The 57364-nt window shown below is 46.2% G+C and carries 57 protein-coding genes, 2 pseudogenes and 2 riboswitches; of the genes and pseudogenes, 22 read left to right on the forward strand and 37 right to left on the reverse strand.

The window, feature by feature from the left end:
- Positions 1–46 precede the first annotated feature (46 nt).
- The 4 genes from B3F51_RS00855 to B3F51_RS00870 all read right to left on the reverse strand — a co-directional run bounded on the left by B3F51_RS00855 (position 47) and on the right by B3F51_RS00870 (position 1765).
- Positions 47–274, reverse strand: coding sequence for a DUF1659 domain-containing protein (locus B3F51_RS00855; RefSeq protein ID WP_286944937.1), 228 nt, complete (start codon positions 272–274; stop codon positions 47–49).
- 182 nt (positions 275–456) lie between these two features.
- On the reverse strand, positions 457–771 hold the full coding sequence (locus B3F51_RS00860; RefSeq protein WP_228880659.1) for a hypothetical protein: 315 nt from the start codon (positions 769–771) through the stop codon (positions 457–459).
- Between the two features lie 24 nt (positions 772–795).
- Positions 796–1488 carry a hypothetical protein gene (locus tag B3F51_RS00865; protein ID WP_286944938.1) on the reverse strand — a complete coding sequence of 231 codons (693 nt, stop codon included), beginning with the start codon at positions 1486–1488 and terminating at the stop codon, positions 796–798.
- A gap of 22 nt (positions 1489–1510) precedes the next feature.
- A complete protein-coding gene (locus B3F51_RS00870; RefSeq protein WP_286808693.1) occupies positions 1511–1765 on the reverse strand; it encodes a helix-turn-helix domain-containing protein in 255 nt (84 codons plus the stop codon).
- A 364-nt stretch (positions 1766–2129) separates the two neighbouring features.
- Here B3F51_RS00870 and B3F51_RS00875 point away from each other — a divergent pair, with 364 nt between their 5' ends.
- Positions 2130–2480 (forward strand): hypothetical protein, encoded by a 351-nt coding sequence (locus B3F51_RS00875; RefSeq protein ID WP_286944941.1) that lies wholly within the window; start codon positions 2130–2132, stop codon positions 2478–2480.
- Positions 2481–2814: 334 nt separating this feature from the next.
- Here the strand turns inward: B3F51_RS00875 and B3F51_RS00880 are convergent, their stop codons facing one another.
- The 5 genes from B3F51_RS00880 to B3F51_RS00900 form a co-directional block, all read right to left on the reverse strand.
- Positions 2815–5847, reverse strand: a complete 3033-nt coding sequence (locus B3F51_RS00880; RefSeq protein WP_286944943.1) for a type I restriction endonuclease subunit R — start codon at positions 5845–5847, stop codon at positions 2815–2817.
- Positions 5844–6977 (reverse strand): restriction endonuclease subunit S, encoded by a 1134-nt coding sequence (locus B3F51_RS00885; protein WP_286944945.1) that lies wholly within the window; start codon positions 6975–6977, stop codon positions 5844–5846. Before B3F51_RS00885 ends, B3F51_RS00880 begins: the two co-directional genes overlap by 4 nt.
- Complete coding sequence (locus B3F51_RS00890; RefSeq protein ID WP_286944947.1) at positions 6974–7762, reverse strand: hypothetical protein; 789 nt, start codon at positions 7760–7762, stop codon at positions 6974–6976. The genes B3F51_RS00885 and B3F51_RS00890 overlap by 4 nt, the downstream gene beginning before the upstream one ends.
- Before the next feature lie 2 nt (positions 7763–7764).
- Complete coding sequence (locus B3F51_RS00895; protein WP_286944949.1) at positions 7765–9330, reverse strand: type I restriction-modification system subunit M; 1566 nt, start codon at positions 9328–9330, stop codon at positions 7765–7767.
- A 418-nt stretch (positions 9331–9748) separates the two neighbouring features.
- Positions 9749–10405: a Crp/Fnr family transcriptional regulator gene (locus B3F51_RS00900; protein ID WP_228880648.1), complete on the reverse strand. Its 657-nt coding sequence runs from the start codon at positions 10403–10405 to the stop codon at positions 9749–9751.
- Positions 10406–10494: 89 nt separating this feature from the next.
- Between B3F51_RS00900 and B3F51_RS00905 the strand changes: the two genes are divergently transcribed.
- Entirely contained in the window at positions 10495–10827 is a 333-nt protein-coding gene (locus B3F51_RS00905; protein ID WP_286944950.1) for a cupin domain-containing protein, read from the forward strand.
- Positions 10824–11435 (forward strand): 4Fe-4S binding protein, encoded by a 612-nt coding sequence (locus B3F51_RS00910; RefSeq protein WP_286944951.1) that lies wholly within the window; start codon positions 10824–10826, stop codon positions 11433–11435. The genes B3F51_RS00905 and B3F51_RS00910 overlap by 4 nt, the downstream gene beginning before the upstream one ends.
- An 83-nt stretch (positions 11436–11518) precedes the next feature.
- Here B3F51_RS00910 and B3F51_RS00915 read toward each other — a convergent pair whose 3' ends face one another.
- From B3F51_RS00915 to B3F51_RS00940, 6 genes are all read right to left on the reverse strand, one after another.
- On the reverse strand, positions 11519–12412 hold the full coding sequence (locus B3F51_RS00915) for a DMT family transporter (RefSeq protein ID WP_286944953.1): 894 nt from the start codon (positions 12410–12412) through the stop codon (positions 11519–11521).
- Positions 12413–12754: 342 nt separating this feature from the next.
- Positions 12755–13069, reverse strand: coding sequence for a type II toxin-antitoxin system RelE/ParE family toxin (locus B3F51_RS00920; protein ID WP_286944955.1), 315 nt, complete (start codon positions 13067–13069; stop codon positions 12755–12757).
- Positions 13056–13328, reverse strand: a complete 273-nt coding sequence (locus tag B3F51_RS00925) for a type II toxin-antitoxin system prevent-host-death family antitoxin (protein WP_286944957.1) — start codon at positions 13326–13328, stop codon at positions 13056–13058. The genes B3F51_RS00920 and B3F51_RS00925 overlap by 14 nt, the downstream gene beginning before the upstream one ends.
- Positions 13329–13650: 322 nt before the next feature.
- Positions 13651–15003 carry an MFS transporter gene (locus B3F51_RS00930; RefSeq protein ID WP_286944959.1) on the reverse strand — a complete coding sequence of 451 codons (1353 nt, stop codon included), beginning with the start codon at positions 15001–15003 and terminating at the stop codon, positions 13651–13653.
- Positions 15004–15235: 232 nt separating this feature from the next.
- Positions 15236–15865, reverse strand: a complete 630-nt coding sequence (locus B3F51_RS00935) for a corrinoid protein (RefSeq protein ID WP_286944961.1) — start codon at positions 15863–15865, stop codon at positions 15236–15238.
- 105 nt (positions 15866–15970) lie between these two features.
- Entirely contained in the window at positions 15971–16768 is a 798-nt protein-coding gene (locus B3F51_RS00940) for a methyltetrahydrofolate cobalamin methyltransferase (RefSeq protein WP_286944963.1), read from the reverse strand.
- Positions 16769–17099: 331 nt separating this feature from the next.
- Here B3F51_RS00940 and B3F51_RS00945 point away from each other — a divergent pair, with 331 nt between their 5' ends.
- The 3 genes from B3F51_RS00945 (at position 17100) to B3F51_RS00955 (ending at position 20207) form a co-directional block, all read left to right on the forward strand.
- A complete protein-coding gene (locus B3F51_RS00945) occupies positions 17100–18299 on the forward strand; it encodes an MFS transporter (RefSeq protein ID WP_349680176.1) in 1200 nt (399 codons plus the stop codon).
- Positions 18300–18345: 46 nt separating this feature from the next.
- Positions 18346–19308: a uroporphyrinogen decarboxylase family protein gene (locus B3F51_RS00950; RefSeq protein WP_286944966.1), complete on the forward strand. Its 963-nt coding sequence runs from the start codon at positions 18346–18348 to the stop codon at positions 19306–19308.
- Positions 19309–19565: 257 nt separating this feature from the next.
- Entirely contained in the window at positions 19566–20207 is a 642-nt protein-coding gene (locus tag B3F51_RS00955; protein ID WP_286944967.1) for a TetR/AcrR family transcriptional regulator, read from the forward strand.
- A gap of 162 nt (positions 20208–20369) precedes the next feature.
- Here B3F51_RS00955 and B3F51_RS00960 read toward each other — a convergent pair.
- Positions 20370–20510 (reverse strand): annotated as a pseudogene (locus B3F51_RS00960) (FMN-binding protein); the annotation flags it as partial.
- A 35-nt stretch (positions 20511–20545) separates the two neighbouring features.
- Here B3F51_RS00960 and B3F51_RS00965 point away from each other — a divergent pair.
- Complete coding sequence (locus tag B3F51_RS00965; protein ID WP_286944969.1) at positions 20546–20692, forward strand: hypothetical protein; 147 nt, start codon at positions 20546–20548, stop codon at positions 20690–20692.
- Here B3F51_RS00965 and B3F51_RS00970 read toward each other — a convergent pair.
- The 3 genes from B3F51_RS00970 to B3F51_RS00980 form a co-directional block, all read right to left on the reverse strand.
- Entirely contained in the window at positions 20689–20952 is a 264-nt protein-coding gene (locus tag B3F51_RS00970) for a Txe/YoeB family addiction module toxin (RefSeq protein WP_286808709.1), read from the reverse strand. The genes B3F51_RS00965 and B3F51_RS00970 overlap by 4 nt on opposite strands.
- A complete protein-coding gene (locus B3F51_RS00975; RefSeq protein ID WP_286808711.1) occupies positions 20945–21208 on the reverse strand; it encodes a type II toxin-antitoxin system Phd/YefM family antitoxin in 264 nt (87 codons plus the stop codon). The genes B3F51_RS00970 and B3F51_RS00975 overlap by 8 nt, the downstream gene beginning before the upstream one ends.
- Positions 21209–21359: 151 nt before the next feature.
- Positions 21360–22655 (reverse strand): RNA-binding domain-containing protein, encoded by a 1296-nt coding sequence (locus tag B3F51_RS00980; RefSeq protein ID WP_286944970.1) that lies wholly within the window; start codon positions 22653–22655, stop codon positions 21360–21362.
- A 268-nt stretch (positions 22656–22923) separates the two neighbouring features.
- Here B3F51_RS00980 and B3F51_RS00985 point away from each other — a divergent pair, with 268 nt between their 5' ends.
- The gene (locus tag B3F51_RS00985) at positions 22924–23979 is read left to right on the forward strand and encodes a Fic family protein (RefSeq protein WP_286944972.1); all 1056 of its coding nucleotides are present in this window, start codon (positions 22924–22926) and stop codon (positions 23977–23979) included.
- Between the two features lie 61 nt (positions 23980–24040).
- On the opposite strand, the gene B3F51_RS00990 is transcribed toward B3F51_RS00985, so the two are convergent.
- Both B3F51_RS00990 and B3F51_RS00995 read right to left on the reverse strand, forming a co-directional pair.
- Positions 24041–24490: an Hsp20/alpha crystallin family protein gene (locus tag B3F51_RS00990; RefSeq protein ID WP_243134796.1), complete on the reverse strand. Its 450-nt coding sequence runs from the start codon at positions 24488–24490 to the stop codon at positions 24041–24043.
- A 151-nt stretch (positions 24491–24641) separates the two neighbouring features.
- Complete coding sequence (locus tag B3F51_RS00995; protein ID WP_286944974.1) at positions 24642–25199, reverse strand: DJ-1 family glyoxalase III; 558 nt, start codon at positions 25197–25199, stop codon at positions 24642–24644.
- Positions 25200–25631: 432 nt separating this feature from the next.
- On the opposite strand from B3F51_RS00995, the gene B3F51_RS01000 reads away from it, so the two are divergent.
- Positions 25632–26726 carry a sensor domain-containing diguanylate cyclase gene (locus tag B3F51_RS01000; protein ID WP_286944975.1) on the forward strand — a complete coding sequence of 365 codons (1095 nt, stop codon included), beginning with the start codon at positions 25632–25634 and terminating at the stop codon, positions 26724–26726.
- Positions 26727–26772: 46 nt separating this feature from the next.
- Here the strand turns inward: B3F51_RS01000 and B3F51_RS01005 are convergent, their stop codons facing one another.
- The 5 genes from B3F51_RS01005 to B3F51_RS01025 all read right to left on the reverse strand — a co-directional run bounded on the left by B3F51_RS01005 (position 26773) and on the right by B3F51_RS01025 (position 32695).
- Positions 26773–28239 carry a S41 family peptidase gene (locus B3F51_RS01005; RefSeq protein ID WP_286944976.1) on the reverse strand — a complete coding sequence of 489 codons (1467 nt, stop codon included), beginning with the start codon at positions 28237–28239 and terminating at the stop codon, positions 26773–26775.
- Between the two features lie 278 nt (positions 28240–28517).
- Positions 28518–29324 carry a methyltetrahydrofolate cobalamin methyltransferase gene (locus B3F51_RS01010; RefSeq protein ID WP_286944978.1) on the reverse strand — a complete coding sequence of 269 codons (807 nt, stop codon included), beginning with the start codon at positions 29322–29324 and terminating at the stop codon, positions 28518–28520.
- A 30-nt stretch (positions 29325–29354) separates the two neighbouring features.
- The gene (locus B3F51_RS01015; RefSeq protein ID WP_286944979.1) at positions 29355–30740 is read right to left on the reverse strand and encodes a hypothetical protein; all 1386 of its coding nucleotides are present in this window, start codon (positions 30738–30740) and stop codon (positions 29355–29357) included.
- Between the two features lie 232 nt (positions 30741–30972).
- Complete coding sequence (locus B3F51_RS01020; protein ID WP_286944980.1) at positions 30973–31635, reverse strand: Crp/Fnr family transcriptional regulator; 663 nt, start codon at positions 31633–31635, stop codon at positions 30973–30975.
- A 16-nt stretch (positions 31636–31651) separates the two neighbouring features.
- Entirely contained in the window at positions 31652–32695 is a 1044-nt protein-coding gene (locus B3F51_RS01025) for a GGDEF domain-containing protein (RefSeq protein ID WP_070371333.1), read from the reverse strand.
- 424 nt (positions 32696–33119) lie between these two features.
- On the opposite strand from B3F51_RS01025, the gene B3F51_RS01030 reads away from it, so the two are divergent.
- On the forward strand, positions 33120–33314 hold the full coding sequence (locus B3F51_RS01030; protein ID WP_250935412.1) for a hypothetical protein: 195 nt from the start codon (positions 33120–33122) through the stop codon (positions 33312–33314).
- 55 nt (positions 33315–33369) lie between these two features.
- Here the strand turns inward: B3F51_RS01030 and gshAB are convergent, their stop codons facing one another.
- Positions 33370–34359, reverse strand: a complete 990-nt coding sequence (gshAB, locus tag B3F51_RS01035) for a bifunctional glutamate--cysteine ligase GshA/glutathione synthetase GshB (RefSeq protein WP_286944983.1) — start codon at positions 34357–34359, stop codon at positions 33370–33372.
- A 489-nt stretch (positions 34360–34848) separates the two neighbouring features.
- On the opposite strand from gshAB, the gene B3F51_RS01040 reads away from it, so the two are divergent.
- Complete coding sequence (locus tag B3F51_RS01040) at positions 34849–35130, forward strand: hypothetical protein (RefSeq protein ID WP_250935409.1); 282 nt, start codon at positions 34849–34851, stop codon at positions 35128–35130.
- 107 nt (positions 35131–35237) lie between these two features.
- Here B3F51_RS01040 and B3F51_RS01045 read toward each other — a convergent pair whose 3' ends face one another.
- The gene (locus B3F51_RS01045) at positions 35238–36917 is read right to left on the reverse strand and encodes a dynamin family protein (RefSeq protein ID WP_286945007.1); all 1680 of its coding nucleotides are present in this window, start codon (positions 36915–36917) and stop codon (positions 35238–35240) included.
- A gap of 88 nt (positions 36918–37005) precedes the next feature.
- Positions 37006–37075, reverse strand: a riboswitch (Fluoride riboswitch).
- A gap of 141 nt (positions 37076–37216) precedes the next feature.
- Positions 37217–37276, forward strand: a riboswitch (Fluoride riboswitch).
- A 100-nt stretch (positions 37277–37376) separates the two neighbouring features.
- Here B3F51_RS01045 and B3F51_RS01050 point away from each other — a divergent pair.
- Positions 37377–37814, forward strand: a complete 438-nt coding sequence (locus B3F51_RS01050; protein ID WP_286944985.1) for a fluoride efflux transporter FluC — start codon at positions 37377–37379, stop codon at positions 37812–37814.
- Positions 37815–37826: 12 nt separating this feature from the next.
- The gene (crcB, locus tag B3F51_RS01055; protein ID WP_286944987.1) at positions 37827–38186 is read left to right on the forward strand and encodes a fluoride efflux transporter CrcB; all 360 of its coding nucleotides are present in this window, start codon (positions 37827–37829) and stop codon (positions 38184–38186) included.
- A gap of 88 nt (positions 38187–38274) precedes the next feature.
- Here crcB and B3F51_RS01060 read toward each other — a convergent pair whose 3' ends face one another.
- Together B3F51_RS01060 and B3F51_RS01065 are read right to left on the reverse strand one after the other, a co-directional pair.
- On the reverse strand, positions 38275–39234 hold the full coding sequence (locus tag B3F51_RS01060) for a D-2-hydroxyacid dehydrogenase (RefSeq protein WP_286944989.1): 960 nt from the start codon (positions 39232–39234) through the stop codon (positions 38275–38277).
- Between the two features lie 61 nt (positions 39235–39295).
- Positions 39296–39619, reverse strand: a complete 324-nt coding sequence (locus B3F51_RS01065; protein WP_228880596.1) for a cupin domain-containing protein — start codon at positions 39617–39619, stop codon at positions 39296–39298.
- Between the two features lie 221 nt (positions 39620–39840).
- Here B3F51_RS01065 and B3F51_RS01070 point away from each other — a divergent pair, with 221 nt between their 5' ends.
- From B3F51_RS01070 to B3F51_RS01100, 7 genes are all read left to right on the forward strand, one after another.
- Positions 39841–40968: a helix-turn-helix domain-containing protein gene (locus B3F51_RS01070; protein WP_228880593.1), complete on the forward strand. Its 1128-nt coding sequence runs from the start codon at positions 39841–39843 to the stop codon at positions 40966–40968.
- Positions 40965–41834, forward strand: a complete 870-nt coding sequence (locus B3F51_RS01075) for a CPBP family intramembrane glutamic endopeptidase (RefSeq protein WP_286944993.1) — start codon at positions 40965–40967, stop codon at positions 41832–41834. Before B3F51_RS01070 ends, B3F51_RS01075 begins: the two co-directional genes overlap by 4 nt.
- A 500-nt stretch (positions 41835–42334) precedes the next feature.
- Positions 42335–43120: an ABC transporter substrate-binding protein gene (locus B3F51_RS01080; RefSeq protein WP_070371317.1), complete on the forward strand. Its 786-nt coding sequence runs from the start codon at positions 42335–42337 to the stop codon at positions 43118–43120.
- A gap of 184 nt (positions 43121–43304) precedes the next feature.
- Entirely contained in the window at positions 43305–43985 is a 681-nt protein-coding gene (locus B3F51_RS01085; protein ID WP_070371316.1) for an amino acid ABC transporter permease, read from the forward strand.
- Between the two features lie 9 nt (positions 43986–43994).
- On the forward strand, positions 43995–44714 hold the full coding sequence (locus tag B3F51_RS01090; RefSeq protein WP_070371362.1) for an amino acid ABC transporter ATP-binding protein: 720 nt from the start codon (positions 43995–43997) through the stop codon (positions 44712–44714).
- Positions 44715–44837: 123 nt separating this feature from the next.
- Entirely contained in the window at positions 44838–45191 is a 354-nt protein-coding gene (locus B3F51_RS01095) for a P-II family nitrogen regulator (protein WP_286944994.1), read from the forward strand.
- Positions 45181–46395, forward strand: a complete 1215-nt coding sequence (locus B3F51_RS01100; protein ID WP_286944996.1) for a cation:proton antiporter — start codon at positions 45181–45183, stop codon at positions 46393–46395. The genes B3F51_RS01095 and B3F51_RS01100 overlap by 11 nt, the downstream gene beginning before the upstream one ends.
- 95 nt (positions 46396–46490) lie before the next feature.
- On the opposite strand, the gene B3F51_RS01105 is transcribed toward B3F51_RS01100, so the two are convergent.
- From B3F51_RS01105 to B3F51_RS01115, 3 genes are read right to left on the reverse strand one after another with little or no spacing between them, the layout of a single operon-like run.
- Positions 46491–47435, reverse strand: coding sequence for an ABC transporter ATP-binding protein (locus B3F51_RS01105; protein WP_286944997.1), 945 nt, complete (start codon positions 47433–47435; stop codon positions 46491–46493).
- 4 nt (positions 47436–47439) lie between these two features.
- Positions 47440–48324 (reverse strand): glycine betaine ABC transporter substrate-binding protein, encoded by an 885-nt coding sequence (locus B3F51_RS01110; RefSeq protein WP_286944999.1) that lies wholly within the window; start codon positions 48322–48324, stop codon positions 47440–47442.
- Positions 48321–48962 (reverse strand): ABC transporter permease, encoded by a 642-nt coding sequence (locus B3F51_RS01115; RefSeq protein WP_148637861.1) that lies wholly within the window; start codon positions 48960–48962, stop codon positions 48321–48323. The genes B3F51_RS01110 and B3F51_RS01115 overlap by 4 nt, the downstream gene beginning before the upstream one ends.
- Before the next feature lie 373 nt (positions 48963–49335).
- Between B3F51_RS01115 and B3F51_RS01120 the strand changes: the two genes are divergently transcribed.
- Positions 49336–49839, forward strand: coding sequence for a flavodoxin family protein (locus tag B3F51_RS01120; RefSeq protein WP_148637732.1), 504 nt, complete (start codon positions 49336–49338; stop codon positions 49837–49839).
- Complete coding sequence (locus B3F51_RS01125; RefSeq protein ID WP_148637731.1) at positions 49836–50468, forward strand: NAD(P)H-dependent oxidoreductase; 633 nt, start codon at positions 49836–49838, stop codon at positions 50466–50468. The genes B3F51_RS01120 and B3F51_RS01125 overlap by 4 nt, the downstream gene beginning before the upstream one ends.
- A gap of 41 nt (positions 50469–50509) precedes the next feature.
- Here B3F51_RS01125 and B3F51_RS01130 read toward each other — a convergent pair whose 3' ends face one another.
- The 4 genes and pseudogenes from B3F51_RS01130 to B3F51_RS01145 form a co-directional block, all read right to left on the reverse strand.
- Positions 50510–53581, reverse strand: coding sequence for an EAL domain-containing protein (locus B3F51_RS01130; RefSeq protein ID WP_286945001.1), 3072 nt, complete (start codon positions 53579–53581; stop codon positions 50510–50512).
- Between the two features lie 120 nt (positions 53582–53701).
- Positions 53702–55843, reverse strand: a complete 2142-nt coding sequence (locus B3F51_RS01135) for a putative bifunctional diguanylate cyclase/phosphodiesterase (protein ID WP_286945003.1) — start codon at positions 55841–55843, stop codon at positions 53702–53704.
- 191 nt (positions 55844–56034) lie between these two features.
- Positions 56035–56835: an ExeA family protein gene (locus B3F51_RS01140; RefSeq protein ID WP_070370488.1), complete on the reverse strand. Its 801-nt coding sequence runs from the start codon at positions 56833–56835 to the stop codon at positions 56035–56037.
- Positions 56828–57322: pseudogene (locus B3F51_RS01145) on the reverse strand (Mu transposase C-terminal domain-containing protein); the annotation flags it as partial. The pseudogene B3F51_RS01145 and the gene B3F51_RS01140, both read right to left, overlap by 8 nt.
- Positions 57323–57364 lie beyond the last annotated feature (42 nt).

The following is a 57364-nucleotide window of genomic DNA, read 5'->3' on the forward strand; positions in this document are numbered from 1 at the left end:
TTAAATTATACAGGAAGCTTTCGGTTTTATTTTGAAATTACTGAGCTTACAGGCCGTCGTCGAAAATCGCATCCTGCTGAATCCGAAACATTTCCTCCATTGCGGGCGCCTGCAATCCGGTGATTGCCGTAGCCACGGTGTGCATTGCGGCGATGGTGGCATCCGGACTGATGTCGTTGTAGGTTTTATTTTTTATGACTTCCTTGCCGTTTACCAGGCCGTAATTCAGACGGGTCACCATTTTGACTGAATAGGTTTCACTGACTGTTGCCATGGTTTACCTCCTTTTTCTTATTTCAGCGGCAACAACGACGCACGTGGGCTAAAACCATCATCGCTCTTCTGTTGTTGATCTGATAGAACTATTATAACATAAATATTTGCTTATTGTGTATTTATTTACATTAAATTTAATATTCAGTAACTTTTGTACGGTTCGCCCCGCCCTTTTAACCATCAGGACAGATATTCCACTTTGAGATAGCTCTTGCGACTGCTGACCTTGAGGTAGTCGTTTAGCAGCCGCACATAGAGCTCCGGTTCGGCCTTTTCCATCGCCCGGATATTAATGCCAGTGTTTCTGGTTTCGCCGACGATCACAATTTTAAAACCATTGGTTACGATCCGGTCGAGGCCAGCCTTTTCCATATTGGTCCTTAGCTGTTCCTTGAGCCCTTTTAGCATCTGCTCCTCGGCTTTAACCAGGTCCCCTTTCACCAGCGTATTCTGAATCAGCTCACCGTTGTTTTCAATAAATAGTTCTTGGGTCATCTTTTCCTCCATCGCATTCATTAATCAGCCCAACAACAGCTGGGTCTCTTTCATCAGCTCGGCAAAGGCCTTATCCCGGGCATCGTTCTCGTCCTTTTCAAACCAGTTTAAAATAGCGGCATAGTCGCTTACGTATTGGTAGCCCTTTGCTTCCTTACCGGTATCCAACCGTCTGATCCACTCCTCCCAGGTCTCGGGGAATTGCTCTTGCAGTTTATCAAGTTCTGCCCCGGTCAATAAGACATTGCCATACTGGCCAAAGGCGCTTTTCTCTTTTTGAACCGTTGGTTTGGTCTGGTCTGGTTTAAATAAGTGTCCCGTTTCAAGTGTCGTTTCATGTGTCGTTTGCGGTACCACCGGCGGTACCGTCTGCGCCCCACACGAGGCCTCAAAACCATTGTTTTTGGGCATCCCACAGCCGGATTGCCGTGGCACCGGTTGCAGCTGGTAGAGATTGGGTTGGCGGTTCACACCCCGCCGGCTCAACAGCAGACCCGCTTCAAGAAGCTCCGCCCGGGCCCGAATCAGGGTATTTTTGTTATTGACCTGAATCATACTCATCATCCGCAGCATATCCACCTGCAGCCAGTCGGGAAAACCGGCCTCGTTCCAGAGACAAAACAGATGAAACCAGAGCAGCTGGGCATTGGTCCCCAGATGCTGATGCTTAACCAGCCGGTAAAAACTGGTCACTTCCACAATAAAATTTACCTGCATGTTACACCTGTCAACTTTACGTTCATCGTGACCCGACCGATTCTTCCGGTAGCTCAAAGGGCTGGTCAAAGATAAAAAACAAGGCGCTGATCTCCACGTTGAAGTAGTCCGCAATGGGTTTTTTTAGCGTATCCTTGGGACCGCAGCGACCCGATTCATAATGTCGAAAACAACACTCACTGATCCCCAGGGCCTCAGCCACCTCTTTCTGGGTGCGCTCCCCCCGCAGCATCATTAACCGCTGACCGATAATTTTTTGTCTTTCTTTCCGCATCATAACAAGTTTCCTCCTCAAATTTTTTAAAATTCTTTTGGTCTGTTCTTATTACTGTCATCGACTCAGTAAATCAAACCCGACATGGCAGACAAGGGTCAAAATAGTCAGCGCTCCTTTCGCTGTCCATTTTAGAATAATTATAGCCGATCTATTGCCAATTGCAAGCGTTTCCAATGTACTTATTCTATTTCAGTACAATTTGTACGGTTGATGAGCAACGTTCGATCAAATCCAGCGGCTGACCGTCGACTTTCTACTGAAATGGATTTTTTCGGCCAAACCCGTTTACCTGGTCCGGCGACGGTGTTATAATCAGGAAAAGTTGAGCCGCTAGCAAATTTTAAAACGAAGGGAAAAAATAACGATGAATCATCATAATCCGGTAATGAGTAACCACCTGAAACCCCATGGCAAGGGCCATCCGGCGCTTCCGGAACCCGTCAGCGCTTATCTTTGCCGTCTGGTCGCCGCTAAAAAGGAATTGACGGCGCTAAGCCACTACCCGCAAATTGTGCTCTGTGGCAATGACTGCGGTGTCCATGTTCATGAGGGGATCGGCGTTTTGGCTGCGGCCGCCGGTCAAACCCTGATGCTTAAACAGCGCAACTGCCCAGATTATCCACTGGAACTGTCTTTTACCCACCAGGGAATCACCTTCTACCAACTCAAATCAGCGGCGGCATTGGCGGCGGTGGGCTGGGGGGCGGATGCTTGATAGACGGATTTAATGCTTGGTGGTGGCGTGGGTGGCAGCGCAAAAAAAGAAACGCCCGTGGGAGGGGCGTTTCTGGTGCTGAAAGCTATTTTTATGATAGTGGGGGCATTTTTTCCGGTCTTCTTACACTTTTTGCATTCCCCTACTGAGGTTTACGGGACGCGGATGACGCAGATCCTCTTTGATATGAGGGAATATAAAATTTACCTGCAACGGTTCCAACTAGCTTTGTATCGAGCTTTATATCGGCTTTGGCTAAATCCATCTTCTTAATTCTCCTTGTTCGCTATTTCGTAGCGCTACCTCCTAAAATGTTTAGCAGCGGCGCTTTTGACTATTCTTCCGACACCAGCCCGAAATACTTTTCAAAGAATTTCATCAGCTTGTCGCCGACACTTTGCTTTTTGGCGGCCCGGTTGCCACCTCCAAAGCGTGATACTGGCGGCATGATTTTATCGATGTCGGTGCCGCTAGTTTTCAGCGCCCCATCACGGAAGGCGTTATCGATAAATTTTCTGGTTTCCTCCGGTTTGAGTTTTTCGGCACTGATCAGTTCCTCCAGGTCGCTCTCTTTCTGCTCATCGACAAAGCGGCGCCACGCCTCGTCCACCTTGGTTGACGCATTGACTGTCTCAATAAAGTGTTCAATCAGGACCTTCTTGCTGCGCAGCTCAATACTGGCGCCGATGGCCTTATCAATCGCCACCAGGATACTCTTGTCCTCACAGTTGGAGGCATGGTATTGGGCCACCAGCATCAGGATATAATCGATGTTGATTTCGACCTGGCGGATCAGTTCAATTTCAAAGACGAGGTCGTCGTTGATCCGTTCCTTGTCAGCCTTGTGATCATCAACAAAGTCGTGATAGAGATCCAGATAAAGACTCTGGTAGTCCTGAAAATCCCGGTTGGTCAGAATTTCCTGGCCGGAAAAGTTGTCAAAGGCAGTCAGGATATTCTTAAGCCGCAGGATTGCCCCAAACAGCCGGATAAAGTCCTTCTGGTTCTGTTCGCCGATGATCGCCAGCCCCAGCGGAAATTTTTGACTAAGCTGGGCAATCAATTCGGTGTAGCCGGGGTGATGCTGGCCATCTTCGTCAAAGCCATAATAATAGCTGTCAAAGTTTTTCAGCAGCACGATGCTGCCGGCATCCTTATCGCCAAACAGGGCGATGGCGGCATCGGTTTGCTCCTGTAAATCCCGGAAACAGACGATGTTGCCATAAGTTTTAACGGCATTAAGGATCCGGTTGGTCCGCGAGAAGGCCTGAATCAGGCCGTGCTGCTTGAGGTTTTTATCGACCCACAGGGTGTTGAGGGTGGTGGCATCAAAGCCGGTTAAAAACATATTCACAACAATCAGCAGATCGACCTCCCGGTTTTTCATCCGCAGCGACAGGTCTTTATAATAGTTTTGAAACTTGTCGGCCGAGGTATCATAGTTAGTATTAAAGTCGCGGTTATAATCGGCAATGGCCGCTTCCAGAAAATCCCGGGAGGATTGATCGAGGCTTTCGGTATCAAAATCCTCGTCGGGAAAAACATCCTCGGGATCGGCTTCGTTGGCGGAAAAGCTGAAAATGGTGGCCACATTAAGGGCCCGGCCCTGCTCGGTTAGCTGTTTTTTCAGTTCGAGATAATATTTTTTGGCCACCGGGATCGAGCTGACTGCCAAAATCGAGTTAAAGCCGGCGACCCGCTGTCCCTTAAGCGAATAGAAATGGTTGCGCTTGGTCTTCTGGTCAAAATGCTCCAGCAGATAAGTGACAACCGCCCGGATCCGGGCCGGGTCGGCCAGGGCTGCTTCGGTATCAATGGCGGCCACCGCTTTATCCGCCAGCCCATCTTTCATCTTGACGGTGTTGATATAGTCAATCCGAAAGGGTAGCACGTTGCCGTCATTGATGGCATTGACAATCGTATAGGTATGCAGCTTGTCGCCAAAGGCCTGGGGGGTGGTGCGCATGGCCGGGTTGCCGCCACTGCTGGCATTGGTGGCAAAAATCGGCGTTCCGGTAAAACCAAAAATGTGATAGTGCTTAAAGGCGGTGACGATTTTTTTATGCATATCACCAAACTGCGACCGGTGGCATTCGTCAAAGATGATCACAACATGTTTTTTAAAGGCCCCATGGCCCTTGTTCTGGGAGACAAAGACATCAAGCTTCTGAATCGTCGTGATGATAATCTTAGAACTGCTGTCGGCCAGCTGCTGCTTAAGAATTCTGGTGGAGCTATTGCTGTCGGCGGCGCCCTTCTGGAAACGGTCGTATTCCTTGATGGTCTGGTAGTCCAGGTCTTTCCGGTCGACCACAAACAGCACCTTGTCGATATAGGGCAGGGCCGTGGCCAGCTGGGCGGTTTTAAAGGAGGTCAGGGTTTTGCCGCTGCCAGTGGTATGCCAGATATAGCCGCCGGCAGCCAGCGTCCCGGTTTGCTTGTAGTTATGAGAAATTTCGATCCGCGAGAGGATCCGCTCGGTGGCGGCAATCTGATAGGGCCGCATCACCAATAGTAGCGCTTCGGTGGTAAAGACACAGTATTTGGTCAGGACGTTTAAGAGCGAGTGTTTAGCCAGAAAAGTCCGGGTGAAGTCGACCAGGTCGGCAATGGCGGTGTTGCTTAAGTCGGCCCAGTAGGAGGTGAATTCAAAACTGTTGCTGGTCTTCTTACTCTTTTTGCGTTCCCCGGCAGCGCTTTCCCTGACGTGGCTGGCCCGGGTGGTATTGGAATAATACTTGGTGTGGGTACCATTGGAAATGATAAAAATCTGGATATACTCAAACAGCCCGCTGGCGGCCCAGAAGCTGTCCCGCTGATAGCGTTTAATCTGATTAAAGGCTTCCCGGATGGCGACGCCCCGGCGCTTCAGTTCGATATGAACCAGCGGCAGGCCATTGACCAGAATGGTGACGTCATAACGGGTGTCATAGCTGCCGCCTACTTCCTGATACTGGTTGATCACCTGCAGGCGGTTGTTGTGAATATTTTTTTTATCGATCAGACTGATATTTTTGGTGGTGCCGTCGTCACGCTTTAGGTTCTGGATGTGGTCGGTCTGGATTCGACGGGTTTTCTCTAAAATCCCGTCATTGGCACCAACCACGCATTTTTTAAAAAACCAGTCCCATTCCGAATCCGAAAAGCTATAGTCATTGAGGGCTTCCAGCTGGCGGCGCAGATTGGCCACCAGGGCGGCTTCATCGTGAATGCACAAATACTCGTAGCCCTGGGCCGAAAGCAGGCGGAGCAGTTCCCGCTCCAGCTCGGCCTCGCTCTGGTAGGCATCCGAGCGGCTGTAATCGGCCCGGTATTCGGCCACGACGGTGCTTTCGTTGGAAGCCACAACAACGTTGTAAAGGCTCATGCACTCACCTCCGTTTCGCTGTTGACCCGGGCCGGAAAGCTTAACAGCTGGTCGCGGTAATATTCGTATTGCTGACGCCGGGCCTCAATTTCAGCGGGCAGGCCGCTGGTCAGGTCGTTGCAGAGGGTGTCGAAGCGGTCGAGGATGGCAACGATCCGGGCTTGGACTTCGAGGGGTGGGACAGGAACCATAATTTTTTCTAATTTTGCAACCGAGAGGCCTGGCTGTGCACCAGCAGTTTTATACTGATTCAAATCCATAGCAATCAACAAATGATATAAAAAACGTGCATTATAATTAATACCATGTGCAACTACCACGGCATGTTCCGTTGCATAATATTCACCTGTGGCAAAACAAACGTTTCCACACAAAGCCCCTTGTCTTCCGATTAGCGGTGCTTCACCTACTTGATTAAATGTCTTAACATAGCCACGTAGACCATTGCCTCCATAACAGGGATACGGTGAATCAACACTTTTTATTTCCGAAATATTAGTAGCTGCTATTGTCTTTCCTGCTTTCATTACACATACGCTACCCAATGTTTTCCATTCCACTTCATCACCAAAAGTCAGCAGTTTATTCCGATAATACTCATATTGCTTTTTCCGTGCTGACAGCTCCGCTGTAAGCTCCGCTGTAAGCTCCGTGAAATTGTCCAGAATCCGGACAATTTCACCCTGCACCGGCAGCGGCGGGAGGGGGATTTTGATTACTGAATATTTACTTATCCAAAGCCTTTTGTGTTCATTTGACGAGTAACCAATATTTCCCATAATATGATATATATAACGCAATACGGTTTCGTCACCATTTTCAGTCAGCATTTTCATTGCAGATGATTTCACTTTAAACGGAAAGTCAACCCACTTGAATGCTCCTGTAAAATCATCAAAAATGATAACTGGATTTTCTTTTGAAGCATCATATAAATTATCAATTTCGTTAGTATAACCAAGAATGAATGATTGTCCGGCAGTTAGAACAGGAGTTGAAAAATCATCGTTATAATCGGTGCTATTCACTATATATTTTGATGGCTGAACATAATTTACAACACTGCCTATACTTTTATACTCCACACCATCCAGGCAATACTCTTCTATTAATTGCTCTAATTTATTCATAACTGTTCACCTCCATCATTCCATCCCAGTGAACCAATTGCAGACATCAGCTCATTATTAATTTTAACGTTATCAAGAATTCCAATAATAAGCCTGTGTAACGATTCAAACTTTACCAAAGCCAATTCTTCATTATATCCACCATGTACGATGTCGCTAAGTTCACGAAATAATCTGTACCCATTTTCTGAAAACTCTCTTGGAATAATTGAACACTGTTTATCGACTTCTTTCAACAAATTTGAGAAGTTCTTTGGATTACCACCTTCATACTTTTTATAAACAATCCCAGTAGCATCTGCAGTTTGTACTGTGATCTTCTCGAAAATTTTTCTTAAGTACACTATAGCACCAGCGCCGAGTCTTTCGCGATGAGCGTTTTGTGCTTTTTCCAACAATTCAGAAAATTCACCATATTGAGCTTTATCTAATAGTACATCTGTTGACAATTTTTCACTGCGTTTCAAGATGCGTATTTCAGGTGCACGCCCATTAATATCGCTATCGCAATCCACCAAAAACCATACTTGAACTAATGCACCGCAATGGCAACTAAGAACACAATCTAAGCTGACAAGATGCTCGTTTACGCCGATACAATAAATTTCATCTCCCGAGCAAAAAGTACGTACATCCTCGCAATTCTTGCAATAATAATTTAACGCAATTTTTCCAACTTTTATTTTTTGCTGCTTTCCTGCTGCAAGAGTTTTCGCACCGAGAAACCCCTCAACTTGTTTAAAATCGAGTGTTGGCGACTTGGATAATACATCAGATAAACGCATTATTATACCTCTTCGATTTCTGCGATAATCGCATCAATTTCCCGTCGAAGCACGTCCTCCCGAGCAACTATTTCCTTAATTTCAGCATTAAGCACGGTGATATCAATCACTTCCCGCAGATCCGGCGGCTCGACGTAGCTGGTTACCGACAGGTTATAATCCTGGGCGGCAATCTCGGCATTGGGCACCAGCCGGGCAAAATGCTCACGGTCGGCGCGGTTTTTATAGGCGGTGATAATCGCCTCGATATTGGCCGGAGTCAGTTTGTTGTTATTGGTAACCTTGACGCATTCTTTGGCGGCATCAATAAACAGGGTGCTGTTTTCGCTTTTGGACTTTTTTAACACCATGATGCAGGTGGCAATGCTGGTGCCAAAGAAAAGATTCCCCGGTAGTTGAATGACGCAGTCAATGTAGTTGTTATCAATCAGGTATTTGCGGATCTTCTGCTCGGCGCCGCCCCGATACATCACCCCCGGAAAACAGACAATTGCGGCCGTCCCGGAGGTTGCCAGCCAGGCCAGAGAATGCAAAATAAAAGCCAGGTCGGCCTTGGACTTGGGTGCCAGCACCCCGGCCGGGGAAAAACGGGGATCATTGATCAGCAGCGGATTGGCATCGCCATCCCAGCGGATGGAGTAAGGCGGATTGGAGACAATCGCTTCAAAGGGTTCGTCATCCCAGTGCATCGGGTCGGTCAGGGTGTCGCCATGGCCGATATCAAACTTGTCGTAGTCAATATCATGGAGAAACATATTGATGCGGCAGAGATTATAGGTGGTGATGTTGATTTCCTGACCATAGAAGCCCTGGCGGACGTTTTCTTTGCCGAGAATCTTGGCAAAATTTAACAGCAGCGAGCCGGAGCCGCAGGCCGGGTCATAGACCTTATTGACCTCCGTTTTACCGACCAGGGTGATCCGGGTCAACAGTTCGCTGACTTCCTGGGGGGTGTAGTATTCGCCGCCGCTTTTGCCAGCATTGGAGGCGTACATCCCCATCAGGTATTCGTAGGCGTCACCAAAGGCATCAATGGTATTGTCCTGATAGCCGCCGAGATTCATGTCGCCGATGCCGTCCAAGAGCTTGACGAGCATTTCGTTGCGCTTGGCAACGGTGCCGCCGAGCTTGTTGCTATTGACGTCAATATCATCAAACAGGCCTTTAAAATCATCTTCGCTGATGCTGCCCTGGGCCGAGCTTTCAATATTGCAAAAGGCCTGCTCCAGCGTTTCATTGAGGTTCTCGTCCGCGGCGGCGCGGCTCCTAACGTTCTCAAACAGCTCACTGGGCAAAATAAAGAAACCCCGGGTCAAAACCAGATCAGCCCGGGCTTCTTCGGCTTCGGCGTCCGATAGTTGGGCATACGAAAAACCGCTGTTACCAGCTTCATGCTCGCCGCGGTTAATGTAGTCGGTCAGATTCTCTGAGATATAGCGGTAAAAGAGCATCCCCAGCACATACTGCTTAAAATCCCAGCCATCGACACTGCCACGCAGGTCATTGGCAATATTCCAGATGGTCCGGTGCAGTTCCGCCCGTTGTTGTTCTTTTTTATTATCAGCCATGTGTTCTTCTCCATCTCTGCTTTTTTTGTCGCTTCGCATTTTGTCCGATCAGTGCCAGGCGCTGACGGTCATACGGTATCATTTTAACTCAGCCATCAGAAAATCGCAACTGCTCTTTATAAAAGTGAATGAAAGGCCAGCATGACCAGCGACACGGCAGTAAAAATAAACCCCTCATAAAAATAGCCAATCCCGGCACTCCCGCTGGGATTGGTTGATCGTTTATTTCGTTTTTATTACTCCTGTTCTTCCCACAAATCAAAATCATCATCATCAATTGACTGTGCTTCCTGATACATGATTTTCTGGTATTCGATGGTTCCGACTTTTCTCTTTCATACAAAATAATTTCATCCTCCATGACATTTTTTTTGATGTTTTCATCAAACCTGCCATATCGGCCGGGTGATAGACACGCCTAAGCTTTAATCGTAATCGTTTTGGCATCAAAATCCAGCAAACCGGCTTTTTTCATTTTGGCCAGTTCCCGGCTCAGGGAAGTCCGCTGCACACCCAGCCGCTCCGCCAATTCTTTCTTGGAGCAGTCCAAGGTGATCACCGGGCTTTGCTGAAGCTGGTATTGATGACTGAGGTAATCGTTAATCCGCTGGCGCACGGTTTTTAAGGAAATTACCGTCAGCTTATCGGTCAGAATCATCGTCTTTTCCGAAATCGACTGCAGCAAGCCTTTAAGAAAGTCGGCATTTTTCTGGCAGAGGGACAGAACCAGTTCCCGTTCTAGATGCAGCATCATGACTTGGGTGGCCGCCATCACCGTCATTGGATAACCGTTTCTGACGGCAAAGAGCAGATTTTCCCCAATACTTTCCCCGACGCCAAAGACGTTGACAATCAGCATGTTGCCATTTTCATCCAGATTCAAAACCGCCACCCGGCCCGACAGAATCACATCCATCCGCTGACAGGGTTCATCTTTTAAATGAATGACCTGATCCTTAAGATATTCTCCGATCTTCGTTTTTGGAGAATGGATTATTTCTGCCAGCTCCGCTTCACAAAAGCCACTAAAATAATTGGCGCTGGTCAATAAGCGCAAGATCTCATTATTTTTCATTTTTATCCCCTTGTGTTACCATAGTAACACCTTTTCTTTTATTTTTCGATTATACTCGATTATATCTTGAAGTAAAAGGAGATATTATCATGTTAGAAAAAATTTATGCATTTACCCGTGGCAGCGAAAAACGGATCGAAAAAATTATCGATGACCAGCCGGTGATGATCAATCACATGATTTTCCCGGAAGGCGAAGGTTTAAAAGAACACTTTTCCAATTCCAACGTCTATATGATTGTCATTAAAGGGACACTTACTCTACAACTGGCTGACCAGGAAGCGCACCGCTATGAAGCCGGAGCGATCATCAATATTCCCTACCACATCAAAATGAATGTTAATAACCGAGATCCCGAAATTCTGGAAATTTTTGTGATCAAAGCCCCCAGCCCGGCCTTTTATCAGCTGGACCAGCAATGACAACCGTCTGGCGTCGGGTCATCCAACTGGCTTTTCTGGGCCTGTTCGTGGCCCTGTTTATGACCGGTAAAATTCAGCTGTGGATGGGCGTTTTTGGGCTGGGGCTGCTGGTTTCGCTGTTGTGGAGCCGCCTTTACTGTGGCTTTATCTGTCCGATCAACACGGTGATTGAAGGGATCACCTTTGTGAAACAGAAAGCCCATATCAAGAGCTTTAAAATTCCCCGCTGGCTGTCAAAACCCTGGCTGCCCCTGGTGATCCTGTTGCTATTTTTGCTGGTCTTTATCTTTGTGATCGTGACTGGCCAAAAACTGCCGATTCTGCCGCTGCTCTTTGCCGGCGGCGCCATCCTCACTCTTTTCTTTCCGGCGGAGCTGTGGCATCGTTTTTTATGTCCCTATGGGACGATCTTAAGTCTCAGCGGGATGAAAGCCCGCCACGCGATGGTCATCGACCCGGAACAATGCAACAACTGTGGAGCCTGTCAAAAAGCCTGTCCCGCAGGAGCGATAAAAAAGCAATCTAAACATCAGATTGTCAAGCACCACTGCCTGGTTTGCCTGAAGTGTCAGCAAAGCTGCCACCAGAAAGCCATCCGCTATCAGTAAGGTTTTAGCAAAACCACCCCTCCCCATAAAAAAACGCCATTCACTAAACTGAATGACGTTTCTGGTAAAAGATTAATTGTTAACTACATCTGCTCGTCGCCGACTAGTTCCGGCGGCTTGGCGGTTTTATGTTCGCCCAGGAAGGTGGCCCCCAGTAGCAGCGCGGCTCCCAGCATCTGGACCCCATTCATGGCTTCGCCAAAAACCAAAAATGACGCCAGTAGCGCGGTGATCGGGTCGATATAACTGAGGGTGGCGATGCTCTGACCATTAAGCCCTTTCATGCCGGTAAAGAAGAGAAAAAAGCCCAGCCCGGTATGCACCAGGCCCAACGCCAGCACGGCGGTCACCGACACCGCGGTGAGGCCGGAAAAAGCGATGCCGCCGTTTAGACTCACATAGCAAAATAACACCACCGTGGCGATGCTAAGCTGCAGCAAGGTGGTGGCCATGCCGTTCATCTTTTTAATAAACTTATTGGTCAGCATCAGGCTGGCATAACAGCCCGCCGCGGCAATCCCCCAGGCAATGCCCAGCAGATCATTTCCCACGGTGCCGCTCTGGCTGCTGCCTTTTAAGATCAGCAACATCCCGACTAGGGCCGCCCCCAGACAAATAACCTTGCGGGGGATGATCTTTTCCTGCAGCACCAATGGTGACAGACCGATGACAAAGACGGGTGCCATATAATAACTCAGGGTGGCATTGGCAATGGTAGTATGCTTGATCGCTTCAAACAAAAAGATCCAATTGCCAGCCAGGACAGCGCCTGAAAACACCAAGGGCAAGAGGTTTTCACGGACGCTGGAAAGCGCCATTTTTTCACGCCGGATAAGGCTGATCAGCAACAGAAAAAGACTGCCAATCAGTCCTCTGAGCATGGCGATTTCACTGGATTCCAGATTGATAAACCGCACAAAAATGCCGATGGTTCCGAAGATCACCATCGCCAGAATAAACATTAATTTTGATTTCACGACTGTTCTCGCTTTCTATAAATACTTATGCAAAGATGTATGATGCTAACACCAATAATTATAGCAATCGCAGAATCAGCCATTGGAGAACATGGTCTTTTGATCGTCTCAACGCTACTTCTGCGATGAGACAGTTGGTGGTGATAGTGGTTTACCTGAGATTCTTCCCATGTCAAGCCTCCTTGTTTTCTTAGTTACTGATTATTTAACCCCATCTGGACAAGTCTGTCAAGAAAAACTGTTTAGCTAAGGTGGCTCCGGCTCATTTAAGCGTCGACGCGCGGTTGGAGATGCCTGCGTGCCTAGATGCCTGCGTGCCTGACACCTTCATAAACTTAAAGACTACAAGATACGTAACCAATCCCGCCGGGCATAGAGGATTCGTTCAATATTGACGACTTTAGAATGTTCAACGATCGTAAAAAAAGCGACATTGTTTTTGATCAACAGTTTACGGTATCCCATCGCAGCCAGTCGATCATCACGAACAGCCGGACATTTCTGCGGCAGATCCGCTAAACCGAGCAGCCCTTCTTCGATTATATCCATCATATTAGTTGTCGTCATTAGTGATGACAATTGTGAAGATATGTAGTGGATCATATCACGAAGGTCATTTTCGGCTGGCTCTGAGATTTCAATGTTATAAGTTGCCATCGCTTATCTCTTGGCGTAAGTCCTGCATGACATCCCTAAGCGGTCGTTTTTTTTCCGCTTTGATGGCGGCGCTGCCTTCATCAAGGGCGCGATAAAGTTCAAGCTTGCCGCTTAACATTTCATAGGCTTCGATGCTCATGACCGCCAAGTCCCCCTGACCATTTTTAGTGATGAAGACGGGTTCTCCGTGTTTGTGACAGAACTTAGAGATTTCGTTGTAATTATTTCTTAGATCGGTACTGGATTTGATATTAGGCATTTGATTGTCCCCCTTCGTTAATCTAAAGATATTATACTAGAATATCTTTAGATTAACAATAAGACATTTATGGTGCCTGACACTAATTTATATGCCATGGTTTTTGATTTGGCGCAAAATAAAGAAACGCCTAATTAGTTATAAGGCATTTCTGAGTTAATCACGCTATTTTGTTATTGCTGATCAATGATCAACCTCTTTACTTTCGAGTACCATCTGAACAGTAGCCGACATCATCTCGGATACCTCGTTGACGGAATATCCGGGTTTCCACTGTATCCGACATTTCAGTAGCAGACACTTTAACTCCTCACCCCGATAATTATTCTGATTTCATCTCAGCAAGTTCATCCAGTGATTTTCCTTTTGTTTCCTGCTGGATTAAAAACATTGCTGCTAAAAGACCGATTACCGGCAGAACCACATAAAACAAAAACGAAATGGTATAGCCTTGACCCATCCCGATAATCATACCGGTGATGATCGGAGCGCTTGCCGCACCAATTCGTCCAAATGCATGGCAACTCGCCACCCCAGTGTTTCTAAACTCTGTTGGATAAGCCTCTGCCAATAGCGGTTGAACAGCTGTAATGGAATAGTTTATTGCAAACCCCAGGAAAATACAAGCGGCTAGAATCACTCCAACACCGCCGTTTATGGTTGCCATGATTATAATTGAAACTGCCTCTACCCCAAAGGAAATAATCAGATTCCGTTTTCGACCAACGATTTCGGCAACAAAACCTGTAGAGCAACTCGCAACAATCGCTGCCACATTTTGAGCGATTGCCAAACCATAAGCGGTCGTCAAGCTCAAACCCTTTTCCAGCATTAACGAGGGTAGCCAGGCATTAATTCCATAAACAACAAAACACCCACAAAAATACATAATCCAGATACCGGTTGTCACGTGGATGTATTTTTTTGAAAAAAGTGCTTTAACACCCACCTGCTTCGGTTTTTTTGGAATTACTAATGCATCCGGATTCCAATCCGTTATTTTTCCCGTTGCGATGCGTTGGATATTTTGCAGTGCCTTAACGGCTTCTGCCCGATACGCTTTATTCGCTAACCAATAAGCCGATTCTGGCATTTTAAAGTAAATAAAAATTGCATACACCAGCGGAAAACCACCAATCAGATAGCAAAACCGCCATCCCCATTGAGTAACGACTGCTGTGGCTATCAATCCGGCAAGTATCCAGCCAATAACCATCCATGCCATGCCGACAGTGATAAAAATTGCCCGTTTGATTGTTGGCGTCGACTCCGAAAAAGTCGTGATGACAATCGGAATGCAGGCGCCCAATCCAACCCCCGCCAATAAACGAAAGATTGCAAACATTTCGAAACTATTAGAAAAAAAGATTGGAATATTCATTGCCGAATACACAGTAATTGCAAACATTAATGCTTTTCGTCTGCCAATTTTATCCGAAATAATACCTGCGACTGCGCTCCCAAAAATTAAACCGATCAGACTCCAGGATGATAAACTCCCTTTTGCGACGGCACTTAAGCCCCATTCAGTCGCAATTTGTGGCATCGTGTAGGATACGATCATGTTATCATAACCATCAAACACCATCGCTAAACCCAGCATAAAAAACATCTGCCAGGTAAATTTGTTAACGCCAAGGGAATCCATTACTTCGGAAATACTGAAACTATTCAATGCTTCGTCACCTCTTTAATTATTTTTGTTCGATACCCCACAAAATATACGTTTACAATTTATCCTGTTATCATCTTCTGAGCAACAATTATGTTATTAGCCAATTGAGTTGAAAACGATCTCCTGTCGTATCATTCATTTTTCAGCCTAAATACAGTACAAGACCAATTATTTCAACCGGTTTCAGAATCACAGCAATCAATAATTGATCTTGCATCTTGTATCTATAAATTTATGCGCCGACGAGTTCTTTGGCTTTTGATGCCGAGCTGCCGGCGTCTGGAGCATAACCATCAGCACCGATTTCGTCAGCGTATTCCTGGGTAACAGGTGCCCCACCGACAATAACTTTCATGTCAGGTAAAGCTGCTTTAACAGTCTGGACCGCTTCTTTTAAAGCTGGCATGGTGGTGGTTAACAGACCGGAACAGGCAATCAGCACGACATTTTTATTTTCTTTGGCCGCTTCCACAAATCGTTCTGCGGGGACATCAACGCCTAAATCAACCATATCAAAGCCAGCACTTTCCAGCATCATCACAACCAGGTTTTTACCGATATCGTGGAGATCGCCAGCAACGGTTCCCATGATACAGGTTCCCAGTGAGCTTGCGCCATCGCTGGCCATCATTGGTTTTAAAACTTCCACGCCTTTGGACATCGCTTTGGCAGCAATTAACATTTCTGGGACAAAGATTTCGCCGGACGAGAATTTATCGCCAACCACACCCATGGAAGCGATCATCGCATCCAGAATATCCTGTGCTTTGTCGCCAGCATCCAATGCTTCCTGAACCGCGGCTGCTACTTTCTTTGATTTACCAGTTTCGACCAAACCTTTTACTTCTTCAATTTTTGACATGTTTTTTCTCCTTTGATTTTTGATTTAGATTTTGATTTAGATGCAATGCACTTATCTTTATTTCATCTACCCGCAACCTGTGTGAGCCCCGGATTTTGTTGTGAATTATTTTACAAAGATACCTTCACGGAAGGCGCCGATGTATTCCATACAGTATTCGTCTTCGCCCATCATCGCTTCGGTGGCAAACAGCATGCCCATCATATCCTTGTTCAGCGGATCAAGGATGAAGCTATCCATTCCGGCGCTCATGGCCAAAACAGCAAAAGCCTGATTGGCAATCCGACGGGCGGGCAGATTAAAGGAAATGTTGCTGACCGCACCAGTGACATGGATGGTTGGATATTGAGCTTTGATGCCGCGGATCACCTCGGTCACCATCTGGATTCCATCTTCGGAGGTACACAGCATTTCAATCAATGGATCAATATGCATTCTCGAGGGGTCAATGCTATATTCTTTGACCTTAACCATCAGTTCAGCAAAAACATCCAGACGGTCTTTAGCCGTTTTAGGAATCCCCTTGTCGCTGTTAAGTAGCGCCACGCATTCCCATTTAGTATCGGCAATGGCTTTAAACGCCACATCGACCTTATCGCCTTCCAGGGAAACGGAATTAAACAGTCCTGGTTTATTACAGTATTTCATGGACTCGATGCAAGTGTAGACATTGGGGCTGTCCACCGCAATCGGCGTATCCACCGCTTCTTGAACAATATCAATCAGCCATTTCATGGTTTCCAGTTCGATGTCATCATCAACGGAAGCGCAGACATCAATAAAATCCGCTCCGGCTTCAGCCTGCTTAATCGCCAGGTTTTTGATAAATTCGGCATCCCTGGCCGCAATCGCTTTGGCGGTTGAGGGAATGGCACCGTTAATTTTTTCTCCAATAATAATCAATTTTCTTATCTCCTTTTGTATTCATTTCTTATCAAAATGACTTTATTTACGATCATTATAATTCCGAACACTATTTTTGTCAAACGCAAATTTGATTTTCGTTATATAAAATCAGCTAAATTAAAGAATTTATTCCTATATTCAATGCATTTATTTGATTCTCGTATTAAAAAGTCAGTTTTTGTGTTGACAAAAATAAAACCCGATTGTATAATGAGCCCATCCGATGAAAAGGATTAAATTGCAAAGGAGGATAAAATTACGGAAATATAAAATCCGCATCTTAAATGAAATCTTAAGAGAAGTTCAAATTCAAAAAGGAGAAAAAATCATGGAAACTTCAAAAACAACCAAGCGATGGATCATTCTGATTCTGTTGTTAGCATCGTTTTCCGCAACGTTTATGACTCGTTTTATCTGGTCGCCGCTCGGCTCAACTGTTGCACCGATTCTCGGTATTTCCAATACGGCCGTCGGTTCATTTATGTCAGCTTTTTTTATCGGCTACGTCATTACGCAAATCCCGGGGGGCATTATGGCTGATCGAGTTGGTACAAAATATGTACTATCAGTTGGTATCTTAATCACTGGACTTGCTTCAATCGGCATGTCGCTGGTAACGGTATATTCAGTGGGATTTGTAATCAGAGTTATTACCGGCCTGGGGGCTGGCGTTGTCATGGCATGCTGCAGCAAAACCATTGCGGAGTATTTTGACCAATCTGAAAGAGGAATTGCATTCGGTATTTTATTATGCGGCCCGACCGTCGGTCTGACAATCGCCAACAAACTCGGTGTATATTTACTGACTGCCTACAGTTGGCAAACTACTTTCCGAGTGACTGGTTTCATCGCAATTGCCATTGCCACTTTAGTATTTTTGTTTGTTAAAAACGTTAAGTCAGCCCCATTACCAGATGGTGAAAAATCTTCACTGTTGGATGGTGTGCGCACTGTCTTTACAACAAGAAATTTGACTGCTGTCTGTCTGGCTGGATTTTTCTTTATGTTTTTAAGTCTCGGTACCGCAACATGGGCAAATTCATATCTGACAACAATCGGATTTGATAAGGTAACTGCCGGATCGATTATGACTCTTTACAGTATCGCGGGTATCCTGGCATCGCTCTTAACGGGGTTTATCGTCAAGTGGTTCAAGTTAAATACTAAAACTTATTTGATTGCCGTCTTTATTTTGATCGGCATCGTTACCCTGTTATTTGGCTTCCAAACCAATCTTAATGCTTTGATGATTATCGGTTTTGCCTTTGGATTTGTCTCTTATTTGCCAAATGCTCACTTAAATGCACTGACCTTAAAATATGCCCCTCAACGTCTTGCCGGGTCGGTAATGGGTGTGCAAAATTGTGTTTTCCAGCTGGCGTCAATTCTTTCCCCAATTGTCATCGGCATGAGCGTTGACTTGACCGGAGCTTTCCGTGCCTGTTGGATTACCCTGGCGCTGGCACCGCTCGTTGGCGTGATATTCCTGTTTGTAATCAATGATAAGAAGACAGCGGTTGAATCGTAAGAAAATTGAAGATTGAAAATTAAATTAAGAAAGAAGGTTAATTAAAATGTTAACACCAAAAGAAAACGCTTTGAAACTCTTTCATCATAAAATGCCTGAATATTTACCGATTTATGGTGAAGGCCTGATCAACAATGTACCGATTAATGGTTTCCACGAAAGACCCACAGGCGGAAAAGACGGATACGACTGGTTTGGCGTCCATTGGCAATTCAATGATGGCGATCCGGCACCGGTTCCCGGAACGAATTATTTATTGGACGATATCTGTGACTGGAGAGATGTTGTGAAATTCCCGGATTTGGATGCCTTCGACTGGGAAAAAGCAAAAGAACTGGATCGCATCAATACATTTGATCGAAAAAATAATGTCTTATATCAGATGATCCATAATGGTATTTTTGAAAGGTTGAACGCCTTGATGGGATTTGAGAACTCATTAATGTCCTTACTCGAGGAACCTGAAGAATGCGCCGAATATTTTATGGCGATGGCGGATTATAAATGCAAACTGATTGATAAGTTGGCTGAGCATTATCAGCCAGATATCATCAGCTACCATGACGATTGGGGTACTCAACGCAATCTTTTCTTTTCCCCCGACGTCTGGAGAGCGCTGATTAAACCAGCAACCAAAAAAATTGTTGATTGTGCACACAGTCATGGCATTATTTTTGAATTACATAGTGATGGGATGATTAAAGATTTAGTGCCAGAAATCGTTGATGATTTAGAGGTCGATTCCATCCAACTGATGGCAATCAATGATATCCCAGCGCTAAAAAAAATCACCAGCAATAAAGTCATTTATAATGTATTTATCAATAATCAGAAATTCGAAACCATGGAAAATCTCAACGAAGAAATACTCCGGAACGAAATTCGCGAAGAGATCATGACCCAAGGCGAAGATGGTTGTTATCTTCCGTCATTCCTCCTGTTAGATCCAAAATGGGCTGACATTATTATGGATGAAGTAAAACAATGTCAAAAAGTTTTATATCAATAATCACTTAATTAATGACTCTGCAAGATTAGTCCAAAAATTTTAAGAGACAGAAAAATTACGTTTTCCTGTCTCTTTTTCATTTTGACGATCAAGTTATTCTTCATGCTTTTACAATTTGATTTTTACAGATCGTAATTCAGTGTCAATTGCCTTATGCAAAGGCAAATTTATTGATAGATATTATGGATTGTGCTATTATTAAGTTGGGTATATTGACAAAACGCTTAAAAATAAAACATGAGAGGTTCACTGCAATCATGAAGCAACAGGATAAAAAAGAACAAATTTTATTAGCCGCAAAAACACTTTTTTATGAAGACGGTTTCACCAATACAACCATAAAAAAAATTGCCCAAAAAAGCGAAGTACCGGTGAGTACTGTGCATTATTACTTTCAGACAAAGGATACGATTATTCGTTCGATCTACTACGACTTCATCGAGGCAATTGATTCTTTTTTATACCAAAACAAACCGGAAATTTTTACAAACCAGATTTTATCACATGCTGTCAGTTCGAGAATATACTATGATATCATTTTAAATAATGAATATAACCGACGCGTCTATTATGAAGTTTTACAACACAATTCCAATTACGGGATACTGGACACCTATGCTGACAAGATCTATCGACAGTATATCAAAGATAACAATATTATTATTACCGATGAATTGTTAAACATCTATACTCACATGAATTTTGGCGCACGACGTGAATTCTTTATCCAATATTTCAATGGAAATCTGAGCCTTTCAGTCCAGGATTTGGTGACTGTTATTAATGGTTTAATCCCCCGGCTCTTTAAACTTGATCAGAATTTAGTCGATCGCCTTATGTTGGATTCTATCCTTATTTTTGATACGTTGGATTATGATGAATTTAAATTTTTGATTTAGACTGATTCAGTATCAACTGACGAATCCCTCTTATTATGGACAGCACTAAAATTTTAATAAATTAAAGAGCTCTGAAAACACCTTATACAGGTCGTTTCACAGCTCTTTATTCATTAAGTTTAATGATTTAAGGATTTATCCTTAAACTTCACAATCTAAAATCTACAGCATTTGCCTGGCCGATGTCACGGTGATTTCCAGCACTCTGGTTAGGAACGAGAATTTTTCTTTCATCATCTCATATTCCGCACCGGATTCAATGAATTTAGCGGTTCCTTCAATTGCAAAGCCGGTTCCCTGGTACGCCAGCGTGCCTTAAACTTATTAATGAGGAGACCATGAGTCGATTAAAAGATCTTTTCCCTTCTCGCGATAAACCTAAAAATTATCTGGACAACATCAACCCATCAAACAATCAGCCAATCCCGGCACTCCCGCTGGGATTGGCTGATCTGTTTCTTCTTTTTTTGTCTGTTTACCCTTAACGATCCCCATAATGACTCTTGCAACCGATGATATAAATGGTATCACCCTGGATTTTGTAAATGAGTCGCTCGCTTTCCGAGATTCTTCGGCTCCAATAGCCGGAGAGCTCGTGCCGGAGGGCTTCGGGTTTCCCAATGCCGGTGTAGCCATTGCGCTCAATATCCCGAATCAGTTCATGAATTTTTTTGAGGATCTTTTTATCTTGATTGTGCCAGTACAGATACTCCTCCCAGGCATTCTCTGAAAACAATTTATTCATCGTTCATGTCACACGCTTTTAATTCGATCGTTTTCCCCTGTTCAATTTGCTCTTTACTTTCGATCAGACGATCATAATAGGCTTTATTACTGGTAATATAAGCATTTTCAATTAAATTATTATATTCATCAAGACTGATCAGAACGACATTTTTTTCGCCTTTCCGGGTGACAATGATGGTTTCACAGTCATCGGTTACCTTGTCAAAATAAGATTTCATCTTGTTTCTCATGGTGGTATAATTGATGGCTAACATGATCTTTCCTCCTTAAGGACTTTATTCTGTACTTAATATTGTATTTTATTGGGGATAAAAAGTCAAGAAAACTCGGCCGGGTGACAGACACGCCTAAGCTTTAAGATTCCCTGCTGGCATTGGCCTGATCGTTTTTTTGTGGTGTAGCTGCTTAACTTGGCTTTCGCAAACGATAACGGGTATTTTTGCCCTTGCCTACGGCTTCCAGCAGGCCGTTTGTGACCAGCTTTTTCAGGTACCGGCCTGCAGCTGTTTGGCTCAGCTCCAGGGTGGTTTCAACCTCACGCCGGGTGAGCTCGGGTTGTTTTTTTAAAAGCGTCAGAATTTCAGCTTCGATCCCCATCATCGTTTCATTTCCGGGCATTTCATTGCGATTGGGCAGGGTTATTTTGAAGGCGTTTTCGGTCGCTTCAATTTTTGGTTGAATCCGTTCCCCTTGATAAGCTTTGAGAATTTTTGGTACCCCCGTCCCATAAGCTTCAATCAGCGCCAGACGATAAAAGATACTGGCCAGATTTTCGTTCCGGGTCATTGAAATCCCCAACATCATGTCTTCAAAGGTGATTCCCCGAACCAATCCGCCCACCGAGACAAACTCCAGATGATCATCAAAAATGCTGATCAGGGTGCCGGCACTGTATCCGTAATCCCGATGAACCAGGGCATTGAGTAGAGCTTCCCGAACGGCTTCCGGTGGAAAATTTCGTTTATCGGAGCGATACAAACCAACAATTTCGGCGCGGGTTCCATTATAGAGATCAATAAAATCATAGGCTTCGTTTAGTTGTTTGAGCAGCGAACCGGTGAGTTCCCGCCGGTCTCTAAACACTGATTTATCATTCCCCTGAAAAACGGCCATTTTAATTTTGTGATTGCATTGATCCGACAGGAGCATTCCCAAGTTGGTGAAGATGCCAGCGGTACTCATCATCTTCAAGCTCTTGAACTGATTTTCGCCAAAGGGTACGCCCCGCTTTTTAAATTCTTTGGCAGCCTCCTGAAAAGTCAAATCCTGATTGAGCGAACGGGCCGTCTCAAAGCGCTCGCCATCGGTTTCTTTTATCATTTTAATGATCGCCGTTTCTGTTGCCGGAACGGATGAAGCCCCTTGTCTGACATAAACACCCTCGGGACGGATTCCCTTACCAGACAAATAATAAGGACAAGCCGTTCCCTTTTGAACCGTTACCTTGACGATAGGTTTATCTTCCATGATCACCGGTTCCGTTTTGACAAATACGGTGACATCCGGCTTGATGGCATCTCGAATGGCATTTGATGCTTTTAACATGATTTCATCCGCATCTGTTACCCCTGCGATGGAGCCGTCGTCGTTAATCCCGAGATACAAAATACCACCATTGGTATTGGCAAATGCGACGATTGTTTTTTTTATCTCGTCAACATAGCTTTGTTTAAATTCAGTTGTTTCGCTCTCAATTAGCATTCTCTCATCAACTCCCCTGTCATTCTTGTCACTATTCTAACCGATTCTAACCATTCTTGTCAAGTTTAGTGGTTAGAATCGCACCAATAAAAACGCCCTATTTGCGGGCTATCTGCTGCAAATAGGGCGTTTCTTGCCCACGTGCCTAACTTATAAATCAATATGTTAATGCTCGTTTCGATTATTCTACCTAAGAGGATTGACTTCTGCACAATTAGTTGATAATATTGTGCAGAAAGAGAAACGATTAGGCAGAAAGGAATCGAAAATGCGAAAGTTTGATTACACAAAACTCCCTGATGAGTTAATGCATTATGAGTTAATGAACTTAATCTCGGCAATTCATGAATATAAGGGAAAGCAGGAGTTGTTCATTGAAGCGAAACCCGATATCCTTGAGTCCATGCTGGAAATTGCAAAGATTCAAAGTACTGGTGCTTCAAACCGAATCGAAGGTATTTATACATCCGATGAACGTTTGGATGCGCTGGTAAAACTAAAGGCTGAGCCACAAAACCGATCAGAGCGTGAAATTGCCGGTTATCGGGAAGTGTTAAGTTTGATTCACGAAAACTACGATCACATTACCCCAAACACAAATGTTATCTTACAATTACATCGAGACTTATATCACTTCAGTCCGTCTTCAAGTGGTGGAAAATTTAAAAATTCAGATAACATTATTGCTGAAACCGATGTAAGTGGAAAACGTAAGGTAAGATTTCAACCGCTTTCTGCATTTGAAACACCTGACGCAGTCGATCGTTTAACGACGACTTTTATTGAAGCAGTGAACGCTGATAAGTATGATCCGTTGCTGTTAATTCCAATGTTTGTGCTGGATTTTCTTTGCATCCACCCTTTCAATGATGGAAACGGGAGATTGAGCCGATTGCTGACCTTACTGATCTTATATCGCTCCGGATATATTGTCGGGAAATATTTGAGTATTGAAATGATTATCGAAAATACCAAAGAAACCTATTATGAGGTGTTATATGACAGCTCAATTGGATGGCAGGAAGAAAAAAACCGCTATTTTACATTTGTTAAGTATTACCTTGAAGTCATCTTGAGGGCTTACAAAGAGTTTTCAACCCGTGTTGAATTGTTTCAGGATCGAAGCCTGACCAAACAAGAACGGATAAGAAAACTATTTGATGACACCCTTCAAAAGCTGTCAAAGCGAGTAATTTTAGAAAAATGCCCCGATATTAGTACATCAACAGTTGAGGTTGCGTTGGCATCTTTATTAAAAGAAGGATATATTATTAAAACTGGGGCTGGTAAGAATACCGCCTATATCCGTAATACTAATAAATAAAACTATAAAAACGCCCTATTTGCGGGCTATCTGCTGCAAATAGGGCGTTTTTATTGGTGCGTTATTCAATTTCAATTTGTCTGGTCAGCTCCGGCTTGGCCTGCTTGGGCACCGTGATGGTCAGAACCCCATCAGTCAGCTTGGCTTTGATGTCGTCCGAGGCGGCGTCAGCCAGAAAGACGTTGCGGGTCATGGCCGTGAATTTTCGTTCCCGATGAACATAGTTTTTATCCGTTTCTTCTTTTGTTTCTTCCTTCTTGACGGCTATCTGAAGTCGACCCTCTTCCAGGGATAGACTGATTTCATTTTTCTGGAAGCCGGGGAGCTCGGCCTCAACAATATACTCTTTTTCATTGTCCTGGAGGTCAATTTTAAAGGTGTCACCCGCTAAGCTTCTTCGCATCGGCCAACCTTCTGCAAAAAAGTCGTCAAGCATATTCTGGAAATCATTAAAACCGGTATTCATCAAATCATTTCTTTTTCTGTTAAACGGAATCAGTGCTGTCATCATAACTACTCCTTTACATTGTATTTTGTTAGCACTCTCACTTAGCGAGTGCTAACTATGGTTATTTTATACCATCTTTTTTTTTATCTGTCAATACTTCTGTAAAGCCTTTTAAGTTATTTTTAAGGCGGTCAGTTAATCCGATGATGGGTTTTTACTTCCGGTCATAGAGAATATTTTTACGCAAGGTTTCGGCCGCTTCCGCCCCTGCCAGAACAGTCACCAGTTCCAGGGCAAAGTCCACCGCTTTTCCCGGCCCCCGGGACGTAATGATACGGCCGTCCCGCACCACCGCTGCCTGCTGGTAGCAAGAATCCGGAAAGGCATCTTCAAAGCCGGGATAGGAGGTCACTTTTTTCCCAGTGATGATCCCCGCCTGGGCCAACACAATCGGCCCGGCACAGATGGCGGCGACTACTTTCCCGGCCGCTTCCATCGCTCTGACCACGCCAATCACCCGCGGGTCATCTCTTAAGTTGGCCGCCCCGGGCATTCCGCCGGGAATCACGACGGCCTCATAACTGTCAAGGTCACTCAGCTCGTCAATATGCCGGTCGGCCTTGACTTCAATCTGATGGCTGCCCGTCACCATCAGCCCATCTGCAATGCTGATCATCTCAACCGTCAGCGAGCTGATGCGGCGCAAATAATCAACAACCGTTAAGGCCTCCACTTCCTCAAATCCCGGTGCTAAAAAAACAATTACCTTCATCCTTCTCCTCCTTTACGAGCTTAATTAGTCATTTGCAAAACTGCCGTGCGCTTTGGGCCCAGTTTCGCACGAAACAATTTCTACACTGTACGGCGGACAGGCTATCGCCAGTTCGCCTACACGTTACGAAATCGTTTGTGGAAACTGCACTCAAAGCAACCATTGTTCGATGTTTTTTAATTTCACTATTACCTATCCGTTTATCTTATTCTAGTCCCAAGCAGGCTAAATAACAACGACTATTTAAACGCCCGACAAATTTTTATTCTGCTTTTTCTATCGGGATGTGCTATCATTTCCTTTCAAGCCAAACCCCAGTTTAAGTGCCAGTCCTTGCATGTTCACCTGGCGATTGGGTATAAAGCTACTGACATCAATGCCAGCCACTGCGTTTTTATTTTGGCAATTCCCCTGACGATAAAGGAGACTATTATGGAAGATACCCACGCCCTGATTGCTTATCTCAATGCCCTGCTGGATGGAAAAAAGCCACCGCTGCCAGCCGGTTACGCCGATGACCCCGATTTTCTTTTGCTGATTGGGAAGCTTGGACACATCCAGGCATTTGTTAGTGAGGCCCAAAAAACGGATACCGGCGACATCTGTGATCTGGATGAGTTGATCGCCCTCAAGAAAAAGCTTAAGGAAAGTGAAGAACATCATCGGCTGCTGATTGAAAACGCCAGCGACATTATCAGCACCGTCAACCTCGATGGTGAATTTACCTATATCAGCCCTTCGGTGGAGCGGATGACCGGCTACACGGTGGACGAGGTCACCCATCATTTTCTTGAAATCAACTATTTTTTGCCGGAAACCTTAAAGGTCATGGAACGCACCATGGCCCTGGTCAGACAGACAATTGCCCGGGGCCAACGCTTTGATTCGGTTCGTTTTGAACAGATGCAATATACCAAAAATGGCCAGGCCTTCTGGACCGACACGGTTCTAACCGGGGTTTATGATGATCAGGATCAGCTCAAAGGATTGCTGGGCGTATCCCGGGATATCACCGAGCAGGTGCGGCTGCGGGAGGAAATCATCCGGCTTTCGCAAACTGATAAACTGACCCAGCTTTACAATCGTTCCCGGATCGAGGATCTGCTGGAGGATGAGTATAAATGGGCCAACCGCACGGATTCGACCTTTGCCGTCATCTTTCTGGATGTCGATCATTTCAAGTGGGTCAATGATCGTTTTGGCCATCAGGCCGGGGATCTGATCCTCAATGAGTTGTCGACGGTACTGCTTGACAACATCCGCCAGACGGATCGGGTCGGGCGCTGGGGCGGCGAAGAATTCGTTTTTATTCTGCCCGATACCGATGCCACCGGAGCCCTGCTTTTTGGTGAAAAAATCCGGTTAAAGATTGCCAGACACCCGTTTACCAATCCGACCCACATCACTGCCAGTCTGGGGGTGGCGGTTTATCAGGGCCGGGGCACCCTAATTGACCTGCTTGCCCGGGCCGATGACGCCATGTACGCCGCCAAGAAGGCCGGTCGCAACCAGGTGCAGTTGGGCTAGACCTGGACTCTCAAACAACCACCCGCTGAGAACGAAAGTAGTCTTCTTAGTTTTGCAGTAGCCGGATGGCCTCGGCCAACTCGACATCTTCCCCATTGGCAATCCGGATGGCATTTTCCGCCGTCATCGGAATGAGCAGATCCGGGCGAACTCCGCCGTTGCCATTACGACTGTCCAGCTGAATGTTTTTCTGTTCGTCCAGCGACTGTCCCGACGGCCAGTGGACCGTCAGTGAACCGGGCATCAAGGCTTCAGCGCCAGCCAGGCCAAATGATCCATTGGTGCCATAAAAACCCAGCGTTCTGACATTGGGCAGTTTCTGAAGCCCCATCGCCAGCCCTTCTCCGGAACTGACGCACTTGGGATTGATCAAGACAATCACCGCTCCCCCATAATGCGGTTGGGTCGGCGCAATGGTCAGACCAACACTGCCGTCTTCATTTTCTTGAATTTCAAATGCCCCTGTTGCCGGATTATAGAGATTCTGGTATTCATAAAAGGCTGGCTGATCATAAAAAAATCCCAGCATATCCGCCGCCATCTGATCCAGTCCGCCAATATTATTCCTAAGATCGATAATAAGCCCCTGACTACCATTTTGTTTCGCAGAAGCAATGGCATCACGAAGCAGCTCCAGGGTTGACTGCGTTTTTCCGGTTTCTTGAAGATCAGCATCGAGTTCTCCCTGAATTTTTACATAAGTGATCGTATCAGCCACCGTTTGGCTTTCCACCATCGCCGTTGGCACCGGATCCGGGTTATCGACCCCGACAAACATATCCCTGAGTTTATTGGAAACCACTGCATCCGGATAGTTTTTGCGAAGCGACTGGCCCCCATCATCAAAAGCAACCAGCCTTGCCAGGGTTACCCCATCAGCCCCCAGATAACCGATTTCAACCGGCTGGCCAATCGGAGCCCGAACCAGATAGGCCAGCTTTTTCAGATTCAGATATTCGGTGGTGGCCGATGTTCCACAAAGCAGCGTTTCGGTTTGCTCCAGCGCCGTCCGGATCGGCTGGCCATTCCAGGAAACCACTTCTGTCCCCGGCCGCAGCCCGGCTGCAAAGGCCTGCGACGCAGGATCAACCCAACTGATGACAATGTTATGATCACTGCTGTTTGCAAGTGCCAGCCCATAGCCGCCACCAATAAACAAATCATCAATTTCTTTAAGATTGTTGACCCGGACATGGCCATCGGGTATTTCATTGAGATAAGCCCGCAGCGTCAAATAGTAGCCTTTAAAATCCTGACTGCTTTGGGCGGCGGCAATCTGGGGTGTATAGGTGGCATGAAGGGAATCCCAATCAATTCCCTTCCATTCTGTGAAGGCATATTCCTGCGCGAGGGTTTCGTGTAGCGCTTCAAAGGCTGCTGTCCAGCTGCGGTCACTAAAATCGTTGGTTGCCTCCGATTGGGTCGGTGGCCGGTCAAAATAGGCAAGAATCCCGGCAACGACGATGACGATACAAAGAATCGCAAGTAGTTTTTTTATTTCCCTGGTTTGCATAAGAACTCCTTTCAAAGCTTGCGGAAATCCCCGAGACTTCTGCCATCAACAGCAAAATTTCAGCGCTTGACGGTTTCTTTTTTTAACCGACGAGCCACGAGCCCTGTTACGATAATAAAGCTCACTCATTTTGCGATTACAGGTTTTCCGCCGAGTTTAAATTAAGGTTATTATATAACACTTTAAGTCATTTATCCAATAAATTTAATCCGCTTGCTGATCGTCGGGTTAAAAAAATACCGGATTGCGGCGCTTCGCCACGACCCGGTATAGTTTATTTATTGCCCCACCGGCCCGATGATCCCGGCCCGATAGGCTTTGCTGTATTTGCGACAGTGCTTATCCTGTCCCATCAGGGCATAGGTGGCGAAGATGGTGCCCATCATTTCCCGATTTGTCGGATCCAGCACCGCCGAATCCATCCCCGCTTCCATGGCAAAGGCCATGGCCGTTTTATTCAGCAGTGGTCGTACCGGTAAACCAAAGGAAATATTACTGATCGCCCCGGTAACGTGGATGGTTGGATAGAGCGCCTTGATGGCCCGGATTTCGTTACCCAGGTTGACCAGAGCATTGTTATCGGTTGACAGGGCCATCACACAGGGATCAATGTGAATCCGATCCGGGGTGATCCCCAGTTTATCAGCCTTTTCCACTATCCGGCCGGTGATTGCCAGCTTGGTTTCCAGATCACAGGGAATTCCCTTGTTGTCACAGGTTAAGCCAACCATTTCCCAACTATTTCCGGCCAGCAAGGGCAACAGGATCTCGCACTTGTCTCCTTCTTCGGAAATCGAATTGATCATCCCCGGTTTGTTGGCATCTTTAAAGACGGCTTCAATGGCCCGGGGATTGGGGCTGTCAATACACAGCGGCGTGTCCACCGCATCCTGCACCACCGCTATCAGCCACTGTAGCGTTTCGATCTCCTCTTCCGGCGCAGTGCTGGCACATATATCAATAAAATCCGCTCCCGCTTCGGCCTGCTTGATGGCCCGGTCAGCGATAAAAGCGGCATCCCGTTTTTCGATGGCTGCCTTCACCACCGGAATGCTCCCGTTAATTTTTTCTCCGATAATAATCACTGCATTTCTCCTTTTTGTCTGTTTTCTCCATTATATCAGCAGATTCATGTAAAAATCAAAGGTTTCCTTGCTAAACCGTTCAAAATTGGCCCGGGCAAAATCCGGGGTCAGCGGATATTTTTGTTTAAAGCTGTCCCAATCAAACAGGTATCGTGACTGCGGCTTTGGTACCTGGTTTTCATCAAAAACAAAACCTTCACTGTTAAGCGGTGTACCAAAAGTATCCCCGGGGTTTTTATAGGTTGCGTAATCCCGGATAAATTCGGTCAGCGCCGCCAGGGTGTCGAGGTTTACTTCCTTTAAGGTCAGTGGGTTTTTATCAAAACCAAAAATATAACCGCCGCCAGGCAGCATGATATCCAGAAACGCCTTGGCCCGGTCAACAATCTGGGCCGGGGTATCGGTCTTTAATGCGGCGCTGGGGAATAAGCCAGTCAACAGGAATTTTTTGCCCAGCTTGTCTTTAATGGTCTGGGGATCTCCATATTCAAAAGCCAGCTGGCAACCCGCCGGAATTTCTGACTCTAGAATATCCAGATAACGGCTCCAGTCGTGTTCGCAGAACATATTGGGACGGGCCCCCACCGCCGCAAACTGCTTAAGCATCGTTTGATAGGACGGCAGGTAGATTTCCACAAAATCCTTTTCCCGCATAAAGGTCGGCATATGCAGCGGTATAAAGACCGAGCCCTGGGGATTAATATTCCCCGGCAGACCCCAATGAAAGAGCAACGGCATCACGGCGTCAGCTGCTTCCTGAAGCTGGCTTTTATGTCGGCGGACATCCATGCTGATGCCGGAAAAACTGCGCAGCTGATCAGCAATAAAATCCAGTGGGGCTTCGGTAAAATTAAAGGAGCCAAGCGGACTGCCGGGATAATAGCCATGAGTCTGGATCAGTTCAAAAAATGTCGGCAGAAAGGCCATTTCGTCATTTGTAAGCGCCTGCTTGCCCATCTGAATGGCAGTTGCCATGATCAGGGGATTCTGAGGATCAAGATTTTTATGCTGTCGGGGAATTACTGTTTCGACCAGAAAGTCAAAGGTATTTGCAATCAACTGGGGGTACTCATCATCCAGCATCCCGACCACCTCCGGATGTTGGACAAAACCGCCATTGCCCATCACAAAGGACTGGGAACCATAGAGCTGATACATCGACGGCGTCCGGGACAGCAAAAAATTAGCCGGAGCCACCGGACAGGAATCCGAATAGATTTTTTTGCACAGATCGCGGGCCGGATCGGACAGAAGCCCATAGTTAAACTGAAAATCAAAAAGATTCTGGCCCCCATATTCGGCCACCAGATGCTGGGGCAGGGTAATCCCAATCGGCATCCGCTCGGGTATGGTATTGGTATAGAAATCACGGTACAGTTGACTGCGTTTTTGTTGCAAGGCTAAAACATCACTCATTTTGTTCCTCCACGTAAATTTATTTTAAAATGACCAGACGCATCATCAAACGGCCACATCGGATGCAGTTAACGAATCACTTTCTTTTATTTTTAAGCAAAAGTAATTTTGCCTGATTGACCGTTAAAGGTTTACAGCTCTAGCGACATCATAGCAAAATCTAAACAGCCCTTCTGTCTCGCAAAAGACATAAGGGCGGTTTTTTTGTAAACTTTTATATTTTTAAGATTATCTAAATGGTTTGTGAGCAAAATTGTCGCAATTTTTCCATGTTTATAATAAAAATCTGGTTTCGCCGGGTATCAATGATCTGCTCCTCCCGGAGAATCTTTAAATACTTGGCCACATTGGCCCGGTTGAGTCCCACGAATTCGGCAATCGCCTGCTGGGAAAAGGGAATCCGCTGATCATGCTCATTGGTGTTTTTTAAATAGATATAAAAAAAATTACAGATCTTCTCCATGCCGGTGGAAAATAACTGGTTGGCCAGTTCCTGACCATTCAGCGACACCAATTTAATATACGCCTGGTACATCGCCATATTCAGATCCGGATTGGAATTAACATACCGCTCAAAGCCGATCCGATTAAAGACAAACACTTCCAGATCGGTGACTGCCGTAAAGGCAAAAGACCGCATCATCTCAATCTCGCCCGGAAAATACAGCGGCGCCAGATAACCCTTACCATAAAACGATGACGTCTTGACGTTCCCGGATTCATGAATAAAGGAGCCCGACATGGTTCCGGAGGTAATGTAGTACATCTCATCGAGGGGCTCGCCAAAGCCGTTAACCGGCTCGTTTTTAAGGTAGCGTCGAACCGTTTTTTTAATCCCGGCGAAATAATCTTCAAACGCCGAAAAATCATCGGCAAAATAATATTGCAGCTCCATTGTGCCTGCCTTTCATCTACAAATCATTGGTGTCAGCTTTAGCTGCAGTTTTATTTAAATACATTTTTTCATCGGCTTTTTCCAGCATCTGTGGGAGTGAGTCACCGCCATATTCATAACCAACGGCGTATTGGATTTTCAGTTGCTCTGACTTTTTGTTATACAGGATCGTGGCCAGTTCGATCTCCTTTAGCAACTGCTGTATTTGTTCCTCACGATGATTTTTGATAATCATTATGAATTCATCGCCGCCATAACGGCCAACAAAGACATTTTCATTGGTCAGATGGTTTAAAATATCTGCAAAAGCTTTAATCAGAGTATCCCCCGCACTATGACCGATGGTATCATTGACCCATTTCAGATTATTAAGATCCATCATCACCATACAATAGGGGCCCTGTTTGCGATCCATCGGTGTCCAAATCTTCTCTTCACAGCTCAGCCGACCGGGTAGTCCGGTTGGTTTATCATAATAAGCCGCCGTGGCCAGCTCTTTGTTTTTTCTTATCAAATGGATTTCGGTGATGGCCTGTTGGAGTGAAATGACAATCAGCAGGCCCAATAGGATAACCATCACCAATTCCAGGCTGGTGAGAACTTTTGTTTTTTGTTCCAGATAAAATTCTGCCGTTCCGACCACGTCGTTGGCCATATTAAAATAGGTTTCACTCATCTGAACGACTTTCTCCTTGTTGCCCGGATCGCTCCGATAGATCATAATTTCTGTCTGCAACTCATCCCAATAATCATTCAGCTCCGAGAGCTTTTCAAGATAGGGAATGTCGTCCAGTTTATCCAGATCGTACTGTCCTTGCCCGGTCTGGAGCTCATTGAGAATTCCGTCCAGATATAGCATCAGATCATCCTTGGGGATGCCGTTGGTTTCCAGCTTAACCAGTCGCTGGGTGCCGCCACGGATAATCCCGGTATAGTTGATCACCCGTCCGGTTCCCTGGATAATGTCCACCAGCTGGAAAATATTAAACAGCACGATCCCTAAAATAACGACACAGACCAATTGTACAACTTTATATAGCAATTTTCGATTACTATTCATACTTTTATTATCCTCAGTTTTTTATCTTTCATCGTATCTGTTTCTGGTTTATCTGTCAACGCAAATATTGGATCCAGAAAATAATGAAGCTGAACTTTTGCCCTCGTTTTTTTGTAATTTGCTGTTATTTCATATTCTTACCCCGAGTCATTTTAATTAGCCATCTTTTATAAAATTTCTGCCAATTGTTTTGCTTCTGCCAGCCTTTTAATCCGGCTATCTCAGATTTCATCGTTTAATAAGATCCTTTCAACCGCAGCAAAGCCGATCCGCTCAATCGTCTGGGCCAACCGCTCCCGTGGCAAACCATTGTCTAAGTAAAAATTGACTATTTTATTCATAGTTTGTTTGCTGCCTTCGTTGATTGCAGACTTAAAAAACCATTGTCATACAAAATAAGTGTCTGGCCGCCATATCAATCCGATTGATTGCCGAAGAAGTCCAGGCTGGTGAGCTTTATGCCTTCAGACATCAGGACTCGATCTGGAATCGCACCTTCGATCTGGTTTATCATAAAGACAAGCATCTAAGCCCGGCCATGTCCGATTTTATGGAGGTTGCCCGAAACTATGACAACACCGGCAGTGTGACAACTATTCCATCGGGCCAGCTGAGTTAGCTGCCAAAAAACCAGCCGCTTCTTTTCAAACGACTGGTTTTAGGGTTTTATTCGCTTAAAACCCCAGCAGATCAAGAACCTTGTCATCGACGTGGCGGTTCTGCCCGACAAAGGGGTAATTGTGAATGTGCAGGGCCGGGTTAAAGTTCAGCTCAATAATACTGTAATTGGTTTTATCGGGTTTGGCCTTTAAATCCTTTATAATGATGTCGGCCCCACAGATTTTGGCCCCCACCGCTTTGGCAGCTGCCACCGCTATGGCCTTATAGTCCTCACGAATCGCATCGGTAAAATCGATGCTGTCGCCGCCAGTGCTGATATTGGAGTTTTCCCGCAGATAAACGGTTTCGCCCGCTTTGGGAATGGTCGCAACCGTTTTATGCTGTTCGCCAAGAAAAGTAATTTCGGTATCATCCAGCGTAAGCTTCTCCAGCGGCGTCACATAGCCCTTGCCCCGCAGCGGATTGCGGTTTTTTTCGGCCACCAGCTCGGCAATGGTAGAAACCCCATCCCCCACCACATTGGCCGGTACCCGGTGAAGAATCCCCGCCACTTGCTCGCCAATCACCAGAAAACGGTATTCTTTGCCGGGGACAAATGTTTCAATCAGCACTGTTGTATCATACTCAAAGGCCTGAACCACCGCCTGTTGAAAACAACCTGCACACTGGAGATTTTTAAAAATCGCGATTCCCAGACCAAAATTGGTGGACTTGGGCTTCACCACAACATCCTGGCCCCGAAAGTTCTCAAAATGAGCCATCGCTTCATCGGCAGATTTAACCCTAATTCCCGCCGGAACGTTAATCCCTTGTTCCCGGAGTACCAGTTTGGTGACTTCTTTATTCTCCATAATCAGCGGCGCAATATAGGTATCCTTTGAAGTCCGTGTCGCCTGCTTGACGTATTCGGTTTTTTCGCCTTTTGTAAGCCGGATAAAATTATCCTCAGCATCCAGAATCTCAACAGTAATGCCCCGCTTCTTTGCTGCAGCGATCAGCATTGCCGTTGATAATTCCAGGCCGTCATTTTGATTATTAAACATCGTGATCGTCTCCTTAGCCAATTATTGTTGAAATATTTTCTATCAGTATAACCTGATCCCGCCCTCAGGAACAGTGTTTTTTTTAGAATTTATTTTCACAACTTTCTTACCGTTTCATCACCCAACCACTCAACTTGCGACGTAAGCCCCACCCTCAAATACCTTGAAAAATATAAGCCAATCACATTCTACTTGACAATATTTCCTGTGCGTGCTATTATCGCCATAGTTAGTCAGCTCTAACTATGGCGACCTCTCCAAACTTCTTCTCTTGCGATAAATCCTGGAATTTCTGCTTCCAGGATTTATCAGTAAACTCAAAAACACGACCATTTAAAAATCATGTGAAGACCAGCGGCAATTTTTTTTGCGGCCAATTTTTTTAACGCCATTGTTAGTCATTCCTAATATTTTATTCCGATGAGCCTGTTATTTTAAAAAAAGTTCCCTTGTTTTACCTCAATCACTTTATTTTGAAAGGAATTAACCATGATCCGATCACGATTTTCAACCTACTACCAAAACCATCCGGAAACCTATGACATCACCGCTCTGATCAGTTCACTCGACAGTCATGCAAATGTGTCCCGTTCCCAGTTGGCAGCCACTTCTCAATTATCAAATCAAAAACTGGAAACCGAAACGCTCTGCTCTGACTGTGAATTTTTCCAAAAGTGTGTCGAAGCCAAGGTCGAAAAAGCCTTACTCTGTCTTCAACGTTCGACTTTATGCCTTCAAAATCTGATCAGACTTTCAGAATCTGACCGGTAAGTTGTAACCCATATCGCATGACATCTTGCTGTCCAACTAAGACTGATTTTTTTATTTGTTGCTGAAGACACCCCAGAATTTATGACTTCCGATTCAATCCAAAAAAATCAAAGCTCATTTAAAAACAACGTCAACCGCTCACAAGTATCGTCCAACTCCCGGATTTTATCCCCCAGCTGTTTTGAGGCATCTTCTTTATCGACAATGACCCGATTGACCAACGCTGTAAGATCCTTTTTCAGTGCATTTGACTCCTGTTCCAGTGCGGCCGTAAAATCCCGGACGCTCTCGCGGATCTTATACTGATAATTATAAATCATGTTGTTGACATTATGCTCAGTATCGGTGGCCATCTTCTGCTGATAACGGGCGTAGATTTTTTTATTGGCGTAACCCCGGGGCAACAGGTAAACCAGATCATTGATATCCACCAAAAAAGCCGCCGGTTTCTGATTGACCTTGACATAGAAATCATCCCGCGAGGACAAGGTATGCACAGTGGTATCAACCTGATAGTTTATGCCGAAGAGTTCCGCCACCACCTGACCCAGAAACGCTTTGAGATCATCAATCTGTTGATTGAGAATTGCCGCCAGATGCTCATAACCCCGGGACAGGCTGTTAAGCCCGGTCTCGCTGAGGTCGCTAAGATGCTGGGTCAGGCAGGTATCGAGCAGCGCCATCAGCACTTTCTCGAGATCTCTTGTTTTATTCTGCTGATGCTGCTGATAGGCTGCCGCCAATTCCTCAGCCAGCTTCTTCCCAATCTCCCTGGCGCCATCCTGCAGCACTGCCCGAATCTGCTCCAGCAGCTCGTCAATGTTGCGTAGCAGATAAAAGCTGGCATCTTTGGTAAGCTGATCCAGACTTCTCAGTTTTTCTTCCAGTTCGCAGCGTTTTTCTTCCAGATTGTCCAGTGGCATACTATAAGCCTGGCGGTATAGCATAAGATGGGACAGCGCCGCTGCCAGCGACTCCCGAAACTTAATCTGGACCGAATCAAGAATAATCCGGTCGGCCGAAACCGCCATGTCCCCGGTGATTTTATCAAAAAGCGCAGCCATTCCAGCTTTGGTTCGGGCACTAATGGCAAATAGTTCAATCGCTTCCACCTCCATGATCTGACAGAGAATATCATGACAATAACCCAGATAGGCGCTCAAATCGGCCGGGCTGATGGTGTCGATCTTATTGATTGTAAAATAAAACTTGGCGGCGTAGTTGCGGGCTTGACTAAGGAATTCCCGCTCGATTTCGTTAATCGGACTGTCCACCGACAGCATAAAGACAATTGCATCGCTGTCTTTCATCAAGGCATAGGCTTCATCGGTATTGTTCTGATGAATCGACCCAACCCCCGGGGTATCCACCAGAATCAGCCCATCCTTTAAAAAGGGATTAGGCAAAAACAGGTTGACAAATGACACCCCTTTCTGGTTATTGGGATTCTGCTGCTCAGCAATATACCCGACCAACTGTGTAAGCGGTATCGGTTGATGCGCCCCACTTTTAAAATAAACCTCGGCCAAGGCATCGCCGTACTGAATTTTAGTGGCCACCGAGGTGACCGGAATAATCCCCACCGGCAGCACCTCAGCATCGAGGACGCCGTTAATAAAGGTGGTCTTTCCCCGCTTAAACTGACCGATGACCGATATGACCAGCTCCCGGTTTTTAATTTTTTCTTTTAAATTCCCAATTTTTATGGTGTCTTCTTCGCAAACCCCGGTGGCCCGGAGTAAAGCAGCCACCTCATCGATGGCGGTGATAGTCTCATCTTTACTCATATTCACACTACCTCTCCTGGTTGGATCTCTGATAAAAACATGGGCCGCAAAAAATGCTGCGGCAATCAAAAAAAGCCAACGATTCTGTATTTTAACAGAAGTCATCAGCTTAACGCATTTTGGCGGTTGCCAGGGCGAACTTCATCACCTGTTTTATAGTTTAATCGATCAAAATGAAAATCTCAATTATTTATTGAAAAAAACCTTCAAATCTGACCACACTTATTTCGGTTTTATTTTTGATTTCGATTTCAGCACCACCTTTTATTGACACGATTATTTCCTCATGATAACATTATTTCATAGAAGGTGATGGAGTTCACCAAAATTGCTTATCAGCTGATGACTCCTGCAGGATTTGTAATGCTGCAGGTTTTTTATTGTCTAAAATAACCCACCTCACAAAATTTTAATCCCTTCGTGTCGAAATGTTTTGTCACTTAAGTCAGGAGGACTGTCATGAAAAAATACTACTTTATCGCCGCAGGCGGTGCCCTGGGTGCGCTGCTGCGGTTTGAGCTGAAAAGCTCCCCCAACCTGTTCCAATTCTCTGATCCACTGATTAATCTGGCCTTAACCATTCTGGTCATCAACCTGTTTGGCTGTCTGATTCTGGGATCGCTCAATGCCGTTTTTTCTAAAACCGAACGGATCAGCACCGATTTAAAGCTTGGCCTAACCGCCGGACTGGTGGGCGCTTTTACCACCTACTCCACCTTCTGCAAAGAAAGCCTTAATATTCTGGACGCCGGTTATCTGCGGTTTTTCTGTACCTATGTGGCGGCCTCCATTATCCTCGGAGTCGGTGCGGTTTACCTGGGCCATCTGATCGGCCATCATATTTTACACCCAGTGGGAAAAAATCTGGCAATCCGATTCAGCCTTGATAGCAATTAAGGAAAACACCTGATGGAAACTTTATGTGTTATTATAGGTGGAGCTTTGGGTAGTACCACCCGTTTTTATCTGGGCAAACGCTTTGCCACACGGCATCAACACCTCCCGATCGGCACCTTTGTGATTAACGTCTCCGGCGCCTTTCTACTTGGTGTCGTCACCGGTTTTGATATCTCTGCCCTGCTTTATGGTCTCTTTGCCGAAGGCTTTCTGGGGGCCTACACCACCTTTTCGACCTTTATGTTTGAAGACTTTGTACTGCTAAAGAACAACCGCATCCTCAGCGCCATCATTTATGTGCTGGCCACCCTGGTACTGAGCTTTGGCGCTTTTTATGGCGGCTTCCTGATGGCAAATGCTTTTATCAATTAACAACAAAATTTAACAATAAAACCACATCAATGCCTTTTACCGGCCATGATGTGGTTTTTATTTTTAGTGAAGCTCATCAGCAATAGCGCTAACCGCTCACCACATTTCGCTGCTCACCTTTTAAGTAGCAAGCCAGATTGTCAACGGCAATGTCTAATAGCCGCTGTCTGCTTTCCCGGGGCGCCCAGGAGATATGCGGGGTGATAATGATGTTTTTTGCCTGCAGCAAGGGGTTGTTCAGTTTAATCGGCTCGGTCGAGACCACATCCACCGCTGCACCGCCGACCTTACCGCTGTTGAGGGCGTCCCGAAGATCTGCTTCGTTGATCAACTGACCCCGGGAGTTATTGATAATCAAGACGCCATTCTTCATTTTGGCAATACTGGTCGCATTGATCATCTCCCGGGTGTATGAAAAAAGTGGCACGTGCAGCACAATCACATCAGCTTCCTGATACAATTCATCGAGACTCACATAGTGGCAGGTCTCTGATTCCAACTCCGGGTATTTCATCACATCATAGGCCAGTACCTTCATCCCCAGGGCCTGAGCAATGTGACCAGTGCGCTGACCGATTTTTCCAAAGCCGATGATCCCCATGGTTTTTCCGCTGAGTTCAATCAACGGATAGTTCCAGTAACACCAGTCCTGGTTATTGGCCCAATCCCCGGCCAGCACCGAATGAGCATAATCACCAATCCGGTGACATAATTCCATCAGCAGGGCAATGGCAAACTGGGACACTGCATTGGTGCCATAGCTAGGAATATTGGTAACGGTAATCCCCCGCTCACTGGCCGCTGCCACATCCACGATGTTATAGCCGGTCGCCAGCACCCCAATGTAATTAAGCTTTGGGCAGCGGTTCAGGGTTTCGCAGGTGATCGGGGTTTTATTGGTCAGAACCATCTCGGCATCGCCAATCCGTTTTGCCACCTCGGCTTCGGCGGTACGGTCATAAACCATCACCATTCCCAATTTTTCCAGACTCTCCCAACTGAGGTCCCCGGGATTCAGGGCATATCCATCCAAAACAACTATCTTCATTTCTGTCACCTAGTTTCTGCGTAATTTTTGGTATATCTTCATTGCAATCTTATTTCTTTCGTTACTCTGGCAGCTCAGCTGGTGGTGGCGCCTTGATCAGAATCAGTTCCAGGGTTTCCGGGTTAAAGTTATTCAGCACCATTTTGGTATTACCGGGAATTTTTAATACCGTCCCCGCCGGATAGGCATAATAATCCTGATCATCGAGCTGCAGCGAGACAATCCCCCGGACCACTGTCATATAGACCACCGCATTGGTAAAGTGTTCGGGGAAACCGTCACTCTGATTAATAATCACATGCATATAATGAAGGTTTTCATCGAGAATCACCTTTTCAACGACCTTGTCATTGCCGCCTGTCAGTTTAAATATCTGCTCAACCATTGTCTTTCTCCTTTTCTTTACGCTGCTTTTATCATTCAAATGATACGATGTATTTTTTATACCCATATTTAACGGGTTTAAAAACGCAAATATCAGATCTTATTATTTTTTACGATTAAGCTTGGTTAAATCACCTGTTAGTTGATTTATTCAACCAAAATCAACTGCAAATCCATTGTGCTTTTTCTTGAAAAATCCTATAATCAGGTTGAGGTGATGAAATGAAAGAACTGAATATTGGCAAAACGATCGTAACCAAACGCCGGGAAAAGGGTTTAACACAGGAAGATCTGGCGTCTTATATGGGGGTATCCAAGGCCTCGGTATCCAAATGGGAAACCGGCCAGAGCTACCCGGATATTACCCTGCTGCCCCATCTTAGCGCCTATTTTAATATTTCCATCGATGAACTGATGGGTTATTCCCCCCAGCTGACCCCGGCAGCGATCAAGGCCCTTTATCATCGGCTGGCCGATGACTTTGCCAGCAAACCCTTTGCTGAGGTTCTGGCCGAATGCCAGCTCATCATTAAGAAATACTATTCCTGTTTTCCGCTGCTGTTGCAGATGGCCGTACTGCTGGCCAATCATCATATGCTGGCAGCTGATCCGGCAGCCGCCACTGCCGTACTGAATCAGGCGGTGACCCTCTGTCAGCGGATCAGAGCTGAGAGCGACGACCGGATTCTAGCCCGGGATGCGCTCTCTATTGAAGGCACCTGCTATCTGATGCTGGGTCAACCGGCTCAGGTGATGGATCTGCTGGGCGAAGATGTCCGGCCCTTCCCCACCGATACCGAAATGCTGGCTCAGGCCTATCAGATGGCCAGCAACCCCGATAAGGCCCGGCAGGTTCTGCAGATCAGCAGCTACCAGCATCTGCTGTTTCTGGTTTCGACGGCTTCCGCCTATCTGATGCTAAATGCCAGTGATCTTGACCAGGTCGAAACGATTCTGGCCCGCACCCTGGGGGTCGCCAAGCTTTATGATCTCGATGCCCTGCATCCCAATACCATGGCGCAGGTTTATCACGCCGCCGCTCAGGTCTATGCCATTCATCAGGACGCTGACACCACCCTGGCCTTTCTGGCGGATTATACCGAGGTCTGCGTTTCTGACTTTTTTCCCTACGCCCTTCACGGTGATGACTATTTTGACGCCATCCAGCCCTGGTTTGAGACCTTTGATCTGGGCGTCGGCCCGCCCCGCAGCGAAGACGTCATTAAACAAAGCATGCTCGACGGCCTGGTGGCCAATCCCCTGTTTGATTTTCTCAAAGAGGATCGCCGCTTTGTGGATCTGATCAAAAAATTGGAAGCACATTTAATTGATGAAGGAGACAAACAATGAAACGAATTGGAATTTTTTTAGGCATCACTTTCTTACTGACCTGGGCCCTGGAATTTGCCTTAATGGCCAATGGCGGGCTGGGAAACAGCTACGCCATTGCGGTGCTGTCAGCCGTGATGCTGATGCCCGCACTGGGGGTGGTGGCCACCCGGCTGATTACCCGGGAAGGCTTTCAGGATTTTGGACTTAAGCCCCATTTTAAAGGCAATGTCCGCTATTATCTGGCTGCCTGGTTTGGTCCGGCGCTACTGATTATTTTCGGGGCGATCCTCTATTTTTTGATCTTTCCGGCCCAGTTCGACCCCTCCATGAGCCAGATTACTGCTCAATATGCCGCCCAGGGCATCACGCTGCCCGATGGAAGCATGACAGCCATCTTTATTTCTCAGCTGCTCTTGGGGATTTTTCTCAGCCCGTTGCTTAATATCATCACCACCTCCGGTGAAGAAATCGGCTGGCGGGGTTATCTGCTGCCCAAGCTGATGGAACACTACAGCCCCCGGGTTTCGATCGTTATTTCCGGAGTGATCTGGGGTCTGTGGCATGCCCCGATTATTGCCATGGGGCATAATTACGGCACCGGCTATCCCACTGCGCCCTGGGGCGGGATTGTGGCGATGGTGATCTTCTGTATGGTAGTGGGCGCCTTTTTCTCATTGCTGGCGATCCGCACCAAGAGCTTTCTGCCCGCTGCCATCGCTCATGGCTCTTTAAATGGTATGGCCGGGATCTCCCTCTTTTTTGCCCTGGGCACCCCCAGTCCCTTTATCGGGCCGCTGCCGGTGGGGATCATCGGCGGGCTCGGGTTCATTGTTGTCGGGATTTTATCGTTTGTCCGGGTGGGCAGTAAAAATACCATTGATTAATTATAAAAAACACCAAAAAACAAACAATCATTCTTGGCTTTTAATATGAAAATGATTTTAGGTTGACATAATGATATAGCTTTGATATAATATGTCCAATAAAGTTGTGAAGTATGTACTTTGAGTAGTTTTCCTGGTGAGCTTGTTTACGTGTTGAGAAACGTGGAAATGTGTAAGCTGGGAGCTTAATAAATGAAACCTGTACAGAAAAACATTTTATGGAACTGGGGCTTGTGTAGGATCGAGAGGTCATACACTATACTATTGGACATTTTTGTCACAAATGGTATATTGTGAGTTATTTTTTATAGCGAAGCTAGGGCACTCTAACTCTGTATTTACAGAGTTGGAGTGCCCTTTTTTTTATAAATTTTTCCTTTAAAATTTTGGATTTCTCGACGAACTCGGTAGCTATTGCTTTTCCTTGATTTTAATCACTCAATCGATAAAGGATTAAATCAAGTTTATATAAATTTACTAATTTTATTCAGGAGGAAGAAATGAAAAAGTTAATGATGATGATTCTAGGGGTGCTGTTGGTCGGTATTTTAAGTGGCTGTTCCGGAGCATCTGCTGACGAAACCACCTATTCAAAGATTATCGAAAAAGGTGAGATGACCTTTGCTATGACCGGAGCTTATCCCCCGTTTAACTATATCAATGAAAATGGTGAACTGGCCGGATTTGATATTGAAATTGCTGCTGCCATCGCCGAAAAAATGGGGGTTACGGCCAAGCCCATTACCGTCGAATGGGACGGTATCATCGGCGGTCTGACCGGTAATCGTTTTGATATGATCATCGGCAGTATGGCGGTGACAGAGGAACGTCTGAAACAGGTTAGTTTCACCGATCCCTACTACTATGACGGGGCACAGTTTTTTGCCAAAGCCGGTTCGGGATTAAATAGCATCAATGAACTGGAAAATGGTAAGGTTGGCGTCGTTACCGGTACCACCTTTCATGAATACCTGGATGGCATGACAAATATTGCCGAAATTCTTCAATTCCAGAGTGACGTCGATAATTTCAAAAGTGTCGATCAGGGCCGTTCTGATGGGCTGGTGACCAGCAAGGTCGTTGGCGCCCGAGCCCCGATTGATTATGGCGTTGCCATTGAACCCGTCGGTGATCTGCTGTATACCGAAAATATCGCCATCGCGATCCGTCAGGATGATAAGGAGCTGCTGGAAGCCGTCAACAAGGCTTTGGCCGCCATCATTGCCGATGGTACCTACGCCGAAATCAGCAACCGCTGGTTTGGCATCAATATTCTCGAAAAATAACCGTTATGCATTCAGGCAGTCCGGATCTTAACCGAACTGCCTGAACCCATTTAAATCGGATCCGGGTGGATCTGAATGAAAAAATCTAAAACTGTGACATCCGTGTCTTTTTATCGAGACGACACGGATGTCATCATTTTATGGTTATTCTAATTTCTACTCATTCAAAAAAAGGAGGTATCCCATGGATGCTGTCATCAACAATAGTATTGAATTTTTTAAAACCGTGGTGGAGTTTGCGCCGAAGTTTATCCCCGGTGTCATCTTAACCCTGCAACTGGCGTTCTTTTCCATCATTCTGGGGATGATTATCGGTCTGGTGGTGGCCGTATTAAAACTGACCAAATATAAGTGGTTAAAAAAAACCATGGACGTCTATATCACCATCGTCCGGGGAACCCCCCTATTGCTGCAGCTGTATTTTATCTTTTATGGACTCCCCAGCCTGGGTATTATGATTGACGCTTTCCCATCAGCAATCATTGCTCTGGCCCTGCACAACGGCGCCTATATCAGTGAAATCTTCCGGGGTTCCATCGAATCCATCGACTACGGCCAGCGGGAAGCCGCCCGCTCGCTGGGAATGACCAAATGGCAGGCCATGAAACGGGTGGTGCTACCCCAGGCGTTTAAGCGATCAGTCCCGGCTTTGGGAAATCAGTTTATCATTGCCGTCAAGGACTCTTCCCTTGCCAGTGTGATCACGATCACCGAAACAATGCTGTTGGCCCGTCAGTTTAGCGCCGCCACCTTTAATGTCTTCCCGATTTATTTCACCGCCGGAGTGTACTACCTGATTATTACCATGGGACTGACCAAAGTTCTCAGTCAGGTCGAATTAAAGTTAAAAGTGAATGAGAGGTAAACAATGAGCATGATTGAAATTAAAAACTTACACAAATATTTTGGCGAACTGGAAGTGTTGCGTGGCATCGATTTAACCGTTTCCGAGAGTGAGGTCGTCTGTCTGATTGGTTCCAGTGGATCGGGAAAAAGCACCCTGCTGCGCTGTATCAATTTCCTGGAAGAAAAAAACGAGGGTGAAATTTATATTGATGGGCAAATGGTAACGGCCAAAGAGATCAACGAAATCCGCCAGAAGGTGGGCATGGTTTTTCAGCGCTTTAACCTTTTTCCCCATATGACGGTGCTGCAAAATGTGATGGAAGGTCCCATTACGGTTAAAAAAATGGATCGGAAGAAAGCCCGGGAGCTGGCCATGACATTGCTTGAAAAGGTTAACCTGCTGGATAAGGCCAACGAATACCCGGCCATGCTCTCCGGTGGACAGCAGCAGCGGGTGGCCATTGCCCGCTCGCTGGCGATGGAACCCAAGGTGATTCTTTTTGACGAACCGACCTCGGCCCTCGATCCGGAGCTGGTTGGCGAGGTCCTGGGCGTCATGAATGACCTTGCTAAAGAAGGCCGAACGATGATTATTGTGACCCATGAAATGGGCTTTGCCAAAGAGGTGGCGGATCGGGTCATCTTTATTCATGAAGGTCTAATTGCTGAAGAAGGTACCCCGGAAGATATTTTTGATCGCCCGGAAAACGAACGACTGCAGAACTTTCTGGGGCAAATTTTAGTCTAGGTTTCCTTTTTGCCAGGGTTCATCAGTCAATTCTTCAAACCAATCTTTTTTGAACTTCTTGATATTAAGTGCTATACTGATAGCGACAGACATTTTTATCACGATCAAAAGAGGAGGAAATCAATGAAGTTACTTGTTTATGTCTTAAGTCAGCCGGACAAACTGGATGCACTGCTGGCAGCCTTGGCGTCCAAACAAATATGCGGTGCCACAGTGCTGGAAAGCCGGGGCATGGCCCGACACCTCAGTCATCTCCACGATGCCGATGAAATCCCGATTCTCAGTTCATTAAGGTCGTTTCTCAATCCGGAAGTGGCTCAAGGTAATGTAATTTTTGTCATTCTCGAAGATAAAAAAATAGGCCAGGTCGTCGAAGTGATTGAGTCCACAGTCGCCCATCTGGATGAACCGGATTCGGGCATTGTCTTCACTATCCCCATCGATTTCGCGAAAGGTCTGTGTTCAATTGGAAGCTAAACTTATCATTGAAATAGCGATTATGTTGTTAGCCGGAATCCTGCTGGGACGATTGGCCAAACAATTCAAAATGCCCAATGTCACCGGATACCTGTTTGCCGGACTTATTTTGGGCCCTTCGTTTCTCAATCTCATCTCGATGGATATGGTCAGCGGTTTTGTGGTGATCTCGGATATTGCCCTGGGTTTTGTCGCCTTTTCAATTGGCAGCCAGTTTGACCTCAACTATTTTAAAAAGGTCGGGATTGCTCCGGTTGTGATTGCCACGGCGGAAGCCCTGATGGCGGTAATTCTGGTCACCCTGGTACTGATGCTTTTCGGTTTTGATCCCAAGCTTGCGATCATGCTGGGGGCCATTGCCGCCGCCACCGCCCCGGCCCAGACGATGATGGTAATCAAACAATATGATGCCAAAGGCCCGCTGACTTCGATGCTGATGAGCGTCGTCGCGATTGATGATGCGATTGCTCTGATCACCTTTGGTTTTGCCGCAACCATTGTCAATGCCATGAATTCAGCGGTCGAAACCAATCTGCTCCTCTCGATTCTGGCCCCCTTTTATGAGATCCTGATTTCATTTATCCTGGGTGCCGTCGCCGGAATCGTTATGAAGCTGTTTTTTCGGTTTTTCAAGAAACCCTCCAATCAGATTTGTATTGTCATCGCGATGATTCTGCTGACCTACTGGGTCGCTGATTTGCTTCACGGTTCCCCATTGCTGGCTTGTATGGCCCTGGGCGGTGTCCTGGTCAACATTTACCGCGATCATATTGATGCCCTGATGAAAACCATCGATGCCTTTACCCCACCAATTTTTATGGTCTTTTTTGTCATCTCCGGGGCTGGCTTTCAGATTTCCGCCTTACCCGCAATTGGACTGATCGGGATCATCTATGTGGTCGTCCGGGTTATCGGCAAAATGGCCGGGGCCTGGTTTGGCGGAAAAATCACCCATCAGGACGAAAATATCTGCAAATATATGGGACCAACCCTGATGCCCCAGGCTGGCGTCGCTTTAGGACTGGTGGTCGTAGCCGCCAAGGTTGTGCCGCTTTATGCCGAACAGATTCAGGTCGTTATTTTATGTTCCACCTTTATCTATTCGGTGGTCGGCCCGATTGCCGCCAAATATGCCCTGATCAAAGCCGGTGAAATCACACTGCCCGAAACCAGACCGGTTTCCCCTAAAAAAATTCATTCCTAAACCAGTAGTGGCGATGCTTCCTTTAAATAACCGGAAGCATCGCCATTATTAATTTATTTCCCACGCCATGGTGCCACTAAGCGCTGACGCCCTTTTTAAAACTTCAGCCGCGACAAACAGCCCAGGTCAAAGGCGCCCACGACTTGGCCGGCGCCATCCCGGACGCCAATCTGATTGACGCCGTTTTCCAGACAGATCCGGATCCCGACAATCAGCGGATCAGCGGCGCTGACCCACAGGGTTATCTCCTTTTCGGAGACATTGCCGTTAAAGGGACAAACCACCTGTTCGATTTTGACAATATTCAAATAGGATAAGAAGCCCTTGTTACCGATAAAGTCATCGGCAAAATGACTCTTGCTGTGAAAGACAATGGCATCCCGGGAACCCATTTCCATGATTTCGCCCTGATTCATCACCACAATTTTGGTCCCCAGCTTGATGGCTTCCTCAATGTCGTGGGTGACAAAGACAATGGTTTTATTCAGGGTTTGATAAATCCGGATGATTTCATCCTGGAGCACCCCCCGATTAATCTGATCCACCGCCCCCAGGGGCTCGTCCATTAAAATAATCTCCGGATCCGCCGCCAGCGCCCGGGCAATACCTACCCGTTGCTTCTGGCCGCCGCTTAATTCGTTGGGATATTTGGCCAGATAATCTTCTTCCAGACCGACCAGTTTAATCAGCTCCCGAGCCCGTTCCCTTTTTACTGTTTCGCTGGCTTTTTGAATATCCAGGGCATAGGCAATATTTTTTTCAATGGTCAGATGGGGAAACAGCCCCACCTGCTGAATCACATAACCGATATTGCGTTTCAAGGTTATCGGATCCCACGCTTTGAGCTCTTTTCCCTTGATCCTGATTTCCCCGCTGTCGGGCTTGATCAGGCCGTTCATCATTTTTAAAAGGGTCGTTTTGCCGCAGCCGGAAGGGCCGATCAGCACCACAAACTCGCCTTGTGAAACGGTCAGGCTCAAATGTCTTATAATTGGTTTCTCGGCTTGATACTGCTGGCTGACATCACGAAACTCGATCATCGGCTTATAATAAGCCCTTGGCTTTCAGGAATTCAGCGGCAACGTCGCCGGCATCGCGGTTCTCTTTTTCCACATAATAATTCATCTGCTGCATTTCCTGATCATTAATCTTTCCACCTAACTGATTGAGAATGGCCTTCAGTTCCGGGTATTTATCCAGAATTTCCTGACGGATCACCGGGGCAGCTTCATAAGCCGGGAAGAAGCCCTTATCGTCTTTTAACACCTTTAAATCATATTCGGCCAGCAGTCCGTCGGTGGAAAAGTTATTGATGACATCCACCTGGCCCTCGCCAATAGCCTTGTATTTCAGACCGATATCCAGCTCTTTGGTTTCCTTGAAATTAAAACCGTAAGCTGTAACCAGTCCGGGATAACCGTCTTCACGTTCGTAAAAATCGTACTCCGCTCCCAGGATCAGGTTATTGCTCTGGGCTGCCAGATCGGAAAAGGTATTAATCCCCATGCTGTTAGCTTTGCTTTTATCCATCGCCAGGGCATAGGTGTCGTTAAAGCCGTAGCGATCCAGCCAGGCAAAATTGTATTTTTCCTGATACTGTGTTTTAACACCTTCGTAAAGGGCTTCCGGATCGGTGACCAGCTCGTTTTTCAGAACAAACAGCCAGCCGGTGCCGGTATATTCCGGGTAGATGTCAATTTCGCTGGCTTCCATGGCCGGCTGAATATTGGAGGTTCCGCCGCCAATGCCCATCTTATACTCCACCTTAATATCAGAATTGGCTTCGATCAGCTGGCCCATCATTTCAGCAATGATATAGCTTTCCGCCATCGGTTTTGACGCAATAACTACTTTCTTTTCCTGATTTTGACAACCGGCTGCTAACAATACCAGCATGACGAGTAATACTAAACCCATCCACTTTTTCATTTTGTCCTCCTTAATAATCTTTTTTCAATTATTCCCAATATGCCATCAGCTACAAAGGCCAAAAGAGCTACCAGCAGACTGCCAGCCACCGTCATTTCATCAAAATTCGTGGTAATCCCCCGCCAGATCGCCACCCCCAGGCCCCCGGCACCGATAAAGGAAGCAATCCCGGCCAGAGCGATGGTCATCACCACCATGTTGCGGATCCCAGCGATAATCACCGGTAAGGCCAGGGGAAATTGAATCTTTGACAGCAACTGCCAGGGGGTGCTACCCATTCCCACCGCCGCCTCAAGAATCTGATCATCTACTTCAGTGAGCCCCACATAGGTATTGCGGATTACCGGCAGCAGCCCGTAAATCACCAGGGCGATGATCGCTGTGGTATTGCCGATGCCGGTGATTGAGACAAAAAAACCGAACATGGCAATAGAGGGAATGGTATAAAGCACGTTCGTCAGGCCAATCACCACGCTAGCCGCTTTTTGTGATTTGGCAATCAGAACCCCGGTGGTCACCCCCACTACCGTAATAATCACAATCGCAATCAGACTCAGCACCAGATGCTGGAGCAGCAGTTCAATAAAAAAGTCGCTGCGGGTCTTAAGCAATTCGCCTAAATTTTTAATGAATTCCATCGGCATTTCCGTCTCTTTCATCAAGTTTTAAATAATTTTGACCCCGTCGTCAGCGACTGCCATCAATCCGACCGATTTAACTGGAAACCCTCAATATCGTTTGCCAGACGACTGCATGGCTACTGCCATTAATTGACCAATGGCAAAACAACCCAGCCTTCCATTTGTTATTACCAGACATTCTAGTTTATACCCAAATATTTTTGTCTGACACAAGGTAATTCCAAAGATCGTCTTGACACGGTTGACCATCTCCCATTATGTTCCAATGGCCGCCAATAATTCCGCTTAATTTTTATTTATAGGTGAATATTTTTAATTCATTTGGGTAGGCATCTAATAGGATTAAGATTCACACCCGAAAGGAGAACCAATGAAACTAATCATTCACGACTTAAACCAAAGTGAAGCTGATCGTTTATTCGGACATCATCCTGACGACGCAATCTTAATTGGAAAAGATCAGGAAATTCACCAATGTGTTGGCTGTTTTGGCTGCTGGGTTGAAACACCGGGATTCTGCAAAATAAAAGATGACTTTTGCGATATTGGAAAACGGATGGCCCAAAGCGACGAGGTCGAAATCGTTAGTCGCTGCCTTTATGGGGGGTTCAGCCCCTTTGTTAAGAACGTCCTGGACCGCACCCTGCCTTACCATCAACCCTACCTCACAATCAGAGATGGCGAAATGCATCAGAAAGACCGATATAAAAATCATGTGAATCTAACCGTTCGGTTTTATGGTGACGATATCACCCTGCCGGAGAAAACCACGGCAGAAAGATTTGTGGAGTATACCGGGGTCGACCTCGATGCCCAATCCCATACTGTTAGCTTTTACAAAAATCTCGAAGAAATGGAGGCCGCACGACAATGAAAATTGGATTAATCAACGGTAGTCCCAAAGCTATCGGTAGTACCTCGGAAGTGCTGCTTGACGAACTGAAAGGACTGATCCCTGACGATCATGATCTGGTCCGTGTTGGGATGCATCATGCCATGCTGAGTGCTACCCAGTTGGAAGACATTGCCAGTTGTGATGTCCTGGTTTTTGCCCTGCCGATGTATATGGGCGGAATCCCCTCACATATGCTTCACTGCCTAATGCAATTGGAAAAAGCCCTGGTTGAATCGCCGCATCCCATAACTGTTTACGCCATCGTCAACAATGGCCACTATGAAGGGATTCAAAACGAAACAACCATCGCCATGATCAAAAACTGGACCAACCGGGCCCATCTAAAATGGGGTCAGGGCATCGGTATCGGAACTGGTCTAATGATCGCCCTGGCAAAAGATGTCCCGATGGGACATGGAACGAAAAAAAATCTGGCCCATCCTTACAGCACCTTTGTCAATAATCTGCTGGATCGGCAATCCGGCGATAACCTCTATGTCAACCCCACCTACCCCCGTTTCGCCTTATTGCAGGGAGCCAATCACGACTGGACCAAACAAGGCAAGGCCCACGGCTTGCGCAAAAAAGACTTAACCCTGGCACCTTAAAACAACAACGACCTCCACGTCTGTGGAGGTCTCTTTATGGCTTAATGTATTAAGCTCAGCTGCTTCTCAAAGTCAGCTGCAGTCATCGGTTCTCCCCAGTAATAGCCCTGAGCCTCATGACAGCCTTTTTCTTTTAGAAAAGCCAGCTGTGCCTGGCTTTCCACACCTTCGGCTACCACCTGAAGCCCCAACTTCTGGGCCAGATGGATCATCACTGAAATAATCGATTCATCCTTGGGATTGATTCCAATGCCCCAGATGAAGGAACCATCGATTTTGATGCGATCCACCGGCAGGTCGTTTAAGCGGTTCAAGGACGAAAACTCGGTACCAAAATCATCAATGCTAATGCCCAACCCCAGTGCCTTAAGCTGGTGGAGGGTCAGAATCACCCCACAAGATTCGGCCATGGCGATGGTCTCGGTGATTTCCAGCTCCAGATATTGCCCGGCCAGGCCGGTTTCGGTCAGGCATTTCTCAACAATAGCAGTCAGATCATTGTCAAATTGCGCCGCCGACAGATTGACCGCTACCGGCAATGGCCTAAATCCCTGCGCCTGCCAGGCTTTGTTTTGGGCGCAGGCAGTCTTAAATACCCATTGGCCAATTTCACTCATCAACCCTTTTTGCTCGGCAATCGGAATAAATACCCCTGGAAGAATCATTCCCAGTTCCGGATGTTGCCACCGTAGCAGAGCCTCATAGCCAACCATCGTTTGGCTGCTTACATCAAATTTGGGCTGATAGTAAAGCGCTAGTTGCTGCCGCTCCAGAGCCCGATGGAGACTGTTGGTCAAGATCATTTTTTCCCGGATACAATTTTTCATCTCCTCAGAACAAAACACTACTTGTCCCTTGCCATTTTTTTTGGCATCATACATGGCCAAATCGGCATGTTTGATCAGTGCCGAAACCGTCTCCCCATCTTCTGGAAAGACAGCGATTCCGCCACTTGCCGAAATATAAAACTCCTGCTCCCCCAGACACACGGGCTCTTTAAAAACTGCCATCAGTTGCCTTGCCACATCAAGCAGCTCATTCTTATGATTCAGCTGTGAAACCATGATCAAAAATTCATCTCCGCCAAACCGGGCCAGAGAATCGCCTTTACGCATATTGTCTGACAACCGTTGGCCGATATGGTTAAGTAGGTGATCGCCCCAGTCATGCCCCATGGTATCATTGACTTCCTTGAATCCGTCAAGATCCACAAAAATAACACCCAGCTGACTACCGTTTGACTTCATAGCAGCCATTGATTTTTCCAGTTGTTCATGAAAAAACACCCGATTGGGTAAACCCGTCAGCGTATCATAATAAGCCCGGCAGTGAATTTCGTTTTCATTCTCAACCTTACCGATGGCATCAGCCAGCGTATTCGCCAAGACGCGCAACAATTCCGGATCCGTCAGCGCTGGCACTTTGGCTTTTCCGATTTTGTCAAAGCCCAGAAAGCCAATGATTGTTTCCCGGCTCTGAATCGGAATAAGTAGCATTGCGGTGATTCCCTGCTGCACCATCATCGCTTTTTCCGGTTGGGCTTCAGCCGGTAGTTCATCGCAGGATCGCAGATAAACCAATTGATTATTAAAAATTGTTTTGGTAAACCAGGGGAACTTAGTCTGCCGGATATCTTCGTTAAGATTCACCGACGGAAAGTAGGGCTCGGCTAGCCACTCATTGGTGCAGCGCAGTTCACCCGAATCCTCGAAAAACCGTCCCACAAAAACCCGGTCGGCATTCATAATTTCACCACTGGTTTTTAATAAATACTGAACTTTTTCGTCAAAGTTACTGGCAGACACCGACACAAATTGAGTCGTGACCTGGGAGATCATCTTTTGAAAACTGATCTGGCGGTTATTCTCGGTCAGTCTGGCAATATAAATGCGATTGGTATAACCCGCCAAGAGAATGGCCACCAGGCAGATAAAAAGTCTGGCCAGATATTCCCGGGTGCCCACATTGACCCATTGATCGGATTTCCATAAGACGATCACCAGACCACTAATAACGGTCACGGTCGCCAACAGTATAAACATTCTCTTTTGTTTAAAAACGATGGTTACTGATAAAAAAATCAGAGGCACTGCCCACACTACATTGGTCAGATAGGTACCGGGGCGAAAAAGTGACAGCGGAATGGCCACCGCCATCAACGCCGTGATCATCCGATCCTGATTGGCAATTGACAGTCCCGAAAAAGGCAGACTGTAAATAAACAGCCCCAGAACCAGATTGATGGTGCTGATCACCATCAAGCGCCATAATTGGACTGGGTAGAAACAAGCATTTCCAAAACTGATCACGCTGATCACCACAAAAATCATCGCTATTGATCGAAACAGGCCCCGATGGGTTTCATCGCTGAGAATTTCACTGAACTTAACTTTTTTGTCTGATTTCTCGGGAACCATCAGTTTATACTTCTTGACATCAAAGGCAAAGGCCGTCACCGGAATCAGTATAATAATCGGTGCCACCGAGGGAATCGGGTAAGCCAGCAGGTTGTTGGCCATCATTTCTGTGAGTGTGCCCATAGCGATCGCAATGGCAAAGGCCAGTAATAGCCAAAATGCCTGTTGTTGTTTTCGGCGGTCTGGGGTGCTCCGGTACCACTGAAACAAAAGTCCCAGCGTCAGCAACGAAAAACTCAGGTAATAAAGATTGTAAAAGATATCCCAGAAATTGTTGACAGGAATATTTCCCCATCCCATTGGGGTTTGAACCAGATTGTACTGGGCATCAGCCAGCTGGGGAAACAGGGCAAAAACTGCAATCGTGATCACTGCTGGCAGATAAATGGCAATTCGAATCTTAAGATTACCCAACCACTGCTGGTGTTCGGTTAAAATCAACATAAAATGGAGCATCACACTAAAGGCAACACCCCACCCCAGGGCCGCAATCCGCCGCCAGATCAGCACACTCTGGACATCACTTAGGGTATTTGAAATGGCAAAGCCAAAGGCCCATACCGCATAGCTCATGCATAACCAGAAAAAAACCTGATTGAGCTGTTCTTTTTTGTTGAGAAACAAACAGAAAAATCCCAGGCAGCTATATAGAATAAATATCAAATAGAATAAAATAGAAATTTGGGTTTGCTGCATTTTATCCCCTTACGCTCTTTTTATGTACTTGCAACCGGTCCTGGCTAGCCGTTTACGCAAATTTTTCTTGCGCCAGCCGCACTTCCTGACAAACGATCCTACTCGCCCCATCGCTTACCGTTAGTTTATCCCGGCAAACTGCCTGGCATAAATTTCTGCTTCAATTGCTGCCGCCGATACCGGCTTGGAGAAATAAAATCCCTGGATTTCATCACATCCCTGTGTCTGAAGAAAAGCCAGCTGTTCGGCTGTTTCCACCCCTTCGGCAGTGACGGCCAAGCCCAATTCACGGGCCAGATCGATCATGACCGTGACCAACACTTCATCCCGGGGCTTCACCCCGATTCCCCAGACAAATTGACGATCAATCTTAATCCGATCAACCGGCAGATTCTTGAGTCGGTTCATCGATGAAAAAGCCGTGCCAAAATCATCAATACTGAGATCCAAGCCCAGCTTTTTTAAGGCTTGCAGTTGCCGGATAACGTACTGGGAGCTTCTCATGGCAACCCCTTCAGTGATTTCCAGTTCCAGATATTGGGGTTTAAGCCCAGTTTCAGCCAGACAATTCTTAATAATCCGCTCCAGATTGGAACTGCGAAACTGCTCCACCGATAAGTTCACCCCCATCCGCACTGGCTTGTAGCCCTGATCCTGCCACAACTTGTTCTGAGCACAGGCGGTTTTCAAAACCCATTCACCGATACCGCTAATGAGTCCACATTGCTCCGCCAGCGGAATAAACACCTCCGGGGAAATCAGTCCCCGCTCAGGATGCTGCCACCGCAACAGCGCTTCAAATCCGTTTATTTCCAGGGTACTGGCACAAATCTGCGGTTGATAATGCAACAACAGCTCTCCTTTTGCCAGCGCCTGATGAAGACTGGTCGTCAGTGTCATCTTTTCCAAAACTGCTGCTTTCATCGTCCCGGAACAGTAGGCAATCCGACCCTTGCCGCTTTTTTTAGCGGCGTACATGGCCAGATCGGCATTTTTTATCAGGGTATGAACCGTTTCACCATCCTGAGGATAAACAGCGATCCCGCCACTACCGGAGAGGTACAGTTCCTGTTCAGCTACCAGCATCGGCCGATGAAAAATCGACATCACCTGCTCAGCCATTCTTTCCAGTTCACTGGGCTTTGAAATCTGCGGAACCATAATCAAAAATTCATCGCCACCAAACCGCCCCACCAGATCAACGTGTCCAAGACAGTCCGTCAGGCGTTTGCCAATCCGGGATAGTAACTGGTCTCCCCAGTCATGGCCCAGGGTATCGTTGATTTCCTTAAAACCATCCAGATCAAAAAATATTACGCCCAAGCTCTTTTGGGTTTTTCGGGCCAGATCGATAGCCTGTTCCAGCCGCCTAAAAAACAACGACCGATTCGGGATACCGGTGAGCGGATCGTAGTAAGCCAAATAATTCATATCATTCTCAGCATCAACTTTGGCAATGGCGTCAGCGAGAATATTAGCCAACAGCTGCAACCAATCCCGATTAATCCCCCTCAGACCCTTGCGGCCATCCAGTACATCAAATCCCAGTAACCCGATAATACGGTGATTACTCTGAATCGGTACCAGAATCCGGGATCGGACTTTTTGCTTTTTAAGCGCCAACTGCTCTGCCTCCGCTTCAGCTGGTAGCCGATCAACACTGGGGATGTAGACGATATCATTTCTTAATATCTGGCTGATACTCCAGGACAGATGTGCTTCGCCTTCATCGTGTTCAATTGAATTCTTCAGCGATCTGATTCCATCTCCCGACCATTCATGGGAATATATAACGATGTTGTCATGACGGGAAAAGCGCCCCAGATAAACCCGATCCGTTCCGGCAAAAAGACCGCTCTGCTCAAGCAGGCGATTGACTTTCTCATCAAAATTATCACGGTTTGTGGTAACAAAATCGGCCGACAGCTTTGCAATCATTTTTTGAAAGGCATCCTGTCGGCTGTTTTCCTTTAGTCGTAACACATAAATCTGAGTAATAATAGCGGTCAGTCCGACGCCAATCATGTAGAACAAGAGCCGGTAACAATAGAGCCGCTGATCCACAAGGATCCCATAATCCGGTAGCAGTAGCCAGAATATCAGTTCCAGTAGCAGTGTTAAGAATCCCAGACCCAAAAATATATTCCGGTTATTGAAAATCACTGTGAGCATCATAAAAAAGATTGGAACCGGCCAGATAATATTGCTAAATTCTGCATTAAAATGCAGCAGCATCACCACAGGCATCATAAACCCCACCATCAAACCTAAGGCATTCTCCTGCGCCGTTGTAAATTTTCACATTATTTCGGACTGGTTTAATCACAATAAAACGGATGAAAAAGAACGGAATAATGTAAAAATTATGAGTTGTTGAAAATAAAACGCCAGTCTTTAATCACATAATCACGCTTTATTTCTCCAGAAAAAAAGGGAAGTAACGCCGTCAGGCGTTAAATCCCAGCTTCCGCAGAAGCGGCAAAAACAATCTCTTCATCGATAAGATCGGTTTGCTTTTGAAAGGCGAGAATCAGACATTGGGTAACCAGATTACCGACTAATCGGGGATAACCGCCAGTGGATGACGAAATGGCTTCATAAGCATTCTCGTTGATCAGATTCCGTGAAACACCGGCATGCTTAAACCGGTGTTTGATATAGTCCCGGACCTCATCCGGTGTCAGCGGCGAGAAATGAAACCGGGTCACCAGTCGCTGATCCAGCGACCGGTTCTGGTTTAAGGCCAGGCGGTTGGCCAGCGTTGGTAAACCAGTGAGAATCAGGATAAAAGGATTACGTTTATCCATGTCAAAGTTAAAAATAATGCTCAGATCGTGAAGAAACTGGGCGGTCGCCGACTGCATCTCATCGAGGATAAAGACCGGCGTGATGCGACGCTTATCATAAAGATCGGTAATGGCGTTCTGAATCTGAAAGAACAGCTCCACTTTGCGAAATTTCGGCTGTTCCCCAAGCGAAAAGGCCAGACCCCGGTAAAAGTCCATGGTTGTTCCGGAAGACATCGGAAAATACATGACCTTATATAATGACGGATTCAAACTGTCGGCAAAGACTCGTAGGGTCGATGTTTTACCAACCCCGGGATCGCCAGTAATCAGACCGAAACCTCTGGTGGTTTTGAGATAATCCAATCGGGCCAGAACTTCCCTGTAAGCTTCCGATTGAAAGAGCATCGATGAATCAATACCCTTGTCAAAGGGCGCCTGCTGGAACCCGAAAAACGATTTATACATGAGGCACACCGCCTAATGCGCTGTAGCTGATGGGATTGTTATTGCGTTTGGCAATGGCATTGTCCGTCATGATGACTTTTTTGCAGGTAAGAATCCGGACACTGTTTTCATAAAGATAGATCTCATCCGGGCATTCATTGGGATAGCGGATATCGACGCTTTTACCAATAAACATCGGCGACGCTTCGAAAAGAGCGTTGTGCAGGGAAATGGTGGCATCCGACTTGACCTTTCTGGTCGTCCGGATCAGAAAGGCTTCATCAATGATCCGGGGATCAGAGAAATGCCTGATCCGGTCACTCCCCCGCATATAAAAGACCATCGGCGCTTCATTGAGACTCGAATGAACCTTATGATGATAATCCCGGGCCAGCCAGGCCTCAAAGCGTTGATTGAGGACCTCAAGATCCAGAAGATCAGCATCCGTCAAAAGTGGATAGAAACGACTGCGGACGGTTTTGAAAAAGCGCTCGATTTTGCCCTTGTTATGTTAAGCTTTACATAACAAAGGTTATGTTAAGCGTTCCGT

It is taken from the genome of Acetobacterium sp. UBA5834, from assembly GCF_002435675.1.
In the GTDB taxonomy this organism is placed as follows: domain Bacteria; phylum Bacillota; class Clostridia; order Eubacteriales; family Eubacteriaceae; genus Acetobacterium; species Acetobacterium wieringae.

What these genes read in the sequence shown, in the direction of transcription:
- B3F51_RS00985 (WP_286944972.1), top strand. Translation starts at nt 22,924, where the DNA reads ATGCGAAAGTTTGATTACACAAAACTCCCTGATGAGTTAATGCATTAT.
- B3F51_RS01090 (WP_070371362.1), top strand. Translation starts at nt 43,995, where the DNA reads ATGATTGAAATTAAAAACTTACACAAATATTTTGGCGAACTGGAAGTG.
- B3F51_RS01015 (WP_286944979.1), bottom strand. Translation starts at nt 30,740, where the DNA reads ATGAGTGATGTTTTAGCCTTGCAACAAAAACGCAGTCAACTGTACCGT.
- B3F51_RS01135 (WP_286945003.1), bottom strand. Translation starts at nt 55,843, where the DNA reads ATGGTGGGGTTTATGATGCCTGTGGTGATGCTGCTGCATTTTAATGCA.
- B3F51_RS00910 (WP_286944951.1), top strand. Translation starts at nt 10,824, where the DNA reads ATGACAACCGTCTGGCGTCGGGTCATCCAACTGGCTTTTCTGGGCCTG.
- crcB (WP_286944987.1), top strand. Translation starts at nt 37,827, where the DNA reads ATGGAAACTTTATGTGTTATTATAGGTGGAGCTTTGGGTAGTACCACC.
- B3F51_RS00855 (WP_286944937.1), bottom strand. Translation starts at nt 274, where the DNA reads ATGGCAACAGTCAGTGAAACCTATTCAGTCAAAATGGTGACCCGTCTG.
- B3F51_RS01065 (WP_228880596.1), bottom strand. Translation starts at nt 39,619, where the DNA reads ATGGTTGAGCAGATATTTAAACTGACAGGCGGCAATGACAAGGTCGTT.
- B3F51_RS00975 (WP_286808711.1), bottom strand. Translation starts at nt 21,208, where the DNA reads ATGTTAGCCATCAATTATACCACCATGAGAAACAAGATGAAATCTTAT.
- B3F51_RS00925 (WP_286944957.1), bottom strand. Translation starts at nt 13,328, where the DNA reads ATGCCTAATATCAAATCCAGTACCGATCTAAGAAATAATTACAACGAA.
- B3F51_RS01070 (WP_228880593.1), top strand. Translation starts at nt 39,841, where the DNA reads ATGAAAGAACTGAATATTGGCAAAACGATCGTAACCAAACGCCGGGAA.
- B3F51_RS01110 (WP_286944999.1), bottom strand. Translation starts at nt 48,324, where the DNA reads ATGAAAAAGTGGATGGGTTTAGTATTACTCGTCATGCTGGTATTGTTA.
- B3F51_RS01020 (WP_286944980.1), bottom strand. Translation starts at nt 31,635, where the DNA reads ATGGAGCTGCAATATTATTTTGCCGATGATTTTTCGGCGTTTGAAGAT.
- B3F51_RS00920 (WP_286944955.1), bottom strand. Translation starts at nt 13,069, where the DNA reads ATGGCAACTTATAACATTGAAATCTCAGAGCCAGCCGAAAATGACCTT.
- B3F51_RS01105 (WP_286944997.1), bottom strand. Translation starts at nt 47,435, where the DNA reads ATGATCGAGTTTCGTGATGTCAGCCAGCAGTATCAAGCCGAGAAACCA.
- B3F51_RS01095 (WP_286944994.1), top strand. Translation starts at nt 44,838, where the DNA reads ATGAAGTTACTTGTTTATGTCTTAAGTCAGCCGGACAAACTGGATGCA.
- B3F51_RS01120 (WP_148637732.1), top strand. Translation starts at nt 49,336, where the DNA reads ATGAAACTAATCATTCACGACTTAAACCAAAGTGAAGCTGATCGTTTA.
- B3F51_RS00900 (WP_228880648.1), bottom strand. Translation starts at nt 10,405, where the DNA reads ATGAAAAATAATGAGATCTTGCGCTTATTGACCAGCGCCAATTATTTT.
- B3F51_RS01005 (WP_286944976.1), bottom strand. Translation starts at nt 28,239, where the DNA reads ATGCAAACCAGGGAAATAAAAAAACTACTTGCGATTCTTTGTATCGTC.
- B3F51_RS00995 (WP_286944974.1), bottom strand. Translation starts at nt 25,199, where the DNA reads ATGAAGGTAATTGTTTTTTTAGCACCGGGATTTGAGGAAGTGGAGGCC.
- B3F51_RS01045 (WP_286945007.1), bottom strand. Translation starts at nt 36,917, where the DNA reads ATGAGTAAAGATGAGACTATCACCGCCATCGATGAGGTGGCTGCTTTA.
- B3F51_RS00865 (WP_286944938.1), bottom strand. Translation starts at nt 1,488, where the DNA reads ATGCAGGTAAATTTTATTGTGGAAGTGACCAGTTTTTACCGGCTGGTT.
- B3F51_RS01025 (WP_070371333.1), bottom strand. Translation starts at nt 32,695, where the DNA reads ATGAATAGTAATCGAAAATTGCTATATAAAGTTGTACAATTGGTCTGT.
- B3F51_RS01080 (WP_070371317.1), top strand. Translation starts at nt 42,335, where the DNA reads ATGAAAAAGTTAATGATGATGATTCTAGGGGTGCTGTTGGTCGGTATT.
- B3F51_RS01050 (WP_286944985.1), top strand. Translation starts at nt 37,377, where the DNA reads ATGAAAAAATACTACTTTATCGCCGCAGGCGGTGCCCTGGGTGCGCTG.
- B3F51_RS01040 (WP_250935409.1), top strand. Translation starts at nt 34,849, where the DNA reads ATGATCCGATCACGATTTTCAACCTACTACCAAAACCATCCGGAAACC.
- B3F51_RS00935 (WP_286944961.1), bottom strand. Translation starts at nt 15,865, where the DNA reads ATGTCAAAAATTGAAGAAGTAAAAGGTTTGGTCGAAACTGGTAAATCA.
- B3F51_RS01000 (WP_286944975.1), top strand. Translation starts at nt 25,632, where the DNA reads ATGGAAGATACCCACGCCCTGATTGCTTATCTCAATGCCCTGCTGGAT.
- B3F51_RS01075 (WP_286944993.1), top strand. Translation starts at nt 40,965, where the DNA reads ATGAAACGAATTGGAATTTTTTTAGGCATCACTTTCTTACTGACCTGG.
- gshAB (WP_286944983.1), bottom strand. Translation starts at nt 34,359, where the DNA reads ATGTTTAATAATCAAAATGACGGCCTGGAATTATCAACGGCAATGCTG.
- B3F51_RS01115 (WP_148637861.1), bottom strand. Translation starts at nt 48,962, where the DNA reads ATGGAATTCATTAAAAATTTAGGCGAATTGCTTAAGACCCGCAGCGAC.
- B3F51_RS00970 (WP_286808709.1), bottom strand. Translation starts at nt 20,952, where the DNA reads ATGAATAAATTGTTTTCAGAGAATGCCTGGGAGGAGTATCTGTACTGG.
- B3F51_RS01130 (WP_286945001.1), bottom strand. Translation starts at nt 53,581, where the DNA reads ATGCAGCAAACCCAAATTTCTATTTTATTCTATTTGATATTTATTCTA.
- B3F51_RS00895 (WP_286944949.1), bottom strand. Translation starts at nt 9,330, where the DNA reads ATGGCTGATAATAAAAAAGAACAACAACGGGCGGAACTGCACCGGACC.
- B3F51_RS00980 (WP_286944970.1), bottom strand. Translation starts at nt 22,655, where the DNA reads ATGCTAATTGAGAGCGAAACAACTGAATTTAAACAAAGCTATGTTGAC.
- B3F51_RS00950 (WP_286944966.1), top strand. Translation starts at nt 18,346, where the DNA reads ATGTTAACACCAAAAGAAAACGCTTTGAAACTCTTTCATCATAAAATG.
- B3F51_RS00990 (WP_243134796.1), bottom strand. Translation starts at nt 24,490, where the DNA reads ATGATGACAGCACTGATTCCGTTTAACAGAAAAAGAAATGATTTGATG.
- B3F51_RS00885 (WP_286944945.1), bottom strand. Translation starts at nt 6,977, where the DNA reads ATGAATAAATTAGAGCAATTAATAGAAGAGTATTGCCTGGATGGTGTG.
- B3F51_RS00880 (WP_286944943.1), bottom strand. Translation starts at nt 5,847, where the DNA reads ATGAGCCTTTACAACGTTGTTGTGGCTTCCAACGAAAGCACCGTCGTG.
- B3F51_RS00870 (WP_286808693.1), bottom strand. Translation starts at nt 1,765, where the DNA reads ATGATGCGGAAAGAAAGACAAAAAATTATCGGTCAGCGGTTAATGATG.
- B3F51_RS00875 (WP_286944941.1), top strand. Translation starts at nt 2,130, where the DNA reads ATGAATCATCATAATCCGGTAATGAGTAACCACCTGAAACCCCATGGC.
- B3F51_RS01060 (WP_286944989.1), bottom strand. Translation starts at nt 39,234, where the DNA reads ATGAAGATAGTTGTTTTGGATGGATATGCCCTGAATCCCGGGGACCTC.
- B3F51_RS01125 (WP_148637731.1), top strand. Translation starts at nt 49,836, where the DNA reads ATGAAAATTGGATTAATCAACGGTAGTCCCAAAGCTATCGGTAGTACC.
- B3F51_RS00945 (WP_349680176.1), top strand. Translation starts at nt 17,100, where the DNA reads ATGGAAACTTCAAAAACAACCAAGCGATGGATCATTCTGATTCTGTTG.
- B3F51_RS00955 (WP_286944967.1), top strand. Translation starts at nt 19,566, where the DNA reads ATGAAGCAACAGGATAAAAAAGAACAAATTTTATTAGCCGCAAAAACA.
- B3F51_RS01085 (WP_070371316.1), top strand. Translation starts at nt 43,305, where the DNA reads ATGGATGCTGTCATCAACAATAGTATTGAATTTTTTAAAACCGTGGTG.
- B3F51_RS00905 (WP_286944950.1), top strand. Translation starts at nt 10,495, where the DNA reads ATGTTAGAAAAAATTTATGCATTTACCCGTGGCAGCGAAAAACGGATC.
- B3F51_RS01140 (WP_070370488.1), bottom strand. Translation starts at nt 56,835, where the DNA reads ATGTATAAATCGTTTTTCGGGTTCCAGCAGGCGCCCTTTGACAAGGGT.
- B3F51_RS00890 (WP_286944947.1), bottom strand. Translation starts at nt 7,762, where the DNA reads ATGCGTTTATCTGATGTATTATCCAAGTCGCCAACACTCGATTTTAAA.
- B3F51_RS00860 (WP_228880659.1), bottom strand. Translation starts at nt 771, where the DNA reads ATGACCCAAGAACTATTTATTGAAAACAACGGTGAGCTGATTCAGAAT.
- B3F51_RS00965 (WP_286944969.1), top strand. Translation starts at nt 20,546, where the DNA reads ATGAGTCGATTAAAAGATCTTTTCCCTTCTCGCGATAAACCTAAAAAT.